Here is a 57,671-nt window from a genome sequence, read left to right as displayed (position 1 = left end):
ATGGAAATGTAGCTTATGAGGATTTAAAGGAAGAAAATGTGAAGGCGATGCTGGCAGGCTGTGAAAATCTTGCGAAGCATATTGACACGGTGAAGCAGTTTGGTTTGCCTTATATTGTGGCAATCAATGAATTTGCGAGTGATACACCGGCAGAAGTGGAAGCGCTGCAAGCCTGGTGTAAGGAGCATGGTCATCCAATGAGTCTCTCCCAGGTATGGGCAAAGGGCGGAGAAGGTGCGCTTGATCTTGCAGAGCAGCTGGTGGAGCTTTGTGCTGAGGAAAACAGCTATGCACCGCTGTATGATGTTGAGGAAAGCATCGAGGAAAAAATCACTGCTATTGCGACAAAGGTGTATGGCGCAAAGGATGTTGCATTTACGGAGGAAGCGAAGGAGCAGATTGCATTGTATAATTCCCTTGGCTGGGATAAGATGCCGATCTGTATGGCAAAAACACAGATGTCACTGTCCGATGATGCGAAGGTGTATGGAGCGCCAAAGGATTTCACCATTACCGTTCGTGAACTGCGTCCAAGCCTTGGGGCAGGCTTCCTGGTAGCGCTGACTGGTAAGATTCTGACAATGCCGGGATTGCCAAAGGTGCCGGCGGCAAATAATATGGATATTGATGAAAAGGGACATATTGAAGGGTTGTTCTAAATTTCTGGATATTAAGAATTATAGTCTTGTAAGCAGCATATCATTCGATTTCACATAGAAGCTTATCATGCATTTAATTAACTATATAATAAAACAAGAGGATAATCTATTTTGTGTAATGGATTAGAAAGCTCTTGTTTTTTTAGTATTTTTTTCATACTATACAATTCTATTATTTAGAATTTTAACTAATGTATATGAATACATGTTGTACCTTCGCGAACTTTTTAGATATTGATACATTTATATTTAAAAAATGAAAATAATTATCACTGTTTTATGATAATCAATTTCATCCATGATATAATTATATACAAGATCATATTTGTAAAATCACCTTTAATTGTAGGATAAAAAGGATGTTTTATTATTCTATAAGATTTTCTGCAGGGATAAACAACACAAATTATGAAAATAATTATCAAAGAATATTGACATAAAAATGATAATAATTTACAATAATGGTGTGAACAATTGTTCCTGATATTCATGTAAACGCTTACCCGGGCTGCGCTACACGAACAGAAAGAAGGATGATGCTATTCTGGAGGGAAGAAAATAAATGAATACAACTAAATTGGCGTTATTTGAGAAACAACTGACAAATGTGAAGGATGCATTGACAAAATCTGATCAGAAGATTGTATCCTATTTAAAGGAACATCCTGATAAGTTTACACGTATGTCCATAACGGATATCTCAGAAGATATCGGGACAAGTATTGCGGCGATTACCCGCTTTGTAAAGAAAATGGGCTATGACAAGCTACAGGACTTAAAGCTTGCTATTACAAGGGATATGGAAGCCAGTGAAAGCTCACAGTATGTACGTGTGGAAGAAGGAGACGATATTCTTACCGTTTCAAAAAAGGTTTTGCAGAAAAACATTGAAACGATTGAGGATATTGGGAAGATCATTCACGAGGATGATTTGGAAGAAGCCTTTCGAATTATCCGAGAAGCAAGGAGAGTAATCTTCACAGGTGTTGGAGGTTCAGCTAGTGTGGCACAGGATGCCTACCATAAGTTTATGCGGATTGGCATGATGGTGGAGCTGATTACAGATGTGCACACACAGGCGGTTGTTTCCTCTGTTGGAAATGAAAAGGATGCTATTATTGTTGTAAGTAATGAGGGAGCTAATACGGAATTGAACGCCGCTTTAAAGGTCGCAAAGGAAAATCACATGAAAATCATTGCGATAACGCAGTTCTCTCAATCTCCTTTAACAAAGCTTGCGGATGTTTGCTTATATACACTGTCGAGAAATTTCAGTTATAAGCCACAGTCGCTGATCTCCAGAATCGCAGAATACAGTCTTGTTGATGTTCTATATGTTGGTTTCTGCATGCAGTCGCAGGACACGGTTGCAGAGAAGCTTTTAGAAATCAGCACGAATATGAAAAAATTTAAGAATTATAACGACTGATGAAAAAAAGGAGAATAAGTATATGCAAATCGGATTTATCGGTTTAGGAAAAATGGGGCTGGAGATGGCCGCAAGAGCTGTCGACGATGGACATGATCTAATTGGCTGTGATGCCAGTGAAGAGGCGTGCGAACGCGCTTCCAAGAGGGGAATTAAGGCGGTAGTAAGTATGCAGCAGCTGGTTAAAAGATTGGAAAAGCCTTGTATCGTATGGCTTCAGACTCCACCCGGTGCCATTACAAATACTATTATCAGAGAGCTTTCTGAGTTGTTAAAGGAAGGCGATATGGTCATCGACGGTGGTAATTCTGATTTTCGCGATACGAAGAAAACAGCGGAATACCTTAGTGAAAAGAATATCCATTTTATGGATATCGGTGTCAGCGGAGGTGTAGCAGGCGCAAAAAACGGTTGCGGTATGCTGATTGGTGGGACAAAAGAAAATTATGAACGTATGCTTCCGTTTCTGGATTCTCTAGCAGCACCCGGCGGTTATGCTCATTGTGGTGGTACGGCTGCCGGACATTACGCGAAAACCATACATAACGGTGTAGAATATGCGATTATGCAGGCCTATGCAGAGGGCTATGAAATGCTGATGTCATCTGAAATTGATGTGGATGTACTGGGCAGTCTGCAGGCATATCAGAATGGCTGTTCCATACGTTCACATATCCTGGAAAAGGTGATAGAGGCATTGCATCCGGATGTTGCACTAGAGGGTGTTGCGGATTATGTTGCAGATTCCGGTATGGGAAGATGGACAGTAGAAGAAGCAACACGTCTGAAGGTACCTACTCCTACAATCTCAGCAGCCTTGCAGGCAAGATTTCGTTCTCAGCAGGAGGATTCTCTATCTATGCAGTGCATAGCAGCATTGCGTGGTACGATTGGCGGCCATCCGGTAAAACATAAGAATGGTAATTGATATGAATGTAGGCAAACACATTGCGGCAAATCTGGATGAGCTGCGTGAAATACAGACTGCACTGGATGAGGAGCAGCTGCAAGCTGTAGTAAACACCTGTCTTTCAGCGAATAGAATTTTCTTTAGTGGAATGGGGCGATCCGGAAACATGGTCAAGGCACTGGCCATCCGCTTTATGCATTTAGGATACACGGCTTATGTAGCAGGGGATGCAGCTACACCTTCCATACAGGAAGATGATGTATTGATTGCGGTATCATCAAGTGCTAAAACAAAGGTGACTATGAATCATATGGAAATAGCAAGGAAACAGAATGCACATGTAATCCTGTTTTCTTCACTCAGCGAAAATCCAGAAATAAGTGATACCTATTTGTGTATACCGGCAAAAACCAAGGTGCAAACATCCCAGCATGCTGGCTCTCTCTTTGAACAAGCGGTACTAATCATAGGAGATGCTATCACATCCTGTATTCAGGAAGAGAAAAAGATTTCAACGCAATATATGAACAATCGCCATGCAAATCTGCAATAACTATAAAATTAAATGAATTAGATCCTTAACAAATAGAAAAAATGGAGGAATTATGAAAACGAACACTTCAAAGAAAGTGAAAGTTCAGAAAATGGGAGCTTTCCTAAGCGCAGAAGTTATGCCGAATATTGGGGTCTTTATTGGATGGGGATTATTAGCTGCATTATTCATACCGACGGGGTGGCTGCCAAATGAAACAATGAATCAGATGGTAGCACCGACTATGAAATATCTGATGCCATTGCTGATCGCGTACACAGGAGGGTATAATGTACACAAAAAGCGTGGTGGTGTTATCGGCGCATTTGCCACGATGGGAGTAATCCTAGGCGCTGATATCAACATGCTTGCAGGGGCAATGCTCATGGGACCATTGGCCGCATGGATTCTGAAAAAGGTGGATAAGCTGTTTGAGGGAAAAGTAAAACCGGGAATGGAAATGATGGTCAACAATTTTTCCCTGGGACTTGTAGGAGTATGTTTAATGGTACTGGGCTTCTTTGCCTTTGTACCAGTTATTGAATTTTTGCTGGGTATTTTAAGTACAGCTGTTGATTTCCTAATCAATAAAGGGCTTCTTCCATTGATTGCTGTATTTGTACAGCCTGCCAAGGTATTATTCCTGAATAATGCTGTGAATCATGGTATTATGATTCCTTTGGGTGTGGAACAGGCAGCGGAAGCGGGAAAATCTCTGCTTTTTATGATAGAAGCAAATAACGGATGTGTATTAGGCATCGCACTAGCGTTTACCTTCTTTGGTAAGGGGACTGCGAAAAAAGCAGCACCTGGTGCCGCCTTCATTAACTTCTTTGGTGGTATCGGTGAGGTCGTATATCCATTCGTATTAAGTAAACCGCTTGTTATTCTAGGACAGATTGCAGGAAGTATGGTTTCTCTGTTTATCATTCAGGTTTTCGGAGGTGGAACTGTAGCGCCAATTTCACCAGGTAGCTTCTTTGCCTTACTATCTGTTTCTCCGAAGGATGCTATGCTGGTTAATATTATTTCCTATGTCGCAGGTATGGTGGTTTCTATGTTTGTAGCAGGCTTCATCTTAAAAATGGATAAAACTGAGGATGAAACAGAGCTTATTGATTTGGACTACGGATTCGATATGCCAAATGCAGGTGAGGTAGTCATAGATACAGAGCAGAGTAGTGCTGCTGTACAAAGAATTATTTACGCATGCGATGCTGGTATGGGATCAAGTGTCATGGGAGAATCTATCATGAAGACCAAACTCCAGAAGGCTATGCTGAATATAGAGGTTATGCATTCCTCTGTAGCGACACTCTGTGAAACTGCAAGGACCGGAGATTTAATTGTAACAACAAAGCCATTGGAAGCGCGTGTGAAAAATGTACTGGAGACAAACGGGAAGAAAAATGCAGTCTATGCGGTGAATAATCTGTTGAATTCTGAAGCATATGATCGACTTGTGGATTCCTTGAAAAAATCCGAATGAATACAAAAAAAACGAGGAAGCCCATTTTACAGGAGGATAATATCATATTGCAGGCTTCATACGCAGATCGCTGGAGCGCCATACAGGCATGTGGTGAGGTACTTGTAAAGCAGGGGTATGTTAGGGCGGCTTATATTGAGGATATGATGGAACGGGAACGTCTGGTATCTGTCTATGTAGGTAATCATGTGGCTATTCCCCATGGGATTGTTAATAGTGAACAGCATATTCTAGAATCTGGCTTATCAGTACTGCAGATTCCCGAGGGGGTTGATTTTGATGGAGAAAAGGTGTATATCATGATTGGAATTGCAGGCAGAGATGGAGTACATATTCAGTTGCTTTCTCAGATCGCGCTCGTGTGTATGGAACAAGAGCAGGTTGAACGGCTTAGAAGGAGTACGGATAAGAAGGAAATTATGCAGATATTAAATGCGACGCTTTATGAGTGAAGCTAATTAGTAATGAAAAAGACGTATAACAGCATTGGTCAGATCATTTAATCCACTGCTGTATATAAGTCTTTTTTTGTTGCGATGATTGTTTCAATACGCAGCATATAGAAAATGCATACATGCATGCTTTTATTATTTAAGTAAGGAATTACATTAGCAGCATGGATGCAGCAAAACTAATATTTTAATTTAAATCATTCTTTGAATAAAGGAAGAAATATCTCAGTGATAAATGAAAATTCAGAAGAAGGAATCGTACAGTCAAAAACCTCCTGAACTTCATGAAAATTACGCTCGATAATATTGTAAATATAATGATTGCGATTTATGAATGCCTTCATCTTCGGAAAAGAAAGTGGTTCATTTTTTATACATCGTTCTAAGGTAAAGGAACAGTGAAAAATAAATTTAATGAGCAGATTATCTGAATATGGAAGCTGAAGCTGCTTTGTAATGGAATTTAAGGTTTTATAAAGTATTTGGGAGGATTTACGGGGATTTAAAAAAACAAGGGAATCACTTAAAATAGTTTCATCCATTTGTTGAATCAATTGCATTGCATAACTGTCAGAGTCCTTGGTGTCTATTTCGGCATTCAGATTACTGTTATCCTTTTGAAGAATGGTATCAAAGGTTGCTCCAATACTGCTTGCTCGTTTTAGCAGTGTTAACAAGAGTGGCAGGTCAAGGTCTGGGACAATGCGTACATGGCAATTTGATAAAGTCTGTATTTCCTCCTCAAGCAGCTTGATATCCTTACAATCCGTAATGATCAAAACACCTTTTCCCTTATCATTATCCTGTACATGCTTTGCTAGAATGGATATCAGAGCATCATGAGATACTTGTGTATCCAACTCCAGAGATAGAATCTGGTTTCCGTAATCATGAGAATGCAGATAACGTGCATATTCTTTGGAACGGCCATTTTCAGTAACGATTAGAAGCTGTACCTGCTTTTCCTGCAACCATTGGCTGGAAAGATATATGTAGGTCGCAATATAATCACGCTCCCATTTTGTAAAAGTATAATTGAAGCGTGAAGAAACAGCTTCTTGTATCTCATCAAATAACAGGTAATCTTTTTTTCGTGCAATGTTGATAGAACCATTATCTGTAATCGCCTGATATGCATCTTCTTTGAAAGCAGAGATAAACTCAGAAAGCTTGCTTAACATTCCATAAAGTATATTTTCATTTCGTGAAATAGGCTTATCCTGTAAGACAGGATATAACAAATCATAAATATCCTTTAATAAAATAGAGCGTATGGTGTTCAGATGAACATTCATAAATGCATTCATATCATTTAAACACTGATTTACGATTTCGCTCTTTGCATTATTTATAGAAATCGTTTTTTTCTGATTCATTTCCTCATTGATATGATAGAGCATCTGTAATTCTTCATTTTCTTTCACCGTGGAAAAATAAAAATCATTATGTGCGAATAAAGCTAAAATAGTATTCAACTGCTGATAACGTTCATTTACATCATAAATATCGGATAGCACCGTATTTGATATATCGGCGAAATCCAAAGTGATACATAAGGGGGATTCTTTTATCAAACGGGTATAGGCATTTGCACATGCACTGCGTATTTCGGCTTTTAAATGCGGCAGGTTTCCCTTATAGGAGGACATTGCAAAGCAACTCAAAATACCCTTAGATATTCGAATGGCACGTTTAATGAAATAAGCCTCCTCTTGAAATTGATTGAGAACCAGCATTACGATTTCTTCTAGAGTACGCTGTTGTAGCGAAGGCAAAGAAATAAGTGTTGGAAAACAGCGACGAATCATGGACTCCTCCTTTAATTCGGAAGAGGAGGTAGTGATAATCACCTGGCATTGAAATGAAAATCTACGATTGACAGCATTAAGTGGATGGTATTGTGCTTCTGTTATGGCGTTGCATATCTTAATCTTTATTAAATCGGGGAGCTGATCGAACTGAAGCAGTATGAGCATCCCCTGCTTAGCCTTTTCCACAAGACCGTGACGCAGACGGCTGTCGATGATTTTTCCAAATAAATACATATCCAAATCATGAATAGAATAATTTTTTAAAAGGCTACAATCTGCAATAATCGGAGAATGAAAGGAGGAAAAGCGGTCATTCTGTTTTCCATATAAAAACATGAGCTGTGCGAAGCTCTTACGATTAGTTCCCTCCTGTCCCTCTATGATGGTATTTAAACCGCTATATGGGTAATTCATTGCTGCTTTAGCTTTTTGAATCGGCTCATACATACTCTCACCAATGTTTTTTCCAATCAATGTATCTAGCGATTCTTTCAACTGCATATGTTTAATCTGACGCTGCTGCTTTGTAAGAAAATCGTTCAGCTGCTGATCCTTGGAAAGAACGGCTGGAATATTCTGCTCAGGAAAATACTTCATTAAAAGCTGGCGTGAAACATATAGTGTGGGTCTACCGTTGAGCTTTATCAGTCTGCCTTCCTGATGCAGGAGGTTGAGATCTCTGGATACATTTGAGCGGTCCAGCTGCAGATCCATCGCCAAAGAGGAGGCATCCATTCCAAGCTTATCATACTGCTTGTCTTCCAGACATTCTAAGGTATGCGCATAAATTGCTTTCAGAATTAGTTCTTTACGTTTGCTCATAAAATCACTCCCTCTTCAGTTTTTTTTGTGTAATTTTCTTCTTCATAATAACACAGTAAGAATAAAAATGCATATAAAAGTCTAAAAGTGTGTCTGCTTTTTGAAAAATATACATGTAATGTATGTTTTCGCTGGAAATCATTGGATTAAAAGCTTGTAAATCCGTTCTTTTTTCTTCACACGCTTTCCTGAGTGTGTTGAAATAGGAACTTTTTTGACCACTCAAAAGGGACGATGATAAGATGACATCAGAAAGGAAAAGGAGGAAGCTGTATATGATTGATATCATAATCGTTACACATGGCGAATATGGAAAAGCGATGCTGGCAAGCAGTGAACTCATTATGGGGGAACAGGAAAATGTACAGGCATTCGGCTTCTATTTAGGTGAAAGCGTTGAACAGCTGAGAGAGTCTATTTTGCAGGCAATTAGCTGTACACGAAAAGGAAGTGAAATACTGATTCTAACAGATATGCGCTCAGGAAGTCCGTTTAATGTTACAGCGTCATTGATGAAGGATCACACATTTGAACACCTGACAGGAATCAATCTTCCCATTTTACTGGAGATTCTCTGTTCAAGAATGCAATTGGAGCTGAAGTCGCTGATAGTACACATAATGTCAGAGGGAATGAAAACGCTCATTCATGTTAATGAAATGCTGAAGGAGGATTAAACATGAAACATATTGTGTTATGCCGTATTGATGACCGTCTTATACATGGACAGGTTGTTACAGCATGGGTAAAGCAGACTGAGGGTAATCGGATCGTAATAATTGATGAGGCATTGGTGAAGGATGTTTTTTTGCAGAAAATCATTAAAGCAGCAGCACCTTCCGATATTCGTATTGATATATACAATATAGCAAACGGAGTGTGTGAGTTGAAAAGGGAGGCTAAGGATAAAGAACGAATAATCATTTTGGTTAAGACACCACAGGTGGTTGAGGCTTTAATTGATGAAGGAATTCTGCTGGATAAAGTTATTCTTGGAGGAATGGGGGCAAAGTCAGGCCGCAGAAAATTTAATCGCAATGTATCAGCAAGTGAAGAGGAAATAGAGTGTATGCAGCGCATCATGAATAAGCATATCCCGATGTATTATCAGTTGGTACCGAATGAGTCACCAAGTGATGTTGGTAAAATGATAAGCGGATAGGAAAGGAGAGGTATTTATGAGTATTTTACAGGCTGTTTTACTGGGGATTATTTATTATTTGGGGAATAGCTCGATCATTGCAGGACCGGTTGGTTATTATTCCGTCTACAGACCTTTGATAAGTGGTTGCCTGACAGGGATGATTCTTGGTGATCCCGCACAGGGAACCATGATAGGAGCTACCATAAACCTGATGTATGTCGGGTTTATATCAGCAGGTGGTGCTTTACCCGGAGATATGTGTCTGGCTGGGATTTTGGGAGCCGCTTTGGGTATAACAGGAGGATTGGATACGGAAGCTGCTCTGGCGATTGCTGTTCCGATTGGATTGATCGGTACCTTATTGTGGTTCGGACGTCTGACACTGGATTCCGTATTTGCACATATGGCAGATCATTTAGCGGAAAAAGGCGAGGCAGGAAAGGTTTGGATTCCTTCTGTATTATTGCCGCAGTTAATGCTGTTTGTGCTTACCTTTGTTCCGTGTATGCTGGCATGCTATTTCGGAGCCAGCTATATTCAGGGTATTATTGATGCTTTAGGTGGGACTGTTTTAAACATCCTTATGATTATTGGAGGGATGATGCCTGCTCTTGGTATTGGTCTGACTCTGATGTATATTTTCAAAGGAGAAGCAAAAATCTTTTTCTTCATCGGGTTCTTGATTTCTGTATATTCGGGATTGAGTATGATTGCGATTGGATTTATATCCCTTTGTATTGCAATCGTCTATACACAGAAAAAAGAGAGTACAGGAGGTAATGCGGCATGAGTGAAACTATGGAAAAGAAAACCCTGCTTACCAGTAAAGAGGTTAATAGAGCCTGGTTGCTATGGCTGTTCAATAATCAGGCCTGCTACAATTATGAGAGTATGATGGGAATCGGCTTTCTTCATGCTATGACACCGGCCTTTCGAAGGTTTTACAAGGATAATAAGGATTTACGTATAGAGGCTATGCAGCGTCATACCAGCTTCTTTAATTGTGAGCCTTGTCTGGGATCATCGATTGTTGGCCTGGTTCTGGCAATGGAAGAACAGAAGGCATTGGGAGCTGAACTTGATAATGATGCAATCACCTCAATTAAAACCGGATTGATGGGGCCGCTTTCGGGTATTGGTGATACCCTGATACAGGGTGTCATTCTCCCCTTGCTTATTGCATTCGCTGTAGATTTTGCAAAAGGTGGTAACTGGGTCATTCCTCTAGTATTCTCATTGGTTATGGCAGTTATTGTATTCGGCATATCACGCTTTGGCTTTTTACTGGGATATCGTAAAGGTTCAGATGCAATTCTCAGCATGCTTGAGAATGGTGTTATTAAACGTTTGATATCCGCAGCGAGTATTATGGGTTGCATGGTGCTGGGAGCATTGGTTGTTAATTTTGTGACTATGAAATGCGGTATCAGCATACCACAGGCAGAGGGAAGCTTCTCCATGCAGGAGCAGCTATTTGATGCTATTCTTCCAAGTATGCTTCCACTGCTGCTGACACTGGGCTGCTATAAGCTGCTGAAAGCAGGGAAATCAAGTGTTTTGGTAATGCTAGTCATAATCGCTATTGGTGTGATTGGCGGATTAACGGGAATTTTGAGTGTATAGGGAGGCAATAAATGGAGATTAAACAATACCAAACAACGAAGTATATCATGGGAAATGGTGCAATTCGTGAACTGCAGCGGTGGAAGGATAAAAAAATCGGCTTGGTTGTCGATGAAAATGTTCTGAAGGCATTACAGCTTGAAACAAAGCTATTCAATGAGCTTCTAAAGGACTGCGATTATGAAGTCCTGTGTAATATGCCGCAGGAGCCTACTACAGAGCTATTGGAACCGTCTATTCTAAAAGCGCAGCGCTTTGATCCGGATGTATTTGTGGCAATCGGAGGTGGCTCTGTTATGGATAGTGCGAAGGTGCTATGGCTGTTTACAGAATACCCTGATTATACATGGGAACAGGCATTTGCCCCATATGCTGTGGAATCATTCACAAGGGAAAAGGAACTAATTGCCATTCCTACAACCAGTGGAACAGGCTCTGAAACAACAGGCTGTGCGGTAGTAAAGGATACAGAGAAGAGAAAGTGTATGGTTTTAAGCAATGAAATCATACCAAGCACAGCTATTCTTGATTATGACCTGTTGATCAGTCTTCCCAAGCACGTCATTGCATTCTCCGGATGTGATGCTCTTGCCCACGCATTAGAGGCGGGTATATCTGTTCTGGCTTCGGATATGGTACGGATGCAGAGTGTTCAGGCAGCCGTGCAGATAATTAAACAGCTGGAGGCTTCCTGCAATGGTGATTTGAATGCACGTCGTGATATTCATTTGAGTGCAACGATTGCAGGTGCATGTATCAATAACTCCATTACCGGTATGGCACATGGAATGGATCAGGCCGGCGGTGATTTCAGAAAGCCGCATGGACTGATGACCGGGCTTATTCTGCCGTATACGATGTGTCATCTGCTGCCGCAGCCTTTGTATGAGGAAGTGGCTGATCAGTTGGGAATCTGTGGGACCTCTATGGAAAAACAGGAGCGTCTGATAGCAAGGATATGGGAGATGTATCACAATATAAATATGCCGATTACCCTACGGGCAGCCGGTATCGACCGTGAAGCCTATATGTGTAAAATTGATACCTATGTGAAGCAGGCTATGCAGGATGCCAATGTGCAGTGTGCACCAAAGACCTTCTCTGCGGCTGAATTAAAAGCAATGTATCAGGAATTATATGATGGAAAAGAATGGAGGACAGCATATGAATGAGAAAATGAAGGTAGTAGCAATTACAGATGATCATAAGGTTGAGGTGAAAGAGGTTCGGCGTCTTGATGTAAAGCCGGGCAAAATACTGATGCATATTAAAGCATGTGCATTATGTACCTGGGAACAGCGTGTATTTACACGGGAATCCAAAATGCCGCTGCCGTTTGTTGGCGGACATGAAATTGTAGGAAGCATTGCGGCTATTGGGGAAGGCGTAAATGAGCGTGAGTTTCCGATTGGAAAAAAGCTGACAGCCCGTTTGATTCAGGTTTGCGGAAAATGTTATTTCTGTCGTCATGGAGAAGAAAATCTGTGCGTTGATATCAATGCACCATTTGATAAGGAAATGGAAATACCAGGGACAGGAGGGCTTGGAGAGTATTTGAACATTGATCCATCACAGGCGTATCTGCTGCCAGAATCACTCTCCGATACAGCAGCAGTGTTCAGCGAACCACTGGCTTGTGTGCTGAACTCAATTGAACGTGGACAGATTGCACTTGGAGATGATGTTGCAGTGTTAGGTGGAGGTATCATGGGCATGCTGCATGTACTCTGTGCCAAGCTGTCGGGTGCACGCGTTATCATGAGTGAGCCGGATGCTGAACGTCGTGCTCTGGCAAAGACGCTGGGATGTGATGATACTATCAACCCGATGAAAACAAATCCGGTTGATTACATAAAAAATCTGAATGGAATCGGTGCCGAGGCTGTCTTTAACACGACCCCAATCAGTGCCGTGGCTAAGCAGGCTGTCGAGATGACGGCACCCTTGGGAAGATGCGTCATGTACAGCTCACAGCATCCAGATAAGCCTATTGAAATCAGTCCAAACTGGCTGCATTCCAGTGAAACGGTTATTACAGGAGCAGTAAGTCCAAGTGTACGTTCCTTTCAGCGGGCGGTCAATATGTTAAGCAAAGGATTGATTGACCCGGAAAAGCTGGTTTCCGGAGTATATCCGTGCGAACAGGCACAGGAAGCATTTGAAGCAGCAATACGTCCGGATACATTTCGAATTATTATCACATTTTAACATAAGGAGGAATATAAGATGTTAGTAAGTATGGCAGAAATTCTGCAGCGGGCAAAAGAGGGACATTACGGAGTACCGGCATTGTCAGCTGTAGATGAGCTTTCATTGAGAGCATGCGTGGAAGCAGCAGAGGAAATGAATGCCCCCTTGATCATGCTATGTGGCTGGGGACATAATAAGGATATGCAGTATTTTGGCCGCATGCTTCATGATTTTGCGATAAAAGCGAGCGTACCGGTAGCGTTTATATTGGATCACAGTGCAACCTTTGAGGATGCAGTAAAAGGAATTCATGCCGGCTTTCACACAATCATGGTGGATCGCTCCTCTCTTCCATATGCAGAAAATGTTGCACAGGTGAAGGAGCTTGTGAAAATTGCACATGCTGCAGGTGTCGGTGTAGAGGCAGAGCTAGGTCATGTCGGTGTCGGTGAGAATTATGCTGTGGATGGAATTGCGGCCTTAACGCAGCCGGATGAAGCAGTGCGGTATGTGGAGGAGACAGGCGTTGACTGTCTAGCTGTGGCCATCGGTTCTGCACATGGTGTTTACAAAGGAAAGCCAAAGCTTCGTCTTGATCTTTTGAAAGAGCTGGCAGAAAAAGTTCCGGTACCATTGGTGTTACATGGTGGCAGCGGTACCGGTGATGAGAATCTGGCAACAGCATGCCGTCTTGGTATCAGTAAAGTAAATGTAGCGAATGACTTGTTCCGCGGAGCATATAATAAAATACAGGAGGTCGGTATGGAGGGTAATAATATCTATGCCTTAATGCCGATGCTGCAAGAAGGATATAAGGAGACAGCAAAGCATTTCATTAAAATTCTGGGATGTGCAGATAAAGCATGGAAGGCAGAGCAATATGTTTCTTCCGGATTGAAACAGGACTTAAATGAAGCAAAGTAACAAATAATCTTATAGGGAAATATCCTGTTATGGTAATCGTAACAGGATATTTTATGATTATCTAAATACTTTGATTGCTCACATAGAAAATACCCATATGATATGGAATTGAATTATATAGTATCAATAACTTTCATATGTGAATGAATTTCTATAATAATTTATGGAAGATTATGAATATTCTTTGTATTGACAATTCATAAAGCATGGTATATTACTAAGTTATAACTTACTAAGTCATAACTTAGTAATATATGGAGGCAATTATGTTTATAGGAAGAAAACAGGAGTTAAACAGACTTGATGAAATGTATAACAGTAATACCTTTGAATTTGCTGTTATTTATGGAAGGAGAAGAGTTGGAAAATCAACGCTCATAAACGAATTTTGTAAAGGAGAAAAAGTATTTACTATATGATGGCGGTTGAATCTGATTTAAAAAGTAATATTCGAGGTTTATCAAATGCAGTCACGAATTATTATCTTCCAGGACTCTCTATTCCTTCCTTTCAAAGCATAGAAGGTATATTAGACTTTATAGATACAAAAGTTAATGAAAAGGTTATTCTTGCAATCGATGAGTATCCATACATGGCGGAAACTTATCCTGCATTCTCATCTCTGGTGCAAAAGCATATCGAGTAGAATTAAAACATGGTAATTATCTGATATTTTAAAAGAATTGTTGAAATTTCCTTCAGAATTATATATGATTGTAATAAAAAATTCAGGAGGTGTTCTATGCGAAAAAAATATCAGACCATGAAAAAAGCTATTGATATGGAAATTAAGGAACACAGAAAATCATTTCTTGTTTATCTGACACTGCGTGCACTCGTTATTGTTGTAATGATTCTTCAGATTTTTAATCGCAATTTTGAAAATGTATTCTTATGTCTGCTGACACTGATTCTTTTTATAGTTCCCAGCTTTTTACAAGTGGAGCTGAAAATCGAACTGCCGACAGCATTGGAAATCATCATCCTGCTGTTTATCTTTTCTGCAGAGATATTGGGTGAAATACAATCCTTCTATATTTTATTCCCTATGTGGGATACGATTCTGCACACGCTGAACGGGTTTCTGGCTGCTGCAATCGGTTTCTCACTGGTGGATTTGTTAAATAATGATGACCGTCTCCAATTTCGTTTATCACCGGTTTTCATGACGCTGGTTGCGTTTTGCTTTTCCATGACGATTGGAGTTGTATGGGAGTTTTTTGAGTTTGGTATGGATACCTTTATGGGAACAGATATGCAGAAGGATACGATTGTTCAAAGTATTACGACTGTCATGCTGGACCCGACCAACAGTAATATTCCGATTACGATCGATGGCATTCATTCTGTTGCGGTGAATGGTAAGGAGCTAGGATTCAACGGTTACCTAGATATTGGACTGATCGATACCATGGAGGACTTGCTGGTTAATTTCATTGGCGCTGGAACATTCTCTATCCTTGGGTATTTCTATGTAAAAAAACGTGGAAAGGGATCCTTTACTAAACATTTTCTTCCAAGGAGAAAGACCAGAGATGCTGATTTCAAGCGGCTCGCAAGAAAGGAACTGGAACAGGAAGAACATAAAAAAGCAGAGGAAGCAATACTGAAAAAGGAAACAGAAGCAGTATAAAGCTTATGAAGCAGTTAAAAGGTTATCAGTATAACCTCACATATATGTGTAAGCTCAATGAAAAAGATTGCCAATCTATGCAATCTTTTTATAATGTCAACCTATAAAGAACCTCACTATCTACTAGAAATAGCATGAACAAATCATGATTCATTTTATAAAGCTGTAATGATGCAAGACTTTTTATAAAAGGCAATGCCATATCCAAGGATATCCTCATATCCCTTCTTCTGTAAGCCCTCAATATATTTCATGTCTCTTATCTGCCTGCAAGCTTCTTCCGATAGCTTCTGCAAATCCTCCTCCTGCTTTGCGACCTTCAATTCCAGTATCACACCTCTAGACATCCGGCTCAGTGGAAGGATTGCTATGTCAAATCTCCCAAGTCCAGCTTCCCCATTGGACACTGTTTGATATTCACTCAGCATTCCTATTAACAGACCGTGATAGAATTTTTCGTCATAATCAAAATAACTGATGGATTGAAACAGGATATTGTTAAGAATATCTGCTGCCTGTATTAGATCTTCCTTCATCAGAGCCTCCACAAAGGAATTGCCGCTGTGCTCCACCTGCTCATCAAACCATTCACTGAATATGGACAGAAACACCCGCTTAATTTCCTTGTTTGGTATCATTAACTGATAAATCCGCTTATCTTCATCCAGACAGCGAATAGCCTTTAAGTAGCCTGTATACAACAAAAAGCTGTATACATTGCTGATCTGATCCATCTCCCTGTAGGTTATATCATCCTTAATTGCCTTTTCAATCATTCCTCCAGCTGCCAGAATATCAAATTCATCCCGCATTTTTGGGTTCGCTTCTTTTATGTAACGATAAATGATATCATTGCCGCTTGTATTCGCCCAGAAGGATTCCGGCTCCCTTCTGCTTGTATTCGCTAATTTATCCACATACATCAAGGCACTCCATGGGTTGTAGATATCACAGCCACCGAATTGATAACCATCATACCATTCCTTCATTTGCTTTTGGTAATCCTTCAGCTGATAATCCTGCAGCATCGTATCAATTTCTGGCTGCGTAAAGCCAAAGCGCTGATTGGAGATTTCATCGAAAATAGAAACCACCCTAAAATTATTCAGACCGGTGAAAATACTCTCTTTTGCGATTCTCAAACAGCCTGTGAGCACCCCTTTTTCCAACGCATCATTTGTCTTAAAAGCTGCACTGAATACATTTCTGAGAAAATTCACCATCTCATCATAATACCCATTCAAATAGGCATTTTGTAACGGAACATCATATTCGTCAATCAATAGGATTACTTTTTTATGATGATGTTGCATAAGACAATCAGAAATAAACCCAAGAGCATTTTGTAAATCAACTTCATTGTGTACTCCACGATACAGATTGATTATTCTCTCCTTGTCAAATTCATCGATATCTTTGCTCGTTAATAGTTCTTTGTTTTTCCTTATAACCTTTTGTATCAAAAGGGAATACATTTCTAATTGCTTATGAAAAGAATTATTCTTCATATCTTTTAAGGTTATAAAAATAACCGGATATTGATTCTGATGTTTCAGTAGCTGTGTATCCTTTGAAATATTCAAGTTCTGAAAAAGATATGCATTCTCTGTTTCCTTAATAGAAAAGAAATAATAGAGCATACTCATATTCAGCGTTTTCCCCGCTACTAGCGCGCCTCTTGTCGGATACCAAAGGTATCGACACTATTTCGGTGAAATCGCCGAGGTCTGGTATATAAAGCAACCTTCTCATTGCAGACATCTTTTATGAACTCTGTTTTATCAACATAATAATAATTTTTATCTATCAATTCTTTGAAATTCTCTATACCAATTGGTAAACGTTTCATAAGCTCAGCTCCTTTGCCTGTATTATACCATGCCTGCGAACACAGGCAAAAGGGAAAACGGAATTATTCACATGGTAATTATTCTATATAATAAAGATGTTTCGAATACCTGTTATCCTAATTACAGGACCATCGTTCTGCTTATAAATTTCGTGTCCTTTGCATCTTTTGATGTGAAAAGTGTATCAATAAGTGCTATACTATAGAAGTTGAAATGAGGTGTATAGATTATGGAAATGCATAGAAATACCCGTTGCTGGTGCGGTAGCGGAAAAAAATATAAACAGTGTCATGAAAAATTTGATGAAAAGCTTGCACAGCTGGCAAGAGAAGGACACATCATACCGGATCGTTCTCTGATCAAAAATAAAGCGGATATCATTGGTATAAAAAAGAGTGCCAATATCAATACCGGGGTTTTGGACCATGTAGCAAAGAACATTCACGTTGGTATGAGTACCGGAGAAATTGACCGTCTTGTTTATGATTATACGGTATCCCACGGCGCAATACCAGCACCATTAAATTATGAAGGATTTCCGAAAAGCTGCTGTACTTCAATCAATGATGAGGTTTGTCATGGTATTCCGGACGATAACATTATCCTTCAGGAAGGCGATATCGTTAATGTCGATGTGTCTACGATCTTTCACGGATATTATTCGGATGCCTCCCGTATGTTTATGATTGGAGAGGTCAGTGAAGAAGCAAGAAGGCTTGTAGAGGTGACAAAGGAATGTCTGAATATCGGTATTGCTGCTGTGAAGCCATGGGGCCATGTTGGGGACATCGGTGCTGTCATTCATAAGTATGCCACCAGTAAGGGATACAGTGTGGTTGTAGACTTTGCAGGGCACGGTGTCGGAAAAGAGTTTCATGAGGATCCTGTCATCGGTCATGTCGGCAGGGCAGGAAGCGGTATGGTGCTTGCCCCGGGAATGGTGTTCACAATTGAGCCAATGATCAATGCAGGAGACTATCATCTGTATATTGACGAGGACAATGGATGGACATCCTATACGGAGGATGGCTCTTTGAGCGCGCAGTGGGAGCATACCCTGCTTGTTACAGAGCATGGCATTGAAATATTAACATATTAACAGCTTATCCTGAAGAACAGGAAATGCTCCTGAGCTCTTAATACTGCAGAACATAAGAATAAAGCAGGGAATGCGGATTTTTCTAACTCCGGTAATTTCCTGTTTTTCTTTCATATTCAAGGAAAGCATGAGTCAATTTAAGCGGTTTCATGACAGAAACGATGCATTTTCTGTTATAATATAAAAAGAACAGAATAGGTATGTGGGTAAGATTAGTTATGGCAACAACATGATTTCTTTCCCTGTATACGATGTGAATACAGATATTATTATATGAGGGAGGCAGCTTATGAAGAAAATCAGTGGTAACAAATTATTGGTAAAAGCGCTTCAGGAAGAGGGTGTTGATACAATCTTTGCCTATCCTGGCGCATGCACGATTGATATAAGCGATGAATTATATAAGCAGGATCGCATAAAAATCATACTTCCACGGCAGGAAATTGCGCTCGTACATGAGGCGGATGCATATGCCCGTTCCACAGGCAAAACGGGAGTCTGTCTGGTAACGAGCGGGCCAGGGGCTACCAATCTGGTTACAGGGTTGGCGACTGCCTATTATGACAGTGTTCCGCTTGTTTGTTTTACCGGTCAGGTGGCAAGAAACCTGATCGGTAATGATGCATTTCAGGAGGTTGATATTGTCGGCATTACACGCAGTATTACAAAATATGGCGTAACTGTGCGAAACAGAGAGGATCTTGGACGGATTATCAAAGAGGCTTTCTATATTGCCGCAAGCGGAAGGCCCGGCCCGGTACTGATTGATCTTCCAAAGGATGTTATGGGGGAGCTGGGGGATGCAGATTATCCGGATAAGGTGAATATCCGTGGATATAAACCGAATACGGCAGTACATATCGGTCAGCTGAAGCGTGCAATTAAAATGCTGGGGAAGGCAAAGCGCCCGCTATTCCTAGTTGGAGGCGGTATTAATATCGCCCGGGCAAACGATGCTTTTACCAAGCTGGCTGAAAAAACAAATATACCGGTTGTGACAACGATTATGGGGAAAGGAGCTATCCCAAGCATTCATCCATTGTATATCGGTAATATCGGAATGCATGGCTCCTATGCGTGTAATATGGCCGTCAATGAATGTGATCTTCTGTTTTCCATAGGCACGCGGTTTAATGACCGCATCACAGGTAAACTGCATTCCTTTGCGCCAAATGCGAAAATCGTGCATATTGACATTGATACGGCAGCGATATCAAAAAATATACAGGTGGATATTCCGATTGTTGCGGATGCCAAGGAAGCAATCGATAAAATGCTGGAATATGTAACAGAATACAATACGGAGAAATGGCTGGATCAGATAGAGCAATGGAAGCTTGCTCATCCGCTGATGATGAAAAAGAAGCCGTATCTGACACCGCAGGATATTATAGAAACGATTAACCGTATGTTCGATGAGCTAATCGTTGTGACCGATGTTGGACAGCATCAGATGTTTACTGCTCAGTTTTTAGAGCTTACCAGTAAAAAGAGAATGCTGATGTCCGGTGGTCTTGGTACGATGGGATATGGCCTGCCTGGTGCCATAGGGGCAAAAATCGGAAATCCGGACATCCCTGTACTTTCCATATCCGGTGATGGCGGAATGCAGATGAATATTCAGGAGCTTGCGACAGCTGTCCTCGAGGAGCTTCCGATCATATCCTGTATTTTCAATAATAATAATCTAGGTATGGTACGGCAGTGGCAAAAGCTGTTTTACGGAAAACGCTATGCAATGACCTGCTTACGCTCCGGAGCCGCATGTCGTAATAAGTGCGGAGAGGTCTCCTGTCCGGAATATACACCGGATTTCGTGAAGCTTGCGGAAAGCTATGGGGCAAAGGGTATTCGTGTGACAGAAAAGGAACAGATCGAGCCAGCTCTTCGTGAAGCGATGCAGAGCAAGAAAACGCCGGTGATTATCGAATTCATTATCAATCCCGAGGATCTTGTATATCCAATGATACAACCCAACGGTACACTGAAGAATATGATTATGGATTGTTAAGGCATGTATGTAATATATAAAGGAGAACAGAGCATATGAATGGGAACGGTATGAAGAAGCGGTGGATATCGCTGTATGTGGAAAATCAAATTGGTGTTTTGTCAAAAATATCCGGTCTTTTTTCTGGCAAATCCTATAATCTGGACAGTCTGACGGTTGGGACGACAGAGGATCCGACGATTTCGAGAATGACGATTGCCACCGTTAGTGATGATGAAACATTTGAACAGATTAAGAAACAGCTTAACCGCCTTGTGGAGGTTATTAAAGTAATTGATTTTACAGATATATTTGTCAGAATGAAGGAAATTTTATATGTAAAGGTGCAAAACTGTACACTTCAGGAAAAAACTGAGCTGTTTCAGATTGCACAGACCTTCAAAGCAAAGGTAATTGATTACGGGAGAGACAGTCTGCTTTTGGAATTTGTACAGACTGCGACAAAGAATGATGCTGTAATCAAATTGATGAAGGAAGAATTTAAGAATATTGAAGTTGTAAGAGGCGGAAGTGTAGGAATTGAATCCATCAGTATGATGGAGCGATAGTTATATCACGTAATAAGAGCTCCAGCATTCTTTACAACTGGAAGCTGTATATCATAATAAAATGCATACAATATTCAGCTTCTCTTTTTCAAAATTAAACGAACACAACGAATGGCTGAAAAGGTTCAACTACCTTTTACTGTCAAATGAACAATGAAAAAATTGACCACATTTTAATAACAAAGATAAAAGCAGGCGATTAAAATTACCTGCTTTTCCTATGGCTTTCAGCCTGAATTATCTCTTCTTTAATATGCAAACTGACGGTAATAACGTCTGGTCGTCAGGTCATGACCAGTCACACGTTCATAATGAATTGCTAAACGCTCATCCAGCATGGTAGTAACAATGGAGGTTGAAATGATATCAAAGAATGCTTCATCAATATCAGGACACTTATAATCTGCCACATCTATGATAACAGCATGATCGCTCAACTTTTTAATCAGGCGCTCTACACGCTCGTCAATCGGTCGTGTTTCATCAACACCCTTCACAAGGAATACCGGAGTATCCTTTTCAATTACCTCCAGAGTTCCATGGAAGAATTCAGCACTTTTAATGGATTTTGTTTTGATCCACTGCATTTCTTCCAGAATGCACATTGCATGAAGGTAAATCTCCTGTGCCAGCGTACCGCCGCCAATCCAGTACTGGATATTGGAATTGTAATAGGTTTCGGCAATGCTTGCGGCAACAGGCTCAAACTTTTCCTTTACAGCAACAAGGTTTTCCGGCAGCTTCTCTAACTGATCTGCTAGCTTTTCGTAAGCATCAAATTCACCATTGTTATACAGCAGACGGAAGGCAAGCAGATAGTGCTGGATATATTCAAATTCCACTGCGTCCTTAGCCTTACCAATAATGGAATACGTAGCCTTCTGATCCACCGGTGTATCAGCTTTCCCACAAAAGGCAATGACACGAATCCCTTTCTTATTACAGAAATCAATTGCCTCAACAGTTTCTGTTGTTGTCCCTGATTTGCTTGAAGTGATAACGATGGAATCCTTATTCAGCTGTTTATTATCTGTCAGTATTACCTCTGATGCAATTTCACAATAGCTTGGAATGCTTGATTTGGAACGCAGCAGGTATTGAATCGGCTGCATAACTGCCAGTGATCCACCGGATGAAATAAAGAATATGTTCTTAAAGCCCTGCTTGCTAACCTCATCGGCAACCCGTTCAATTTCACCTCTTGTGTCATAGGTTAGCTTTGCGTCTGTGAAATATGCTTCTTTATCAAAATTGTACATGTTTATAACCCTCTCTTTTCTATATTTTATATTTGTTTATTCGCCCTGTATGGTAACCATTACATCGCGTATCTGCGGCCCGTCGAATTCCGCTAAATAAATCTCCTGTGCTTTACCAAGCATAATGGCACCATCAACGATTGGAAATACAGCATGATTTCCTGTAACCATTGCTTTTAAATGTCCTGTGGGATTACCGGCCATAGCTCCATAGCTTTGAAGAAATCTGGCATGGTAGTAAGCATCGTCCTCAGGAAACAGCATACCAAGTCTTTGCAGGATATCATCCTTTAGACATTCCAGATTTTCATTCACTGTGATGCCGGTTGTCGTATGCTTTGTAATAATATAAAGTACACCCTGTTGGATACAGCTTTCCGCAACCAGCCTTTTGATATCCTGAGCAATCGGAAGCAGCTCGTTATAGGCCTGTGTTTCATAGGTCAGCTCCCTGTATTCAGTCATGATATTCGCCTCCCTTTAAAAAGACGAGTGCATTTTCTTTAAATATGAGCTGTTTTGTACTGTCCCGCCAGTCCATTTGTTTTAAGGCTTCCAGCATACGTCTTTGTTCCAGACGCGGCTCATCGGAACCAAACATAATCTGATGCCGTAAGCTGCGATCAATCCAGTGTTCTCCGATATCCACACAGAAGGACTGGTGATAAAATTCCTTCGGATTGTCGAAATACAGCAGGGCTGTATCCGTATATATATTTTTATACTTCAGCATCAGCATGCATACCTCACGAACCCATGGCCAGGCGAAATGTGTCAGGCAGATACGCAGCTTAGGATGCTGTAAGGCAACCTCTTCAAATAACAAAGGCTGTGCGTATTTACTGATCGTTTGCGGACGTGCAGACATCCCGCTGTGAAATATAATTGGTTTATTGTAACTCTCACATACCTTATAAAGCTCGTGTAACGCTTCATCGTTTGGATAAAAATGCTGTTGTCCGGGATGCAGGACAAGTCCTGACAGATGCAGCTTTTCAAATGCATGAATCGCTGTGTCAATGGCATCTATGCGATGCGGATCCACACTTGCAAAGCCAATAAAAAGATCAGGCTCTTTTTCCACCAGGTCTGCCACCTGTTCATTTGTACCGAGAAAACCGCCGTTGATGGTACTTAAATCAAGGGGAAGCAAACAAAGCTTTTCGATTTCAGAAACCCTGCACATCGTCTTCATATAAGAAATCGAGGCTGTATCCGTCTTATATAATCCTGTCTGGTTTCGGCAATACTGCAGCTGTTCCTCACTGGAATTCAGCTCTTCTATAAAAGCCGGAGATACATGCATATCAATAACCAAAACTGTCACCTCCTTTTATTTTTTCATCAGTCATCAGCAGGCAAGGATACCAAGCCATGCACAGAAGATACCAAACAGGGCAGTTCCAATAATCATCGCGATAACATTGACCTTCTTTTTCAGCAGCCAGTAATACACACCCATAACACCGAGACTTAACATACCTGGCATGATTCCGTCAAGAATTTCCTGGATTGCCGTCGCTGCATCACCGGAGCCGATGGAAATAGGTGTATTAACGGTAATCAATTCCTTTGTCATTCCACCGATGACCATAACACCGACAATAGATGCCGCAAGCATAAATTTATCCATCATGCCTGATTTCTGTATTTTTTCAAGATAATTTGCCCCCAGCTCATAGCCCTTCATTGCACCTAGATAGCGGACAGCATAGGCAGGAATGTTGAAAATCAGAAGAAATAGGATGGTACCGAGAATATTCCCCTGTGCAGCTAAGGAGGTTCCAACACCAATCGCCAGAATACGAATCGTACCAAAGAAAACAGAATCACCGATACCGGCAAGTGGCCCCATTAAAGCAACCTTCATGGTGCTGATGGAAGCAGTATCAAAATTGCATTGTCTGGAATTCATTTCCTCCATGGATATGATGATACCTGCAATAAACGTACTGAAGTACATGGATGTGTTGAAAAATTCCAGATGCCGCTGCAGGGAGTCATTGAATTTTTCCGGATCATTTTCATATATTTTACGTAATGCCGGTATCATCATAAATTCAAATCCCATATGCATCTGCCGTTCGTAATGCCAGGAAAATTCCATAGGCAGGGATCGCCAGAACATTTTATGCAAATCTTTTTTTGTAATCAGTTCCTTTGTATTAGAAGTCATCATCGTCACCTCCATCGACAGCTACTGCTGTATCCGAGAAAAAGTCAACCTTCAGGAACGCTGCAATCACACCAAGCAATGCAATCCCGAGTACCGGAACACCGACATAGGCAGAAAGAAGGAAGCCCAGGAAAAAGAACATGATAACCTTCTTGTTCAGTGTCATTTGTGCCAGCATAGCAAACCCCATACCAGGAAGCAGACCTGTCGCAATCGTCAGACCGTCTGTAATAACTGCAGGAATAGAATTAACAAGGGTTTCCACCTGACCGCTTCCAATCAGAAAACCAAAGGTCACAAGCAGACCGAATGTCAGACTCTGTACGATACCGTCACCGATATGAATCATTTCAATCGCCCGATAGTTTCCTTTTTCTGCATATGAATCAGCCCATGTTCCGGTCAGCGGGAAGATGGCGGACATAAACAGATTTTCAAAAATACTGGCCAGAATGGCAATCGGATATGCAAGTGTTACTGCCACCTCTGCACCTTTTCCGGTTGTAATGGCAAAGGCTGTTCCAAGCACACCGCCGACGACTACATTTGGCGGTACAAATGCTCCGATGGATTGTGCGCCGATAAACGCAAGCTCCAGCGTACTACCGATGATGATTCCCTTTGTGACATCCCCCAGAACAAAGCCGACCAGTGGCCCTAAAACAATTGGATTTTTCAGTAGGCTTGTCCCCAGTGCATAATCGCAGTTTCCAAAAAATGCAATGATCCCCAATAAAATCGCCTGTATCATTTTATACCTCCTCCTTCACGTAATGCTGTACGGGCATCTATGGATTTATCTACCGGTATCATACGGATTTCCACTTCCATACCGGCATCCAGTAATTCCTGTATTCTCTTTTCTTCATCCGGGTTCACATTCACTGCCCGGGAAATGCTGCGTGTACCCTCTCTTGCTTTGGTACCACCCAGATTGACAGCCTTCACCTGCGGGCAATTTGTGGCGATCTGATAGGCATCTTCAATGGACTCCACCACAATGAACAGCTTGTATTTATCTGTAACACCGCTGTTTAAAGCCTCGATTGCATCTGCGACCGTCTTGATTACCAGCTTGACACCGCTTGGCTTTGCCAGCTTGATTGTCGTTTTCCGCATAGCATCGTTCATCACATCATCATTTGCGATCAGAATGCAATCAGCACCCAATGCTGTTGTCCAGGAAAATGCCACCTGGCCGTGTAATAATCTGTGGTCAACTCTTAAACACTTAATCATGCTTCTACCTCCCTAGAACTCCTCGTCCTTTTTTTCGACCAGATCAACCCTGGTCATAAGTGTTATTCCATCTCTTGCATGCTTTAAAAGTATTTCCTTCTGTTCATTCATAATTGTTTCTGTACCGGATAACAGCAGATCGAGAACAAGATTCATATTCGTGCCGCTGAATACCTTGACGTTATCATACCGGCACAGCTGCGAACATACCGTATGGACACTGCCTCCTTTGATATCACACAGAAAGACATATTCGTTTTCGGGATGCTTTTTGATCTCCTCCTCCATCTGTTCCTTAAAATCCATTGGGCTTTGAGATGGATACAGGCAGAAGGTATTGATATCATCTGCGAGATTTCCAACAATCAAAGCTATGGAATGCTTCAGTCCCTTCGCAAACTCACCATGCGAAGCTATCGTAATTTTTCTCAAGCTGATTCTCCTTTCATTTTCATACAAGCAAATTCTGTACCACACAGTCTGGTTTTAAAGGCATTGCTGCTCAACAGCATACAAGCAAGGATTGTGCCACAGAGCGTATTGTTTTCTTTTTTTCTTTGCTTACATGTCTCATCGGTATACAAGCAAAAAGTGTGCCACAGGGCACACTTATGAGTGAAATTTTATATAATTCAAATCATTTTTTACATAATCGTATACATAACCGATTTCTGCGACCGGTATCTGAACACCGTAAAATTGCTCCACATCTGTAAATGCGGTTTTTACCTGTGCGATAAATGCTGTTTGATTTTCTTCAAACGCCAGCATATCCGGATACAGCTCAATTCCCTTATTCATAACCAGGCGTTCAATCAGGCAGCTCATATGTACATATAAACCAAAGCAGGTATTGTTGGCAAGCTGTACGGAAAGAATGGTTTGCAATCTGTCAATGGCATCTGCAATATGCTCCAGCAGCTTATTGGGATTCAATATGGTGAGACTGTTCATGATATTGGACAAGGAGAAGTTTTTTAGGATGTTCTTTTTAAAACAGATCAGCTGTTCCTTCGTCATCACATCTTCCAGACATTGATCAAATCCGTCGATCGTATCATTGATAATCAAATCTTCAATCGGTATAAAGTACAGCTGTTCAATGTTGGGATTCAGTGTTCCGATAACGCACAGGATATGGTAGCTGTCAAATAATGTACTGTTCATTCCCTTTTCCACCAATTCATTATAGTCATATGCCAGGACGGCGATTTCGCTTTGAAGCGGCAAAGAATCCTCGATTGTCTGCTTCAGCTTTTCGGCTGTACCCATACCACTTGCACAGGAACAGAGAATTGCATGTTTTTTCTGTCTGTTGCGTTCAATATGATAGCTGGTTACATTACCGCTCACAACACGCTTAAAGATATCCTCCATCGTCTGGTTGTGCAGCATGCCGATGCCGATTTCCAGTGCTGCTTTTGTGCTGATATTGTTGATAATGCCAATGTTAACATTATTGAGATGAAGCCCCTTATATATTTCCTCCAGACTTCCCATATCCACGAGAAGAAACAGCTCCTGCGTACCTCCCAGCTTTTTCAGATAGGTATTCAGCTGATCCAGTATGGAGCCCATATCCACATTTAACGGCATGTCGATGGCATCGAATACATAGCTTCCCAGGGACTTATTAACGGCATCCGCAATGCTGCTGGCTGTGGAAAATCCATGTGCCAGTATGACACCGGTGCGTTTCTGGTGCTGCTCATCCTTAAACAGATTTTTGAAATACAGGATAAAGGTTATGATGGTCATTGGCAGGATATCGATATCCAGATAGGAGGTCAGATAATTTCCGATTTCTGAAGCAAGACTGTATTCTCTGGGGAATCGTGTTTTCATATAGCTGAGAAACAATTCTGTCTTCTCCCTGTTCTTCAGTGACCAGTTCCTAAAGCTGTGATAGTCCTTTGTGTATGCGTTGAGATAGCTGCATACAGATAACACATCGTTATTGCTGATTGCCAGCTTATACTGACCGCTTACGATCCCGAAGATATGCTGTATGCCGCTTTGATAAAAATCTTTTTGCTGCGCCTGTGATTCAGAAAGCAGCGTGTTATCAAAATATTTCCATACAGCATGACAGCATTTCCTGATATAGGCTTCCTCGTCGATTTCATGCTGTTCAAATGCAGCGAAGTGCTTCAGCAGCTCCTCATTCAGCCGTATGATTTCCTTGTCTGTATGAATAAAGCTCATAAGATCCTGTAAACGTATATATTCTGTAGAGGTCGTGTAGACAGAGCTTTTCTCAGTGATATCATTGAGGATATGAGAAGGAAGGCTTACGAGCTGTATCTGCATTTCCTTATGATCGCTATCCTGAAAAAGGGAGTTGATACAGCAGGATTGCACACAGCTTTTTAAGCCGCCGATATTGCCTGTAAAATCATGGGAAAGCAGTATATTGTACACCTTGGTACTAAGCAGTATCGTTTTATGCAGGCGTTGTTCTTCTTCCTTGAACATTGCATATAAAAGCTGAACCTTTTCCTGTACACCCCGCTGCTTCAAGCCGGGAACCGTTATCGTCATAGGGATTCTTCGCTGCAGTGTTTTCAGTAATACCTCTTCCGGCGGCTCGGTTGTCGCAAGGATCAGGCGAACCCTTGAGGTATACCAGGTTTCATTGTCACCTACTCTGTGATAGATGGCGCGATCCATGAACTGAAACAGCTTTTCCTGACATTCCGCCTTGAGATTATGCACTTCATCGAGAAACAAGACCCCGCCGTTTGCCAGCTCAATGAGCCCTGCCTTGTTCTGATCCGCACCGGTAAATGCACCCTTGACATAGCCAAACAGATTGGCAGTTAGTAATTCCGGATTATTTGCATATTCACTACAGTTTACCGCAATGAATTTTCCCTGATCAGCCAGTAATCCTTTGTTTCTGGCATATTCAAATGCAAGTCTTGCAATCAGACTCTTACCGGATCCTGTCGGCCCATATAGCATCAGGGGAAGTCCATCCGGTGGATACGCAATGGTTGCCTTGCATTGGCGGATCAGTTCAGCCAGACTTCCGTCATGACCGATCAGCTTGTCAAAATCCTGCGGTTCCTTTTTGCAGTATGCCAGAAGAAGCTCGAGTGATGGATAGCTGCTTTCCGGTATCTGTGTTTGGTATTCCTGCTCCATATACACTCTGTCTAAAAAATACAGTGGTCTGGATTCAATTTTAATCAGCTTCTTCTGTTTTGTCAGATTTTGCAGTGCTGCGGCAACTTCATTTCGGCTCACATGAACCTCCTCACTGATTTCCCCTGCCGTATTACGTTCAAACAAATGCTGTTCACAATTTCTTCTGATGATTGCGAGAATTTTCTCTTTCACACTATCACCCCTTTGATAGAATAGTAATTTCAAAGAAAATAAATGTCAAGATTAAAATTTACATAGCTTCTGTGGCACAATTCTTGCTAGAATATGGGTGAGAGGAGGGATTCTTTTGGAGCATAAATTTATTTATACACAAAAGCTGTCACAGACCCTGCAGTTATCACAGACTATGAAAAACTCACTGGATATTTTAAAAATGAGTAAGCAGGATTTGCTGGAGTACATAAAGGCACTGGCAGAGCGGAATCCGGTGATTGAATACACACCGTCTGCGGATATGCATCAGCTCCTGCAGGAAACGGTTTCCATGAAACAAACGCTCAAAGACGATTTGTATATGCAGCTGCATACCTGCCGTTCTGCTTTTAACGAGACTGTCTGCAGTTATCTGATTGAATCCCTCGATGAGAATGGATTCCTCACGGCCTCGGTACATGAATATGCTCAGCTCCTGCAAACACAGGAAACTGTCATACAAAAAAGTCTTCAGCTGCTGCAGTCGTTTGAGCCGTGCGGTGTTGCTGCAGAAGGCTGCAGGGATAGCATACGGGTACAGTTGCTGAGAAAAGGAAAGCATGCGGCAGAAAAGATTTTCACACAGTATGCAAAGGAAATCATACACAAGGACTATAAAGCGATTGCAGCCGCCTGTCATTTATCTCTTGAACAGGTGTATGCCTGTCTGAAGGAAATACAGGAATGCCAGCCATATCCATGCAGTTCCTATGGGGCAGAGTGTCCACCACCAGCTTTACCGGATTTTGAAATTCAGGCGCAGGATGGAGAAATAGAAATCATACCAAAGCAGCTGGGACATTTTCAGATTGAGGATGAGCTTCTGGTAATGAAGGAAGAAATGAAGGAGCTGCGGGAATATTTTGATGAAGCCTATTATTTTATAGACCATTTGCATAAACGAAACAGGACATTGCTTATGATGGTGAATGAGCTTGTGCATATACAGAGAAATCATTTTCTATACATGGATGAGCTGCAGCCTTGTACATTGATGGATATTGCAAAGAAAACAGGGTTTCATGAATCCACTGTATCACGGACACTGTCGAACAAGTATTATGTTTTCCAAAATGAAATTTATGCGGTTAAGGATTTGTTTGTATCAGCGACAAAGGAGGGAAGCAGTAAAGATTCCATACTGAAAGCAATACAAAAGCTTGTGGATACAGAGGATAAGCATTGCCCCTACCGTGATCAGGATCTTGTTGTCATGCTGGAAGAGCTTGATTTGTATGTTTCAAGAAGGGGAATCGCGAAGTATCGTTCTATTTTACATATTCCCGGATCAAAGGAAAGAAAACAAAAATAGAAATATCAGATTTCACAGGCATACAAAAAAGCCTCCTGTCAAAAGTGATTTTCTAAGGAGGCTTTGTGCTTTTACAAATCAGCGGTTGTATTTTGTAACATCCACACAGGATAGGAGTACATATTTCTGATGATCGTACCATTCCACATAGGCAGCCGTGGTTTTGATAACAGCCTGCAGCTTTGCATTGAAAATATCAGCTGTGGCGGATGAAGCATTCTGGGATAGCTTTTGTATCGGACAGTCACTGCATGGGGTGTCCTTGCAGCGAAAGACCCGATAGCATATCTTTCCTGTTTCAATGCCGCAAAATACCTCACGAAGACTCTGATTGAAGTAAATCAGCTCATAGGTATGCGGATTGATAACATATACGGAATTACCCAGATTGTTTAATAGAGAGAGCAGCGTATCCGTATATTTTTTCTGCTGTATGCGCTGCCTTTGATCACGCAGGAAGGTAACGATAACTTCAAATACTGTCCGAATGTCATTTCTTTCCTCACGGCTGAAGCTATGCCTCTCACACAAGTCCGCAAAGCCGATCAATACATCGTGGTGAATAGATACCGGTACACTCATATGTGCCAGTGCCTGCATATGCAATTTCTCCATAATTTCTTTAGGCAGTCGGGTAAAGCAGTCCTGTTCCCGATTTTCTATGAACCATATCTGATCGGTTTCCGTATGGACAGACGCAAGGAAATTCAACACAGCCGTTTGTTCCTCAGCCTTTAATTCCGCATACAGATTTTGATTCTGCTCACCCCAGATAAGAAGCGGATACAGGGTGCGGCCTTCTCTGTCAAAATCCATAACATAGAAATACTGCATACCGTAATGCCTTGCGACCAGCTCAAGCACCGTACGGATGGTCGTATCGTCCATCTTATCCCTGCGATACAGAATACGGAAAATATATTCACCGATATTGCCTTCAAACGGCTTGTTCAGTTGCGTATCATTTACAGGATCAGCTTCCAGCCGCTCTATGATCTGCTGTGTGCGCTTCATTTTCTCATCATAGACAGACCACTTATTTTTTCCATTCTTTTTACAGTGATACATCGCTGTATCTGCTTTATCATACAGCTCAGTAAAGGTTACTCCATGTACCGGATAAAAGGCAATTCCCATGGAAATACTCGTGCGTACCGTATGACTGCCTGAGGTATATGTATTCATCAGCGCCTGCTGCAGGCGTTCTGCGATATGCTGAATTGCTTCTGCATTGCTTAACTGTGGAAAAAAGACAATGAATTCATCTCCGCCAAGACGTCCAATCAATGTATCCTCACGGCAATATTGCTGTATTTTCTTAGCAGTTTCTGAAAGCACAGCATCTCCATAGAGGTGTCCGAAGGTATCATTCACCTCCTTGAAATTATCAATATCCAGAATCATGAGTGCACACTGTATATCCGGCTTATGATTCAGGAGCGTATTGACGTGATCAATGAATCCCTTGCGGTTAAAGGTGTTTGTCAGTGCATCAATCTGAACCTCCTCCTGCAGCCTTGCTTCCTTTTCCTTCTGTGAATGGATATCTTTAAGAAACATACGGGCAAACAGATCACTGCTTTCTTCTTTTTTTAATAGGTGAACAGAGGCGTTGATCCAGCGGTATGTATTATTTACAAGCTTTTGATATTCGATTGTAAGTTCACGCGCACCCTTTGCATATTCCGTTAACAGCGTATTGCGGTTCATTGCGTTATGAACCCGTTTTTGTGTATCGGGATGTACCTTTTGCAGCGTAGCCTCCAGTATTTCATCATATGTAATTTCAGATAACGGCTTATGCAGCTTTCCCTTTGCATGCTTGTCAATCAGGATGACACAGTTCTTTGTGACATTTACTTCAAAAACACTCAGGAATCCGGTGGATACTGCCTCCTGGAGCTCCCGCTCATTCCGGTAACTGTATTCCAGCTGCTTCTGTTCTGTAATATCTTTTGATATGCCGATTGCTTTTATAGCTCTTCCCGTTTCATCATAAATAGTCGTACAGCTGATTTCAACCCATCGCTCCTCCCCCTTCATATTGCGCATATGCAGCTGTCCGGAAACCTTTTTTAAGCCCTCCTTTAACTGGGCATACATGCTTTCGATTTCCTCGATGGAATCCCTGTAGACAATGCCCTGTTCAATCAAAGAGTCTGGAACATCGCATATGATTCCTTCATTTGGAAAGATTTCGGAAAACTGTCCGTGTATTGCATCGATACGCTGAATGGTGCGTTCCTTTATATCATATTCCCATAGGGCTGTGCGTGCCTGCTGCAATGCAATCTCATAGCGCTCCTGACTGATCTTCAGCTGTCGCTGTACCTCAATCAGCTCCCGCACATCTGTAGATACATTGATATAGCCGATATGATTGCCCTCCTCATCCGTGAGATAGGAGATATCCACGCGGTTTATGAGATCATCCGGCCCGTATTGTATGGCCCCCTTCTCATTGCGCAGAAAGCGTTCAATACAGCAGTTCTCTGTATGGCAATAGGGGGTGTTAAAATTACAGCAGGGCTGGTTCAGTAAATTCTCACAGGGTGAGGGAACGATCGCTCTTGCTGCTTTATTGATATAGCGTACAATTTTGTCCATATCTGTAACAATCACAGGATTTGGCAGAGAGTCCAATATGTTGCGGCAATTATCCAGACAATTCCAGAAACGATCTTTTTCAGACATGGGCGGCACCTCATTTCCGTATAGTATGAAGCTGTAATGTGTTCTTTGTCTATATTTATTATAACGGATATATAGGGGCAGTTCAAACAGTTCTCCGTTTTCTTTTTTTATACTGAAAAGATTGAAAATGTTTACCTTTTTGTAAAATGTGATATCTCCTCAACAAAAGGTTTTCTTAACATTTGAAAAAAAGAGTTTCGTTTTAAAAAAGCAGTGCTATAATTAAACCATGCTGTTAAGGAAGGAGTGCATTATGGATCAAAAAGAACATAAGGAAGAAACGTTTCAGGCAGTGATTGATGGAACGGAAAACATAAAGCCGAAAAAGAAAAAGGAAGAGAAAAAAGGGCTAAAATATGAGCTGCTGGATCTTGTTAAGACATTTGTTATTTGCTTTGTCTGCATTTTCCTGCTGACGACCTTTGTCATCAAGCCGGTACGTGTGGATGGAAGAAGCATGTATCCTACGCTGGAGGATGGAGAAATTGGCCTCATGAATGTGTTCAGTGCAAAATTTCAGGACATTAAACGGTTTGATGTTGTCGTTGTTTATAATGAAGAAAAGGATGAAAACTGGGTAAAGCGCGTCATCGGCTTGCCGGGAGATACCATCTATGCAAAGGATGATGTGGTGTATGTAAACGGCCTGCCGCTCGATGAGCCGTATTTGAATAATTCCTATGCAAAACAGATTCGCAGTCACGGCAATAATTTTACAGAGGATTTTGAAAAGCGCACTCTGAAGGACGATGAATATTTCCTGATGGGGGATAATCGTGTTGTTTCCTATGATTCCCGTCGTGTTGGTACATTCAAGCGGGAGGATATTCGCGGTAAGGATGTGTATGTGCTGTTTCCATTTAATAAAATAAAAATGGTACGCAATGGAGGGGCATGATGAAAAGCTCAACCTGGCGTTGTGAGCTGCCCTTTGATTCTGCGGCAGTCTGGGAGGTAATGACGGATCTTACGCAGTATGCATGGAGAAGTGATATAAAGCGTATAGAAACAGTAGATGCGCTGACCTTTCGGGAAATCTATCCGAATGGAAATGAAACCATGTTTACGATTACAGAAAAAAAGCAGAATTCATTATATGCCTTCCATATGGAAAACAAACGGTTTTCCGGGGACTGGTCAGGGCGGCTGCAGAGTCTTGCGGATGGCGGCTGTTTGCTAGTTCTGGAGGAAAAGATAGAAATCCATCATCCTGTGATGCGGCTTGTTGCGGGAATAGCGTGGGATTTGAAGAAGCTGCAGAAATTATATATCGATGATTTAACGAAAGAACTTCACAGGCGTTATGATTGTAAGTAAACAGCGACTTGGATATAATAAGGATAATCGTTATAAGGAGGATACACATATGGAATATCAGATTATGGTAGATGGAATTGAAATTCAGTCAAATGAAAGGGTAAATGAAAAAGAGGCACGCGCCTATATCAGCTACATTCGCAAAAATAATCCGAAAAAGGAAATCTCCTCTGTTGAATTGAGCTTTGACGGAGAGGAAGTCGGTCTTGGGTATCATTTACAGCCGGAGGGCTTTGAAAAAATCAGACGTATTACCGGATATCTTGTTGGAACAGTTGACCGCTTTAATAACGGAAAACGCGCCGAGGAGCATGATCGGGTAAAGCACGCATAAGCAGCTGGATCGCTGCTTTTTTCTTATGTTTGGTTGCTGAAAAGATTCTGATTTTCCGGATGAAAGAGGCCTTTCCTTAAAATATGTAAAATTAAGTTAATTTTAAGATTTAAAATGACAGTTTGTGGGATTCGGTGTTATAATTATGCCGTAAGATTGCATATTTTCATCTAGCCAATGAAAAAAGGATATGTGACTTACGTAGCGAAATTTCTCTCTCCTCCTTTGAGAAGCAGAAATTCGATCGGAGTGTTCGTAGTAGAGCTATGGGCACTCTTTCATTAAAATAAGGAAAATCGACAAAACGGTTCACATACATTCGATACAATAATACAATGACGCTGGAGGTTTAAATATGGATGATAAAAGAAGAATGAATACAACGGATGAGGATGTTGATCTGTCCGGTATGATCAATGAATACAGTCAGGATAATGAATTAAGAAAGAAAATTGAAGAACTGAAAAAGCAGAAGGAAGAAGAAAAAAGGATGTATGCTTCCCGACAGCAGGAGACTTCACAAGGCAGTATCTTTGATAACATCAGTGATACGGGGTCATTTAAACGAACGGATACACAAAAGCAGGGAGGTATTCCTGATATACGGGTTGACGATACACAGCTTGATAAAACAAGGGTGGGCTTTGATGATGCGCCTGCTTATGATAAGACACTGGTTATTATGAATAATAAGACCAAAGCTTCCTCAGCAGATCAGACGCAGATTTTCGGTGAGGATCAAACTGCGGTTTTTCATGCAGAGGATGTGCAGGAATATGATGACAGTGATGAGGAAGTGGATGAAGCTGAGGAAGATATCTATGAAGAGGATGATGACGATAATCTGCTTGCACGGATAAAAGAGAAAAAACAGCGTAAGGAAGAAGCAAAGCGGAATATGCGTCAGGATGATGAAGATGACGAGGAAGAAGACGATTCTGATAAAAGCACAAAAATGAATAAAATTATTACCTATGTGATTATCGGTATTGTAGGCATCTGTATTATTGCAGGAGCATTCTTCGGTGTGAAATACGCATTGTCAAATTTCCTGGGCGGAAGTGATGATAAGGATAAAGTTACAGATAAGAATAAAACAGACACGACGGATAAGAATAATGGAAAAACGGAAACCAATACGACACCGAATGACAGCGATGATGATAAGAAGAATGAAATCCAGACAAATCAGGCAGAAGCAGCACAGCTTCAGAAACAGCTTGATCAGTATGAATCGCAGCTGGATGAGGTGAATAAAGAGCTTGCGGCGGCTAAAAAAGATAAGACTGCGGCGCAGAGCGAATTGGATTCATATAAAGAGCTGCTGAATAATGCAGTGCTGTTAAAAACACAGGCGGAGGAAATTGGGACTTTGCTGAATCCGGTAAATGAGCAGGCCAAGTATAGAGACAGTACGGATCCGGAAGAAAAAGCTAAGTTTGATGCCGCAAAATATGAAGCAGCTTTAAAGGCATATAACGATGCCTGTGCAAAGTATGGCGTTTCTGATTATAATGAAGCACTGCAGAAAAGTAATACAGCGAATGAAGATTACAATACAAAGGCTCAGGCAGCCGAACAGAAAAAGAGTACTGCTGAAAGCAGCATTTCGTCACTGGAGAGTAGGAAAACAGAGCTGGAAACCAAGATCGCGGATACAACGACAAAACTGAATGCTTATAATTAACCGGCGCAATGCCGGTTTTCTACAGCGATCAGCTACTGCTAGGAACACTTCAAAATCCAAGGCAGGTATCATCCTTTTCTATTGGATACAGATACAGACCTTTTACAGGTTCTCTTTATAGCTTATACCTTCTTACTTCTACGCTACAGCATAACAGTTTTCTCTACCAGTTTTGTAAGGTATTCATTATTAAATTGTCATTTTTTTGCCGCAATGCTATAATAGGTTTACTTTGTTTAGGAATGGAGGGAACCAGATGGAGAAAATATCCGCTTTTCTGCACCGTAAACTCGATAACTTCACACTTGATGAGTATATTATTATGTTTGTCGTGTGTTCCATATTTCTGCCGTTTGAATTCCCATTGCTGGCGATTGCCGGTGTACTTCTCTACCTGTGTGCAACAGGAAGGATGAAGGGAATCATACAGGCTGTGCCAAAATCAGGATTCATGATTGTATTCTGTATTTTAACATCGGCGGTGGCTTTTTTCAGTGGCAACATACTGGGAGGAGTCTGCGGTATCGGTATCCTGCTGCTGATGCTGTTTATTTTCTATTTCCGTACAGTCATTAACAAGCGCTTATTTGAGCTGCTGATGGATGCATGCTGTATTATATCCTTATTCTGCTTTGCCTGGGCGATGATGGAATATTGCAGAATCATTGACCGTCTCAATTACAGCTTTCTTCAGTTGAAGGTGGAAAACAGTCCCAAGGACCGGATAAATTCTACATTTTTCAATGCTAATTACTATGCCATGATGATTGAATTCATCGTTTTGATTTGTGTTTATAAAATGATGCAGGTAAAAACAATGCATCGCGTCATATTTTATGTTGTGACTATCGTCTGTAATCTATTTGCCTTATATCTGAGCGGCTCAAGAACAGCTTGGATTCCTTTCGTTGTAACGATACCGTTTATGTTTCTTATAAATAAACGGTATGGCTATTTCACCGCATCCATGGCGGGAATCGGAGGTGCCGGTTTGCTCGTTCTGCTGGAGCCAAAGCTGATGCAGCGGGCTACCATTTTCCAGGATTTCGCAAAGCGCAGCAATATCTGGGAAACCGCAATTAAGGGAATACAGGCACATCCGCTTTTAGGAGAGGGACCATTAACCTATTTCCATATTTATAAGCAGTATCACGGACATCCGACACAGCATGCGCACAGTGTGTATCTGGATCCCATATTGAGTCATGGTATTATCGGTGTTCTTCTGGCTGGAGTTTATTTTGCAGGGAATTTAAAGGAAGTTTATCTGCTGTTCAAACGCCGGATCGATTTGCGGCTGTTTTCGCTGATATGTGCGTTTATCCTTACCGTACTGATTCACGGTATCCTGGATTATACCGTATACTGGGTACAAACCGGACTGCTGTTTCTGGTTGTATTATCGGCATCAAGTATTTATTTTCATAAAGAACAGCCTTATACATTACAAAAGGAAGACTGAGTGTCCTTATAGGAACGCAAATAAAAAAAGGAAATGTGTGAGAAGTAATTCTTTCGTAGGCATATACAAAAAAAGGGATTTCATAGCTATGGTATGTATGAATACAACTATGATATCTCTTTTTTACATTATCTTCGTTTTAATATTATTATACATGAGAAATTTAATATATATTCCTTTGTTTACAATACCTTAATTATTCTTTGTAGGATATTTAGATGGATAATGTCTAGCCAACAATTACCACGTTTATTTCCATAGATACCTTATATAATACGTATCGTCAGGCGTGAGAAAAATGAAGGATATGTTCCTGCAATGATTTGGATAAGCACTCGTTACTGCTCTTTCTTATCCCTGTAAGAATTTCTTGAAATTCTGAAAATTGTATACTTTCTTTCAACTGTGAAATGCTATTCTTTTCATCCGATAGCTTATCAATACTTTACTAAATTTTATCGCTGATATATACTTTTATCGCTGATTTATTATACTATGATAATAGTAAATGAAACATATGCACTCTTTAAACAGTAGTAACATCCATATGGAAAGACACTATTTCAGCCTTTGGTGACACTGTTAGGCTGCTGTCTTAACACTAAACAGGTTTTTTCTATATCTAACCATCTCCTTTCCGTTTACATCCTGTTAAAATTGCGTTATTTTTATAATAGATAAGTAGGTGTTTATGATGAAACTGATAATACGTGCTGATGATTTCGGCTTCAGTGAGGCAGTAAATTATGGTGTTATGAAAGCGTATCGCGGAGGACTTGTGAAAAACATAGGATTGATGAGCAATATGCCCTATGCAGAGCATGCCTTTCACTTGATAAAAGATGAGGATGTAGCTCTGGGTCTGCATGTGAATCTGATTTTGGGAACTCCCTGTGCAAGAACAGAGCAGATACCATCCCTTGTGGATAAACAGGGACAGCTTTTATCCTCCCGCTTAAGAAGAAATGAAATGCGCAAGGGCATTGACGGCTTTGTTTATGAGGATACCCGGCGTGAGGTGGAGGCACAGATTGAGCGATTTATCTCCCTGTGTGGAAAACTGCCGGATTATATTGATGCGCATGCGGTATGTACGCCGACATCTGAAAAAGCAATCAGTGATGCAGCGGATGCCTATGGTATTCATATACAGGGACATAAAGAGGATCCCCGCTGGGAAGGCATTCAGAAGGATTTTACAAATGAAGATTTTTATAAGCTGAAGCTTCCCTTTGTGGAATTTTTTAAATCCTATCTACAGTACAGCAGTGATCGGATCAGTCTAATCGTATTCCATCCCGGCTTTGTGGATTATGATGTCCTATGCAAATCGTCTTTGCAAATCAACCGCTGTCTGGATGCCGCTATGCTTTGTGAGGGGGAAGTAAAAGAATTTTTGAACGGACATACACTGTTGTCATTTAAGGAGCTGTAAACATAATGGAAGATAGATTGCGAACTCTTGTGAAAGAAAACACCATAAATGAAAAATATAAGCTGAATAATGCCTCTCAGCTTGGAACCCAGCTGGGACTAAGCAGAAACTGGATCTGTCAGTATCTGAATGACTATTATAATGACGGAACCTTTATCAAAGTAAACACACGTCCGGTTGTCTTTATCGACAGAGAAGCTCTGGAGGAAAAATTTCAGATTCGTGTTGATAAATCACTGCTTACATCCTTTGACGAGCTTAGAAAAATGATTCAGGTACAGGATAAATCCGATTTTCAGAAGCTGATTGGACAGAAGGGCTCGCTGCGCGATGTTGTGGATAAATGCAAGGCGAGTATCTCTTATCCGCCCCATGGACTGCCTACTCTGCTGTACGGCCCGACAGGAACAGGAAAGAGCAGTATTGCGGCTTTGATGTATGAATATGGTGTTCACCATAAAATCATACAGGGCGGTGAATTCATCCATGTCAACTGCAGTGAATATGCGAACAATCCAGAGCTGATAACAGCTAATTTGTTCGGGTATAAAAAAGGCGCCTTTACCGGTGCAGAGAGCGATAATATCGGAATGATTAAGGCTGCGGAGGGCGGTGTGCTGTTTCTCGATGAAGTGCACTGCCTGCGCCCCGAGTGTCAGGAGAAGCTCTTCCTGTTTATGGATCATGGCAATTACCGTATGCTGGGGGATAATGAACATCAGTATCACAGCAATGTGCTGCTTGTATTCGCAACAACAGAGGATCCAGAAGCAGTCCTGTTAAAAACACTGCTGCGAAGAATTCCGGTGCGGATTGAAATACCATCACTGGAAGAACGCGGTATTCGTGAAAAATCGCAGATTCTCGTGGAAGCGCTCGATATGGAAGCGAAGAAAATGCGCAGAGGGATTCGTATAAGCAATACTGCCTTTAATGCATTGCTTAACGCAAATTATACAGGCAATGTCGGTGAATTATTCAATGTGGTACAGGCAACCTGCATGGACTCTTTATTCCATAATAAAAAAGAGGGGATGCTGGAAATCCATACACTGAATCTCCCCGGCAAAATCATATCCAATCATCACATTGACAGAAACAGTATTTTGTTTGACCGTCATCAAATGCTTACCCTAGATCAGTTGAAGGACCATACCGCTGACAGCCTGCCGCAGACCACCTTGTTTGCGCAGCTGCTTGAGCATTTAAAGGATTTACAGAATAATCAGATACTGATGCAGAAATTCATCGAAAAATGCACTGAGGATGTAGAACGTTATTTCAATGCAATATTGTTTGACGATCAGAATATTAAGGGCCCGACGAATACATATATTATGAAATCGCTGAAGGCTATCGTTGAAATGATTTCTGAGAAATACGGGTATGCGTTTCAGACGAACGAGATTTATTCCATGTCCCTTATGGTAAGGGATTGTATGCAGTCCTATATGGAAATGGAGGATTATTTTGATACCTTCCAGGAGGAATGTACAAATTTTGTGGGAATTATTGAAAAGAAATTCATGCGTGAATTTGCGATTGTCACTGAAATCAGCGAGGTGCTGAAGCTGCATCTGGATATTGAGCTGCGACCCTTTATTGCGGCTATCTTCACTTTGATTATGCATATGTATCATCGCAGTCGGGATATCAATAAACGAATTGGCATCATTCTGGCACATGGCTATGCGACTGCCTCCTCCATGGCGAATGCAGTCAATCAGATGCTGGATCAGTATGTATATGATGCCATTGATATGCCCCTGGATACAACAACAGACGCAATCGTAAAGAAACTGAATGATTTCCTGAAAAAGCGTGGGGAATACCGCGATCTGGTATTGCTTGTCGATATGGGAAGCCTCAAGGAGATACACAAGGGTGTTCAGGATACCTCAAGAGCCAATGTCGCAATCGCCAGTGACGTTAGTACGAGAATGGCATTAAGCATCGGTGATGCGCTGCGTAAGAACGTACCTCTGAAAAAGATATTTGAATCATACAGGGAACAAAGCATGATGCAATACCAGATCATGGAAAGCAGAGAGCGTGAAAAGGCAATTTTATGCTCCTGTGCTACAGGCATCGGTACTGCGGAGAAGCTGAAAACCATTCTAGAGGATTCCCTGCCAAAGAATCTGCCGGTGCGGGTACTGACCTATGACTATTCAACGCTGCTGGAAAACCGTATGGAGGATGATTTTTTTGAACGCTATGAGGTAGTATGCATTGTAGGCACCTTAAATCCTAATATTGAGAATATAAAGTTCATACCTGTGGAAGAGCTGATTATGAATAATTCGTTTGATGTTTTGACCATACATTTTAAGGATTTGATCAATGAGGAAGCTATGGAGCAGTTTCGAAGGAATATATTGAAGAATTTCTCACTTTCTAATATCATAGGTAATCTGACCATTCTGAATCCGGATAAGCTGCTGGAGCATGTGGCGGATGCGATTGACCGTCTGCAGAAGGAAATGTCCATGATGTTCAGCTATAATATGTGCTTTGGCTTGTATGTACATGTCTGCTGTCTGATTGAACGGCTGGTTACGCGTGAGGGTGAGGAGGATTATAGAAAGACCTTTGCGGACTGTGACAGAGAGCTGCAGGAGTTTACGCTGCGTATCAAGACGGCATTTGAAAAGGTGGAAAAGTATTACAGTGTGTCCATTCCTATAGAGGAAATCGAATATATCAGCATTTACATCAAAAATATGCACTAATCCGGTAACCCTTTGATAATTCCATCCATGTATCTTCCTACAGATAAAGGATTACTGATAAGAAGTAGTGTTAAGTATTTGAAAATAGTGTCTTTCCCTGCAAGAAAAGCCTTTGTATACAGGCTTTTAGAAAGTTGGCACGGGAATTGCTAGAGTATTGGTGTAACGAAGGGAACAACACAGATTCCCAACAGGAAAAGGAGGAAACGGTATGAGTATTGTATTAGGCAGAGTTGATTACCGTCTGCTGCATGGCATTGTGGCAACTATGTGGGCACCGCAATCCGGAGCACAGCGTGTAATGGTAATCGATGACCGCACGGCGAATGATCCAATCATCAAAGAAAGCATGCGCCTTGGTAAGCCTGCCGGTATGGCATGTTCCATTATCACTGAGGAAACAGCCATGAAGAATTTCAAGGCAGGGAAGTATGATGATCACAAGGTGTTTGTGGTATGTGAGGATCCCAACGTATTTTTGAGGCTTCAGGAAGAGGCAGGACAGAAGATTCCAAGAATCGTGATCGGTATCACCAGAGATCGTGATGCAGGAACGAAGGTAAGCTCAAGAGCTTCTGTTAAGGATGAAGAAAAGCCTGTATATAAGAAGCTGATAGAAAACGGATGCGAAGTGGATGTGCAGTTCACAACAACCGATAAGGCTGTGAAGCTGTCACACGCAATGGAATTGTAGGAGGAGAAAAAGGATGGAATTATCAATACTTCAGATAGTCTTTATCACACTGATTGCGTATCTGAAAATGACGGATAACGTAACAACACAGTTATTTGCATTTAATACTATCATCTGCGGATGGCTGACAGGTCTGGTTGTGGGAGACCCGACAACAGGACTGAGCATCGGTGCTACCATGCAGCTGATGTCTATGGGGGTTGTGGCTGTAGGTGGTTCCTCAATGCCGGATTACCCGATTGCGGCAATTATTGCGACAACGATTGCAGTAACGACGGGAAAGGGTATGGAGGCAGGTCTTGCCATCGGTCTTCCAGTTGCTATGCTTGGGGTAAACTTCGATGTAATTTATAAAATCTTCAACGGCTTCCTGATGAGAAAGGAAACCTCACTGATTGAAGAAGGTAAATTTCACTCTGCATTGAATATGATTAAGATTTCACCAATTTTCTATGGCTTATGCTCCGCTGTACCGGTACTGGTATGCGTAGTTGCAGGGCCAACGGTAGTCAATGCGATTCTGGACTTCATGCCTGCATGGTTCACAACCGGACTTACGATTGCAGGTGGTGTGCTTCCCGGTGTAGGTATGGCAATGCTGTTAATGTATATGCCGCTTGGAAAATACTGGTCCTTCCTGCTGGTTGGCTTTGTTTTGGCAGCTTACCTGAATGTACCTGTACTCGGTATTGCAGCAGTTGGACTGGCTGCAGCATATGAAATTTACAAAAATCAGATGAAGGCGGGAACTGCAGCTGCAGGAACTGTCGCAGGAGGTTTGGAAGATGAGTAAGGAAAAAGTTTTAACTAAAAAAGATTTGCGCAAGGCCGCATGGAGATGGCTGATTGGTATTTCCACCTTTAATTATGAAACACAGCTGGCGCCTTCCGCTTTATTCTCAGTATATCCCTGCTTACGCAAAATGTATCCGGATGATGAGGATCTGAAAAAATCCTGTCTGAATTATATGCGTTACTATAATACCATGCCTTGGATTTCTCCATTTGTTATTGGTGCCGCACTTGGTATCGAGGATGAGGGCGGTATTGACTCCCTGGATGCTGTCAATGACTTTAAGGTTGGTTTAATGGGCCCTCTTGCCGGTATCGGAGATACGATTGGCTGGGCAATGATTCCGACAATCTTTGGATCTATTGCCGCAAGTATGGGTATGGAAGGCAATCCGCTGGGAATCTTCCTGTGGGCTGCATTCACCTTTGCATTTCTGATTCTGCGTATTCTTCAGTATGAATGGGGATACGGCATGGGTGTTAATGTCATCACGAAATTTGGTAAGCAAATCACCGTATTTACCGAAGCATGCTCTGTTCTGGGTCTGACCGTTGTAGGCTCTCTTGTTGCGACTGTTGTGAAGCTGAGCACGGGTATCCAGTTTAAGAACGGCGATGTTGTCATGAAGGTTCAGGATCTGATTGACGGTGTTATGCCTGCGTTGTTACCGGTAGCTGCTGTTGGAATTATTTATTACTTCATGAAGGTGAAAAAGGTGAAGATGACCTGGATGATTCTATTCATCATCGTTGCATCCATGATTGGTGCGGCTACAGGAATCTTCGCGGCATAGAAAGAAGGGGAACTGTATTGAAAGCTGCGACATGTGTCGCTGATATTACTCCGCAGTGTGCTGTTCATTTATGCGGTTATGTTGGAGAAGCCAGAAAGCATCCGGCAAAGGGGGTTCATGACAGCCCCCTGGCTGTTTCTCTGCTGCTGGAAATCGAAGGTACCAGACTTCTCTTTGTAAGTATAGATGTTGTAACGTTGGGTGGAGGAAAAGCGGCAGTCATTAAAGATAGAATTATGGAAGTTTTTCCGATTGACCGGGATCATATCATCATAAATGCCATTCACTCCCATTCTGCTGCGAACGGATTTGGGGATGAAGCGGTATTTGGTACCCCTGATAATCCGCAATACTTCTTGTATGTATGTGATCGAATCATGGAAAGCATAAAGGGACTGCCTGAGCAGCTGTGTGAGGTGCAGGCACATATTGCGACGGGTAAGGTACATGGCTATTACAGCAAACGGACAGATAAGAGCCTGCCATTTGAGGATAACGCTGCCGTTATCAAATTCATGAAGGGGGAGTCTGTCATAGCGGCGATGTGTAATTTTAATTGTCATGCGACAGTGCTGGGCCCGGATAATATGCTGTTGAGCGCCGATCTGATTGGAAAGGTACGCTCTTTGATGGGAGAGCATCTCGGTGTCATTCCCTATACCTTTACCGGGGCAAGCGGTGATATCAGTAACCGCCAGTACCGGCAGGGGAATGATTTTGCCGAGCTGGATCGGGTTGGAAATGGAATTGCGAAAATATTACAGGCAATGACCTATGAAAAGCTGAGTCTGCAGGATGTAGCGATTACAACGTATGACCATCATGTACAATATGATAATACAAGCCGCTTTGCGGAATATCAAAAGGGAATCCGGGAAGCTGAGACTGTTTTATCCAATAAGGACATATCTCTGGATGCATGGAAGCTGGCAGCCTCTGAGAAAATGCTGCTGGAAATGAAGCTGCAAACAGAGCAGGTGGATTTCCATGTGCGTGGAATTGTACTGCATACAGGAGAGCTAACCATTGTTACATTTCCAGGAGAGCTAGCGTCTGTGTTCGGTTTACAGCTGAGAAAAGCATGTAAAACAAAGCATTTTCTCTTAATTGGTTACGCTAATGATTATCAGGGTTATTTTATAGAAGCTGAAGAATATGGAAAGACATACGAAACAAAGGCCAGCAATACACCGATGGGTGAAAGTGAACGCATTGCCGGCGAGATAGGAGATTTATTATGAGACGATTTATTTTTGCATCACATCATTATCTGGCGTATGGATTAAAGGATACTGTAGATTTCCTTACCAGCAAGGCAAGGACGATACATGATATCAATGCCTATACTCAGGATAAGGAACAGGATCTGGAGCTTATTGTGAAAAGCCTGTTTGACACATTTCATGAGGATGATGAAGTTATCGTGCTGACAGATCTTTTGGGCGGCAGTGTCTATCAGAAATTTTACCCATATATCAGTGAGCATGTTCATGTTCTCTGCGGTATGAATTTACCGATGGCGATGAGTATCGTACTTGCACCCGAGGATGTACCTTTCACAGATGAGCGGATTTCTGAGATTGTTGAGGAATGCAAAAACCAAATCGTTTATGTAAATAAATTAAGTTCGGCTTCAGCTATGGACTGTGATGATGAATAAGTGTCTAACGGCTCTGAAGGGTATGCTTCAGAGCCTGTTTCACAAATAGGATTTGTAAAAATTGCAAGGTCTATGTGCTTGTGTGATTTTGTGGTATTTGGTTTATTTTCAAGCATTCGGCACGAAAGGTCTTCCTTTGGGAATGGCTGTTAAGTGCATGCATTGACTCATTTCTACAGGCCTATTGTCTATGTATGCTTTCCACAGAAAGCGTGATTACATAAGGAAGGGAGGTATTTCATGAAGGTTATGGATGTTATACAGCTGCTTGAGCAGGAGGGGACATGGCTTCAGCGGGATTTTCAGACCAGAGATCACCTTTTGTATGGCAGTGAAGAAGCACAGGTTCATAAAATCGGTGTCTGCTGGGTAGCGACAATCAAGGTGCTGCAGGAAGCAGCTTCACAGCGGATAGATTTTATCATTACACATGAAAATCCGTTTTATCAATGCTCCACACAAATGCATACAGCCGCCTATGATGCAGCACAGAAAAAGCGTCAGCTGCTTAAACAATACGGTATCAGTATTTACCGCTGTCATGATGTATGGGACTGTATTCGTGAGTACGGAGTGGCAGATCAATGGGCAAGGCTTCTCGGCTTTCCCTTTGAAATGCGCGAGCAGGCATCCTATTATCAGGCGGCAACTATACCAAAGACAAGCCTGGAAGCTCTGGCAAAGCATACAGCAAAGGTATTGCGGAAGGATGGGGAGGATGGTGTATATGTCTTTGGAAACCCACAGAGCATAGTAAATCGTATTGTAATCGGTACGGGTGCGGCAACCGGCTTATATGAAATGCTGAAGCTTCATCCGGATGCTGTCATCGTGTGTGATGATGGTATAACCAATTACGATGCCGCACAATATGCACTGGATCATGCCATCGGTATGGTCGTAGTGAATCATGCCGCAGTAGAACGCTCAGGACTGCAGGCGATGGTTCCCTGGCTGCAAAAACGCACACAAAATCAATCTGTGCAATGGCTGGATGACGGCTTTCATATCCACTATTACACAGGTTAAAAAGACGAATCGTCGTAAGTAAGTACAGGAGGTGGAGATGGACGAGATAACAATTAGCAATTTTCGGCGTGTGAAGGGAGCTACAGAGGACGGCAGAAGAATTCGTGATAAAAAGCTGTATCGCTGTGGAAATCCGTTTTTTATGACAGCTGATGATCTGGAGGGAATGCGCAGGCGTAATATCCGCCATATTGTAGATTTGCGCAGCGATGAGGAATGCAAAGCGCATGCCTATCAGCTTCCTGCCCCGTTTACCATGCACCATGCTTCAGCTTTGAAAACAAGGGACGGGCTGGAAAATTTCTACTTCTTCATGCTGATCGACAGGGATTCCACCAGTGAGGAAATAAAAAAAGCAGCTGCCTTTGTACATGAAGGCTACCGTATACTGCCTTTTCATAATCCTGCACTGAAGCTGATTCTTTCCCTGATGGAGCAGGATGACGGTGCTGTTCTGTTTCACTGCAGCTCTGGAAAGGACAGAACCGGTGTGCTTGCGGCATTGATTCAAAAGCTTCTCGGTGTGAGAGAAGAAATAATTATGCAGGAATATTTGTTAAGTAACACGTATATCCTGCAGGATACGCTGCGTCATGCACAGGAGCTGGGATTTACCGGAGAAAAAAGGGATATGCTGCTGTACTGCTGCAGTGTGCATGAAGAGCTTTTGCGTTCTTCCTTTGAAGAAATAAAAAGATGCTATACAAGCTGGAATACCTATTTTAAAGAGGAGTATGCTTTGGATGAAGAAAGAATCCAGTATTTAAAGGATATATATCTGGAAGAGCTGTGATATATACAGAAAGGAGCAGCATATGCTGATACAGGAGATTATAGAAAATGTAAAGGCCTATCATAAAGGGGAATGGGAAGGTAAAAAAATTGATGAAGCAACAACACGAGATAAAATTTTATACGGGAATCCACAGCAGGAATGTAGTGGTGTTGTGACGACCTGCTGGGCCAGTGTTGACGTCATAAAAAAGGCAGCAGAGCTAGGGGCAAATCTGATTATAGCTCATGAAGCATTGTTCTGGAATCATGGCGATCATACAGACTGGCTAATAAAGGAGCAAAACCATACTTTTATTGAAAAGAAAAAACTGCTGGATGCGTATGGTATCGTTGTATGGAGAGATCATGATTATATTCATTCCGGAATACCGATGAAGGATGGAAGCTATACGGACGGTATATTTTACGGAGTTGCAGAAAAGCTGGGCTGGACAGATTATATCCGTAAAGATATTCACAATCCTCTGTATTTTGAAATACCAAAGACAACAGTTGGCGAGCTGGCAGATTTTCTTGTTCAAAGGCTACAGTTAAACGGGATAAAGATTATAGGAAATTTGCATAGTGCAGTGGAAAAGGTAAGGATTCCCTTTCATATCCTGGGAGATGCTAGAGATTCCATCAGCGAGGCAGATCAGGAGGATATCAACTGTTTCCTGACAATGGAGGTTGTAGATTTTACACTGGCGGAATATATTCGTGACAGCAGTATGCTGGGGATGGATAAGGCCATCATCGGCATGGGGCATTTTAATCTGGAGGAGCCTGGAATGGAGTATATGGTGAGCTATCTGCCAGCTGCAATCGGAACAGATATTTCCTGTACATACATCCAGTCCGGAGATATGTATGAGTATATGACAAAATAGACAAGGTACATAACGATAGCTGCGAAGAACTTATAAACAAACATTATGCATAAAAGATCGAACATAATAAAAACGGATAAATACCTTCAAGGGCACTTATCTGTTTTTTAACGTAAACAAGGTAAAAAATATTGATATTAAGATATACAATATTTTAACAATTTAAAGGAAATTCATAGTTATTACAAATTTAGAGATAGCAATTATACAGAAAGTTTAGTGTTTTACTACTTTCTTTTTTTCATATTTATCATAAAGTACAGTATTAGAAAGCAGCTACATATAGAAGTGTTCATACAGGCTTATCCCTGTGCATATGGCATTGAGCATATTTTCAGAAGCCAGGTGTTTTTACGGTTCACAATATCTGAGCTTTGCTTTTTGATGATGAGCATATGCAGCCTGATTTTTATTTACCGCTGTTCAGCTTCATACCGAATTTTCTTCTATACTCCAATGGCGGATATCCGACTCTTTTCAGAAACAGCTTAGAAAAATGAGTTGTGTTGTCATAGCCGACCTGCGATGAAATAGATATCAGAGAATCCATTGTGTTGATCAGCATCCACTTCGCTTCACTGATGCGACGGTCAATCACATAGTTAATTGGTGAAATCCCATAGGTTTCCTTGAATTTATGCGATATATAATCACTGCTGATATGAAAATGCTCTGTCAGCTCCTTTAATGTGATATCCTTTGCATAATTCTCATTTATATAGAACAGAATGTCCTGTGCAAAGGACGGCTTTTTTTCGTTATGATCTGTTACTGCATTCTGGAATATACTGAAATATATATTCGCAAGTGCATTTGCTAGGGAGTCACAAACCGTTACAGCATACGGATTGTGCTGCTGAGAAAAATATTCCAGGGCTTCAAAAATATCTTCAATTATCCTCCTGTGTTCGTGCGATCGATCATAGGGCTTTTTATCTAATGGAAGAAAGATATCCGGTGAGCTGGAGTTTGCCATTTTAAAATTGGTGATTGCACAGGTCCAGCAGGAAATCGGATCATCGATATCAGAGGTTATGGAATGAATACAGCCTTTATTCACAATTAGTAAATCGCCTGCGATAACATTAAAAACCTCATTGTTTATCTGATAGCTTGCCTTACCGCCTGAGAAATATATCAGCTCGGTTTCATGCTTGTGAACATGGTAGGGATAAGACCAGTGAGAATCGTTGAAGCTGTGGGACAGTCTGGACATCACCGGTGCGCTTGTGAAAATCGGTTTGGCATGTTTTTTTTCGTTTTGATTATCAAATAGGAACATAGAGCCCTCCAAAATTAACAATATAATTTTTAAATAAAGCAGGATAGTTACATATATTACGCTTTTATTATAGAAAAACAAATGAAAACAAGCAAGATAATTTTTCAATTCAACAGATTACATTGTTTCCTTTTTATCATGGAATTCCTATAATTTCTATATAGAGGAAAGGATAAGGATATGTCAAAAATTAAGAGGAATAAAACAAGACCGCAGATAGTAAGCGCAAGGGAAGCAGTCAGCTATATTGCGGACAATGATACAGTCGCAGTCTGTGGTGCAGGAGGTGGAATTGTTGATCCCTATGCACTGATCAATGCACTGCATGAGCGGTATGTGGAAACCAATAGTCCAAAGAATCTAACACTCTGGCATTCAACAGGGCTCGGTGATAGAAATGACAGAGGAATGTCACCGCTGGCCTTAGAGGGTCTGGTGAAGCGTGTAATCGGCGGACACTGGGGACAGTCACCGCGACTTGCGGAAATGGCAAGCGCAAACAAAATAGAGGCATACAATTTCCCGCAGGGAATCATGGCACAGCTGGCAAGAAGTGCGGCAGCCGGACAGCCAGGAATTCTGAGCCATGTGGGACTGGGAACCTTTATCGATCCACGCGTAAACGGCGGTAAGCTGAATGAGGTCACACAGGAGGACTTAATCGAGGTGATGAACCTCAATGGGAAAGAATGGCTTTTCTACCCTGTAATTCCCCTGGATGTATGCCTGATTCGTGCGACAACGGCGGATACCGAGGGGTATGCATCTATGGAGGATGAAATCACATACATTGATGCTTTGCAGCTTGCTCAGGCGGTGCATAACAACGGCGGTACTGTTATCCTGCAGGTAAAGCGTATTGTTAAGGCTGGCACTCTGCATCCGAAAAGCGTAAAAATACCGGGATTTCTGGTGGATGCAATCGTAGTGGAGGAGAACCAGCAGCAGCTGTATAATGGCTCAGACCGTTTTTTCTCAGGAGATTATATTGCGGATGACAGTGATATCACGATGCTTCCGTTAGATCAGAGAAAGGTTGTCGCAAGAAGAGCACTGATGGAGGTGCGCCCTGGATATGTCGGGAATGTCGGTGTAGGTATTGCGGATGGTATTGGAAATGTTGCACGTGAAGAAGGTGTTCAGGATGCGTTTACCCTGACAGTGGAAACCGGCCCGGTCGGCGGTGCTACAGCACAGGGGATATTCTTTGGTGCGACAGTGAATGCAAAAGCAGTCATGGATATGCCTGCACAATTCGATTTTTATGACGGCGGCGGTCTGGATGTGGCATTTCTGTCCTTTGCGGAGTTAGATGAGAACGGGGATGTGAATGTTCATCACTTTAACGGAAAAATCATGGGAACCGGAGGCTTTGTCAATATTGTTGCCGGAAGTAAAAAGGTGGTTCTGTGCGGTACCCTGCGTGCCGGAAAGCTTATGACGTCGGTAAAAGATGGAAGGATAACAATAGAGCAGGAAGGCAAATTCGAAAAGCTGATCAAGAAAGTAAGCTCCGTCACCTTCCGTGCAGAGCAGGCGGAAAAGCAGAAGCAGGAGGTTATCTACATCACGGAAAGAGCAGTATTCAGACTGCTGGACGGCAACGTGGTTCTAACAGAAATCGCTCCGGGAATTGACTTACAAAAGGATGTTATTGATCAAATGGGCTTTGTGCCTGAAATTGCAGAGGATCTGAAAGTAATGGATGCTCGCATTTTCCGGGAAGAAAAAATGAATATTTATGAGGAGTTTATAAACCAATAAAGGAGAATAATCATGGCAGAGAAAAAAGAAATCAACCGGGTGGATATCCCCCTGAAAATAGGAGACAGCGCAGTATTTGAAAAAACGATTACAGAAACAGATGTCGTATTGTTCGGCGGTCTGACCGGAGATTACAGTCAGATGCATTTCAATGAGGAATATATGAAGAAAACGATGTACGGTACAAGAATTGCACACGGTATCTTAACCTTCGCAATCGGATGTACTGCTTCAACGAAAATTCAGGAGCAGGTGAAATCCCCGGTTCCTTCCGCATCCTATGGGTATGATAAGCTGCGTTTCATCAATCCTGTGTATTTCGGAGATACACTTACCTGTAGATACACGGTAGATAGAATCGAGGAAGAAACGAATAAGACATATTCAAAATTGGAAATTTTCAATCAAAAGGGAGAAATCGTTGTATTTGCTATCCATATCCTGAAATTCTTCCCTTTGGAAGATAAGTAACCTGTGGAGGCTGTGAATATGAAAATTGTAATGTTAGGTGCCGGAGCATTGGGGTCTACGATTGGTGGAACCCTGGCTATGGGCGGAAACGATGTATATTTTGTGGATATGTGGCAGGAGCATGTGGATTTCATCAACAAAAACGGCTTACATATGACAAATGAAAAAGAAGACTGGTATGTTAAGGTGGATGCCAGAACAGCTGCTGATGCGATTGGTGAGGCTGATCTGGTTATCGTTCTTGTAAAATCATTTGCCACAAAGCAGGCGGTAGAGCAGTTACAGCAGACAAATGTCATTGGAAAGCATACGCTGGTTATGTCTTTACAAAACGGTTTGGGAAATGAAGAAACGATTGCTTCTGTCATTGGTTCAGAAAATGTCATCAGCGGTAAGACGTATGTGGGCGGTAGACTGATTCAGGCCGGCTATATATCTGCCGGTGTACAGGGAAAATGGACGTATATCGGTGAACTGAGCGGAGAAACCACAGACCGCATTCAACGGGTATGCAAAGTATTCAATGACGCCGGATTACTGTGTGAGGTAAGCAATAATATCAAGGGACTGATCTGGGATAAGCTGCTGATCAATGTTGCGGCCGGGGCATTATGTGGAATCACGCGGTTACCATACGGGCCATTGTATGAAGAGGATTCCATCAAGGAAGTGGCAGTAGCCGCAATCCGTGAGGGTATCACGGTAGCTAAGGCAGCCGGTGTAACCTTGAAAAGTGAAGATCCGGAGTATGCGTGGTATGCCGCAAGTGAAGGACTGCCGGGAACCTTTAAAACCTCTATTCTGCAGTCTCTGGAATTAAAGCGTCCTACAGAAATTGATTTCATCAATGGCTCCATTGTTGAATGGGGTAAAAAATACGGAATCGAAACACCGGTAAATCAGACACTGGTAGCCTGTGTAAAAGGGATTGAAAAATATATCTTAGAGTATGAACCATCTTTGAAAAAGGGGTAGTGCTATGGCAACATATGTAGAGCATACAGCATGTAGAGTAAAGGATTTGGATTGGTGTGTAAGGTTCTTTACTGAGGTATTTGACATGCCGATCAGGCTGTCTCTGGGTGAGAAACCAAACCGTAAAATCTGGCTGCATGCCGGGATACAATTAAATGAGGATTTAGCCTTTGATGAAAAGGAAGGCAGATTGGATCATATAGCTCTGATGACCACAGACTATGATAACGTTCATGAAAAATGCCTTGCATGGGGCTGTACCATTCTTCCAATAGGGGATAACTGGCTGAAAATGCCAAACGGTATCATAATTGAACTGAAAAGAGGAAACAATGAAGTACTTCATACAATAATAAATCAAAAGCCGTGGGTAGATTAGGAGAGAGAATATGCGAAAATTAGTAATTGTAAACGGGCCAAATAATAATTTTTATGGGATACGAAACAAAGGACAATATGGAAATCAGTTATACGCTGATTTGATCGAGGAGCTGAAGGCGTATGGCGCATCAATCGGCTTTGAGGTCGAGGCATTCCAGAATAATGGAGAAGGTGCTATAATCGATTACTTCCAGAGCTTGTATTTTGAAGCGGAAAAAAGCGGATGCAGGATTCCGATGGTGCTGAATCCCGGGGCGTTTACGCATTACAGCTATGCGATAAAGGATGCACTGGAATCCGTCCATACGATGGTACCGGCAATTGAGGTGCATATGTCAAATATTCAAGGACGGGATGATTTCCGTCATACCTCAGTGACAGCCTCTGAATGTCTGGGACAAATTTCAGGTATGGGCAAGAACAGCTATAAAATTGCTATGGAGGCGTTTAAACAGATGATCGAGGAAGGGCAGCTGTAGAAAACCTTGATGCATTGTCACGCTGCAGTAATGGCGAGTACACTGTTTACCGGAAGCTTGATAGAAAAAGCAATCGGTGAAGGTTGAGTATTCCCTGAATTAAAAGCATAAGTGGAGATTTCAGCATGATGGTATACCGTTATGCTTGAAATCTCTTTTCATATATGAAAAGCAGTAGAAAAACTGTTACCTGATTAAATACAATATATGTTAATGCTATTCTATTATCCCGACACTCTTCTTTTCACGGGTCGGATATACTTCCAGTAGCGTTCCGGTTGGAAGTAAAAGTACAGCATTCTGCCGGAGGTGTCATCAAAGCAGTAGCCGGTATTTGTAAAATCATATGCAGCCATTGCTTCCTCCATCCTATGCTCAACACTTCTATTCTCCTGTTCATAATCAAATGGCCCGTGTTCAAACACAAGATATTCTGCTTCCGCAATATCTATCAGCTGCATATTAGCCGGCACATCCCCGGTATAATGAATTGGCAGACGGACACCATAACACTCTGTCCGCAGATATCCCCAGTCACACAATCTGCCGTTTTGATCATTGCGATAGGCCATTATCTGACCGCCTCCGCTGTTTATGTCACTTCCCCCGCAATCATCGAGCTTTCCTTTTATGCTGTCCAGTAAACCGCAAATTGTATCCATATCCTGTCCTGGAATTTGACTCTGCTTCTGCCAGAAATCCCAGTAGCCGTTACTTTCACGATTCTCGATAAACAGAAACTTATGTGCGGGAATGGTCACAAAGTAGGTCTTTACAGCTTTAGCGGAATTTATTTCTCCAAGCTCATCCAGACCTAAGAGGTAACGGTCAAACGGATTGATTTTCGTACGCAGAATAACAGGGTCGGGCTGTTTGCGGTACGCGCTCGGTGTTCTTCCATAGGTGGCTTTAAATGCTCTGGTAAACGCCTCATGAGAGGAAAAGCCGTAATCAAGAGCGATTTTCAATATGCTTTTCTCACTGTCCCGGATTTCCTTCAGGGCAAAGGCCAGCTTTCGCTGTCGGAGATATTCACGCAGCTTCATACCAGATATTTCCTTAAACTTCCTTGACATATAATATTTTGAGTAACCATGCCTTTGAGAAAGGGTGCACAGCGTCAGCGCTTCATCCTGATAGTTTTTTATGCAGCTGTCAATCTCATCGATCATCATCTGAATTTGCTTCTGCCACTCATACATTTTGCTTCACCTCATTTACGTAGTATTTAAGTATAATAGAAAATCATGCAAAAAGCTTGATTTAACTTGTACTTTTTGTGAAATTATATCCCTCCTGCAAGTGTTTCACTATATAGTATTCGTAACATGGCAGCTAAAAAGGAAAAAGCTTCCATATAGGGCGATATACAGAAGCTTTATCACTTAGGATAAAAAAGGCTTTTCATCATGTTGTATATTACTGCCATCGCTGATAACGATCATAGGAGATGTGAAATACCTGTAATATTTTCCCAATCAGGGCATCCTCCATTTCCTCAATCGTCTGCGGCTTCTGATAATAAGTCATCATCATTGGCATCAGATATATGTCCGGAATACGGGACAGCTTACATAAATTTTCCAGGTGAATAAGACTGAACGGATTTTCGCGAAAGGTGAGTACCAGTGGGCGATGCTCCTTTATGGTTACATCAGCACTTCTCAATAGAAGATTTTCCGCATAGCCGTTCGCAATTCCTGCGATTGTTTTCATACTGCAGGGAATTACCAGCATTCCTGCATGTACAAAGCTGCCGCTTGCACAGCAGGCTGCTATATCATCACAGGCGAGAACGTGAGTGCTCAGGGATGTTATTTCTGTGAGCGGTATGTCCATTTCCAGCTCCCATGTACGCTTTGCCGCTTCCGATATCATGAGATAGGTTTCCACTTCGCTATATGCAGACAGTACCTGCATGAGATGTAAGGCCAGGTGCGAGCCGCTGGCACCGCTCATTGCGATTATGAGTTTTTTTATTTCAGCCATTGCGAAGCCTCGACTTCCTGAAAAGCAGCACGCTGAAAGCGCTCCTTCTGCGAAAAGGGTACGGTACAGTCAAAGATGGTTTTGCATGCTATACCACGATCCCGTATTGAGGGATCATAGGTCGTATCATTAGATGGATCCAGAGGGTGGCAGCGTACACCGGGAATGGATATGCAGTCTATATTAGATTGAAAGCGTGTTGTCATAGCCCATAAGACATCCTTCATATCATAAATATCCACATCCTCATCCACAAGGAATACATGCTTTAATTCACTGAAGGCAGAGAAGGCGAGAAGGGCTGCCTGCCGCTGTTTTCCCTCATCACTCTCCATGCGTTTAACAAATTGCAAAACAGCGATATATTTTCCACCGCCGGAGGATGCGCAATGAACATTGCGAATTTTTCCCGGCATCGCTTTTTCACACAGGGATAGTATGCTTGCTTCTGTGGGAATACCGGCAAGATTGACATGCTCCTCCCCGGGCCCCAGACAAACACGCATGATGGGATTTTTTCGATGCGTAATCGCTTTGACACGAATCACTGGTAAAGAAGGATTTGCCTCACCGCAATAACCCGGAAATTCTGGCATTGCCTTGCCAAGCCCGGTATGCTGATCCTCCCGCATACGCTTACCCGGAAGCAGCTCTCCTTCGATTACATACTCACTATGTGCGATTGCGTATTCATCAATACTTACACATTTACACAATTCCACCGGCTTATTCCGTATGCCGCCTGCGATACTTAATTCATTAAAGCCCAGCGGTGTCGTGGGCGGTTCAAAGCATGCGGCAATTTCAATGGCAGGGTCTACACCGATGCTGATGGAAATCGGCAGTGCTTTGTTTTTCGCCTCTGCTTTTTTCCGAAATACATCCAGATGTCGGATACCGGGGGTAAAAAACATCGTCATTTCATCCTTGCTTTGCAGACAAAGGCGGTGAATGGTCACATCGCTTTCCTTCGTTTCAGGATCACTTGCATAGCACAATCCCATGGTGATATAAGGCCCTGCATCCTCTTTTGTAGCTTTTATAGCAGGAAGCAGCTTGCGTATGTCAAAGCCTTCATCCTCACGATGATGGACAATTTCCTGACATATGCCTTTTGCGACTACCACCGGATCCAACCTTTTAGAATATGCTTTATTCATCAGGAAGGGAAGCTGTTCACTGGTCGTATTCAGCAGGCTCGCACAACGTTTTCGATCACCCAAAAGTCCGATCAGAACTCTGGCACCAGGATGATTTTGGATATTGGTAAACAGCATTGCAGGGCCAAGCTGTGTGGGACGCTGTAATGTTCCTCCTCCACCGATATAACGATATACCCCGGCAAGCTCACCATCCGTATCGGTCAGTTTATCGGTAATAAGCAACTGTCCTTCCTCCGCTTCCAGCTGTTGTAATGCACTTCTTAAATCATAAGGCTCTTTCATTTTGATACTCCTTTCTCATATGCTTTCGATCCTTTTCACACCATGCGCTGATATACTCAATTTCTTCCCTTGTAATATCATCAAGATGCACCCCGCAAACACATACCACGGTATGA

Annotated in this window: 57 protein-coding genes (2 of these 57 only partly in view); 40 read left to right on the top strand and 17 right to left on the bottom strand. The window is 41.9% G+C overall.

Annotated elements, in window-relative coordinates; all coding sequences use genetic code 11:
• From GKZ87_20135 to GKZ87_20110, 6 genes are all read left to right on the top strand, one after another.
• Window positions 1–659, top strand: the 3' portion of a protein-coding gene (locus tag GKZ87_20135; protein ID QSI27641.1) for a formate--tetrahydrofolate ligase. 1,012 nt of this gene lie to the left of the window's left edge; 659 of the gene's 1,671 nt are visible here — the last part of the coding sequence; the start codon falls outside the window, past its left edge; it ends in the stop codon at window positions 657–659.
• Between the two features lie 562 nt (window positions 660–1,221).
• Window positions 1,222–2,088, top strand: a complete 867-nt coding sequence (locus tag GKZ87_20130) for an SIS domain-containing protein (protein QSI27640.1) — start codon at window positions 1,222–1,224, stop codon at window positions 2,086–2,088.
• Between the two features lie 22 nt (window positions 2,089–2,110).
• Window positions 2,111–3,016 (top strand): NADP-dependent phosphogluconate dehydrogenase, encoded by a 906-nt coding sequence (locus GKZ87_20125; GenBank protein QSI27639.1) that lies wholly within the window; start codon window positions 2,111–2,113, stop codon window positions 3,014–3,016.
• Window position 3,017: 1 nt separating this feature from the next.
• The gene (locus GKZ87_20120; protein ID QSI27638.1) at window positions 3,018–3,551 is read left to right on the top strand and encodes an SIS domain-containing protein; all 534 of its coding nucleotides are present in this window, start codon (window positions 3,018–3,020) and stop codon (window positions 3,549–3,551) included.
• Window positions 3,552–3,603: 52 nt separating this feature from the next.
• Entirely contained in the window at window positions 3,604–5,019 is a 1,416-nt protein-coding gene (locus GKZ87_20115) for a PTS mannitol transporter subunit IIBC (GenBank protein QSI27637.1), read from the top strand.
• On the top strand, window positions 5,016–5,471 hold the full coding sequence (locus GKZ87_20110; GenBank protein ID QSI27636.1) for a PTS mannitol transporter subunit IIA: 456 nt from the start codon (window positions 5,016–5,018) through the stop codon (window positions 5,469–5,471). The genes GKZ87_20115 and GKZ87_20110 overlap by 4 nt, the downstream gene beginning before the upstream one ends.
• Window positions 5,472–5,668: 197 nt before the next feature.
• Here GKZ87_20110 and GKZ87_20105 read toward each other — a convergent pair whose 3' ends face one another.
• Window positions 5,669–8,104 carry a PRD domain-containing protein gene (locus GKZ87_20105; GenBank protein QSI27635.1) on the bottom strand — a complete coding sequence of 812 codons (2,436 nt, stop codon included), beginning with the start codon at window positions 8,102–8,104 and terminating at the stop codon, window positions 5,669–5,671.
• 275 nt (window positions 8,105–8,379) lie between these two features.
• Here GKZ87_20105 and GKZ87_20100 point away from each other — a divergent pair, with 275 nt between their 5' ends.
• The 10 genes from GKZ87_20100 (at window position 8,380) to GKZ87_20055 (ending at window position 15,618) form a co-directional block, all read left to right on the top strand.
• The gene (locus tag GKZ87_20100; protein QSI27634.1) at window positions 8,380–8,781 is read left to right on the top strand and encodes a PTS fructose transporter subunit IIA; all 402 of its coding nucleotides are present in this window, start codon (window positions 8,380–8,382) and stop codon (window positions 8,779–8,781) included.
• Window positions 8,782–8,783: 2 nt separating this feature from the next.
• Complete coding sequence (locus GKZ87_20095; GenBank protein ID QSI27633.1) at window positions 8,784–9,266, top strand: PTS mannose/fructose/sorbose transporter subunit IIB; 483 nt, start codon at window positions 8,784–8,786, stop codon at window positions 9,264–9,266.
• Between the two features lie 16 nt (window positions 9,267–9,282).
• Complete coding sequence (locus tag GKZ87_20090; GenBank protein ID QSI27632.1) at window positions 9,283–10,038, top strand: PTS sugar transporter subunit IIC; 756 nt, start codon at window positions 9,283–9,285, stop codon at window positions 10,036–10,038.
• A complete protein-coding gene (locus GKZ87_20085) occupies window positions 10,035–10,871 on the top strand; it encodes a PTS system mannose/fructose/sorbose family transporter subunit IID (GenBank protein ID QSI27631.1) in 837 nt (278 codons plus the stop codon). The genes GKZ87_20090 and GKZ87_20085 overlap by 4 nt, the downstream gene beginning before the upstream one ends.
• Before the next feature lie 11 nt (window positions 10,872–10,882).
• Window positions 10,883–12,043, top strand: coding sequence for an iron-containing alcohol dehydrogenase (locus tag GKZ87_20080; protein ID QSI27630.1), 1,161 nt, complete (start codon window positions 10,883–10,885; stop codon window positions 12,041–12,043).
• Window positions 12,036–13,079: a zinc-binding dehydrogenase gene (locus GKZ87_20075; protein QSI27629.1), complete on the top strand. Its 1,044-nt coding sequence runs from the start codon at window positions 12,036–12,038 to the stop codon at window positions 13,077–13,079. The genes GKZ87_20080 and GKZ87_20075 overlap by 8 nt, the downstream gene beginning before the upstream one ends.
• 18 nt (window positions 13,080–13,097) lie before the next feature.
• Entirely contained in the window at window positions 13,098–13,985 is an 888-nt protein-coding gene (locus GKZ87_20070; protein ID QSI27628.1) for a class II fructose-bisphosphate aldolase, read from the top strand.
• Window positions 13,986–14,239: 254 nt separating this feature from the next.
• Window positions 14,240–14,404, top strand: a complete 165-nt coding sequence (locus GKZ87_20065) for a hypothetical protein (GenBank protein ID QSI27627.1) — start codon at window positions 14,240–14,242, stop codon at window positions 14,402–14,404.
• Window positions 14,401–14,631, top strand: coding sequence for a hypothetical protein (locus GKZ87_20060; GenBank protein QSI27626.1), 231 nt, complete (start codon window positions 14,401–14,403; stop codon window positions 14,629–14,631). The genes GKZ87_20065 and GKZ87_20060 overlap by 4 nt, the downstream gene beginning before the upstream one ends.
• Window positions 14,632–14,727: 96 nt before the next feature.
• On the top strand, window positions 14,728–15,618 hold the full coding sequence (locus tag GKZ87_20055) for a hypothetical protein (GenBank protein QSI27625.1): 891 nt from the start codon (window positions 14,728–14,730) through the stop codon (window positions 15,616–15,618).
• A gap of 155 nt (window positions 15,619–15,773) precedes the next feature.
• On the opposite strand, the gene GKZ87_20050 is transcribed toward GKZ87_20055, so the two are convergent.
• Together GKZ87_20050 and GKZ87_20045 are read right to left on the bottom strand one after the other, a co-directional pair.
• Entirely contained in the window at window positions 15,774–17,264 is a 1,491-nt protein-coding gene (locus GKZ87_20050; protein ID QSI27624.1) for an AAA family ATPase, read from the bottom strand.
• 20 nt (window positions 17,265–17,284) lie between these two features.
• A complete protein-coding gene (locus GKZ87_20045) occupies window positions 17,285–17,467 on the bottom strand; it encodes an AAA family ATPase (GenBank protein ID QSI27623.1) in 183 nt (60 codons plus the stop codon).
• A gap of 230 nt (window positions 17,468–17,697) precedes the next feature.
• On the opposite strand from GKZ87_20045, the gene GKZ87_20040 reads away from it, so the two are divergent.
• The 3 genes from GKZ87_20040 to ilvN all read left to right on the top strand — a co-directional run bounded on the left by GKZ87_20040 (window position 17,698) and on the right by ilvN (window position 21,126).
• Window positions 17,698–18,567, top strand: coding sequence for a methionyl aminopeptidase (locus tag GKZ87_20040; protein QSI27622.1), 870 nt, complete (start codon window positions 17,698–17,700; stop codon window positions 18,565–18,567).
• Window positions 18,568–18,856: 289 nt separating this feature from the next.
• Window positions 18,857–20,578 (top strand): biosynthetic-type acetolactate synthase large subunit, encoded by a 1,722-nt coding sequence (gene ilvB, locus GKZ87_20035; protein QSI27621.1) that lies wholly within the window; start codon window positions 18,857–18,859, stop codon window positions 20,576–20,578.
• A 35-nt stretch (window positions 20,579–20,613) separates the two neighbouring features.
• A complete protein-coding gene (gene ilvN / locus GKZ87_20030) occupies window positions 20,614–21,126 on the top strand; it encodes an acetolactate synthase small subunit (GenBank protein ID QSI27620.1) in 513 nt (170 codons plus the stop codon).
• A 248-nt stretch (window positions 21,127–21,374) separates the two neighbouring features.
• On the opposite strand, the gene GKZ87_20025 is transcribed toward ilvN, so the two are convergent.
• The 8 genes from GKZ87_20025 to GKZ87_19990 form a co-directional block, all read right to left on the bottom strand.
• Window positions 21,375–22,385 carry an SIS domain-containing protein gene (locus GKZ87_20025; protein ID QSI27619.1) on the bottom strand — a complete coding sequence of 337 codons (1,011 nt, stop codon included), beginning with the start codon at window positions 22,383–22,385 and terminating at the stop codon, window positions 21,375–21,377.
• Between the two features lie 36 nt (window positions 22,386–22,421).
• Window positions 22,422–22,850 (bottom strand): YjbQ family protein, encoded by a 429-nt coding sequence (locus GKZ87_20020; protein ID QSI27618.1) that lies wholly within the window; start codon window positions 22,848–22,850, stop codon window positions 22,422–22,424.
• The gene (locus tag GKZ87_20015; protein ID QSI28031.1) at window positions 22,843–23,691 is read right to left on the bottom strand and encodes an amidohydrolase family protein; all 849 of its coding nucleotides are present in this window, start codon (window positions 23,689–23,691) and stop codon (window positions 22,843–22,845) included. The genes GKZ87_20020 and GKZ87_20015 overlap by 8 nt, the downstream gene beginning before the upstream one ends.
• A gap of 45 nt (window positions 23,692–23,736) precedes the next feature.
• On the bottom strand, window positions 23,737–24,561 hold the full coding sequence (locus GKZ87_20010) for a PTS mannose transporter subunit IID (protein QSI28030.1): 825 nt from the start codon (window positions 24,559–24,561) through the stop codon (window positions 23,737–23,739).
• Window positions 24,551–25,312 carry a PTS sugar transporter gene (locus GKZ87_20005; protein ID QSI27617.1) on the bottom strand — a complete coding sequence of 254 codons (762 nt, stop codon included), beginning with the start codon at window positions 25,310–25,312 and terminating at the stop codon, window positions 24,551–24,553. Before GKZ87_20005 ends, GKZ87_20010 begins: the two co-directional genes overlap by 11 nt.
• On the bottom strand, window positions 25,309–25,800 hold the full coding sequence (locus GKZ87_20000) for a PTS mannose/fructose/sorbose transporter subunit IIB (protein ID QSI27616.1): 492 nt from the start codon (window positions 25,798–25,800) through the stop codon (window positions 25,309–25,311). Before GKZ87_20000 ends, GKZ87_20005 begins: the two co-directional genes overlap by 4 nt.
• 12 nt (window positions 25,801–25,812) lie before the next feature.
• Entirely contained in the window at window positions 25,813–26,259 is a 447-nt protein-coding gene (locus tag GKZ87_19995; protein QSI28029.1) for a PTS sugar transporter subunit IIA, read from the bottom strand.
• A gap of 150 nt (window positions 26,260–26,409) precedes the next feature.
• Complete coding sequence (locus tag GKZ87_19990; protein QSI27615.1) at window positions 26,410–29,142, bottom strand: PRD domain-containing protein; 2,733 nt, start codon at window positions 29,140–29,142, stop codon at window positions 26,410–26,412.
• A gap of 115 nt (window positions 29,143–29,257) precedes the next feature.
• On the opposite strand from GKZ87_19990, the gene GKZ87_19985 reads away from it, so the two are divergent.
• The gene (locus GKZ87_19985) at window positions 29,258–30,475 is read left to right on the top strand and encodes an RNA polymerase subunit sigma-54 (GenBank protein ID QSI27614.1); all 1,218 of its coding nucleotides are present in this window, start codon (window positions 29,258–29,260) and stop codon (window positions 30,473–30,475) included.
• Between the two features lie 78 nt (window positions 30,476–30,553).
• On the opposite strand, the gene GKZ87_19980 is transcribed toward GKZ87_19985, so the two are convergent.
• A complete protein-coding gene (locus GKZ87_19980) occupies window positions 30,554–33,169 on the bottom strand; it encodes a diguanylate cyclase (protein ID QSI27613.1) in 2,616 nt (871 codons plus the stop codon).
• A gap of 253 nt (window positions 33,170–33,422) precedes the next feature.
• On the opposite strand from GKZ87_19980, the gene lepB reads away from it, so the two are divergent.
• The 15 genes from lepB (at window position 33,423) to GKZ87_19905 (ending at window position 48,769) form a co-directional block, all read left to right on the top strand.
• Window positions 33,423–34,067 carry a signal peptidase I gene (gene lepB / locus GKZ87_19975; protein ID QSI27612.1) on the top strand — a complete coding sequence of 215 codons (645 nt, stop codon included), beginning with the start codon at window positions 33,423–33,425 and terminating at the stop codon, window positions 34,065–34,067.
• A complete protein-coding gene (locus GKZ87_19970; GenBank protein QSI28028.1) occupies window positions 34,067–34,486 on the top strand; it encodes a hypothetical protein in 420 nt (139 codons plus the stop codon). The genes lepB and GKZ87_19970 overlap by 1 nt, the downstream gene beginning before the upstream one ends.
• A gap of 49 nt (window positions 34,487–34,535) precedes the next feature.
• Window positions 34,536–34,820, top strand: a complete 285-nt coding sequence (locus tag GKZ87_19965; protein QSI28027.1) for a hypothetical protein — start codon at window positions 34,536–34,538, stop codon at window positions 34,818–34,820.
• Window positions 34,821–35,175: 355 nt separating this feature from the next.
• Complete coding sequence (locus GKZ87_19960) at window positions 35,176–36,507, top strand: hypothetical protein (protein QSI27611.1); 1,332 nt, start codon at window positions 35,176–35,178, stop codon at window positions 36,505–36,507.
• A gap of 256 nt (window positions 36,508–36,763) precedes the next feature.
• Window positions 36,764–37,969: an O-antigen ligase family protein gene (locus GKZ87_19955; protein ID QSI27610.1), complete on the top strand. Its 1,206-nt coding sequence runs from the start codon at window positions 36,764–36,766 to the stop codon at window positions 37,967–37,969.
• A gap of 694 nt (window positions 37,970–38,663) precedes the next feature.
• The gene (locus tag GKZ87_19950) at window positions 38,664–39,404 is read left to right on the top strand and encodes a ChbG/HpnK family deacetylase (protein ID QSI28026.1); all 741 of its coding nucleotides are present in this window, start codon (window positions 38,664–38,666) and stop codon (window positions 39,402–39,404) included.
• A 5-nt stretch (window positions 39,405–39,409) separates the two neighbouring features.
• Window positions 39,410–42,136: an AAA family ATPase gene (locus GKZ87_19945; GenBank protein ID QSI27609.1), complete on the top strand. Its 2,727-nt coding sequence runs from the start codon at window positions 39,410–39,412 to the stop codon at window positions 42,134–42,136.
• A 211-nt stretch (window positions 42,137–42,347) separates the two neighbouring features.
• Entirely contained in the window at window positions 42,348–42,830 is a 483-nt protein-coding gene (locus GKZ87_19940; protein QSI27608.1) for a PTS mannose/fructose/sorbose transporter subunit IIB, read from the top strand.
• 13 nt (window positions 42,831–42,843) lie between these two features.
• Window positions 42,844–43,623 (top strand): PTS sugar transporter subunit IIC, encoded by a 780-nt coding sequence (locus GKZ87_19935; protein ID QSI27607.1) that lies wholly within the window; start codon window positions 42,844–42,846, stop codon window positions 43,621–43,623.
• A complete protein-coding gene (locus GKZ87_19930; GenBank protein QSI27606.1) occupies window positions 43,616–44,416 on the top strand; it encodes a PTS fructose transporter subunit IID in 801 nt (266 codons plus the stop codon). The genes GKZ87_19935 and GKZ87_19930 overlap by 8 nt, the downstream gene beginning before the upstream one ends.
• Window positions 44,417–44,433: 17 nt before the next feature.
• Entirely contained in the window at window positions 44,434–45,657 is a 1,224-nt protein-coding gene (locus GKZ87_19925; GenBank protein QSI27605.1) for a hypothetical protein, read from the top strand.
• Complete coding sequence (locus GKZ87_19920) at window positions 45,654–46,076, top strand: PTS sorbitol transporter subunit IIB (GenBank protein QSI27604.1); 423 nt, start codon at window positions 45,654–45,656, stop codon at window positions 46,074–46,076. The genes GKZ87_19925 and GKZ87_19920 overlap by 4 nt, the downstream gene beginning before the upstream one ends.
• Before the next feature lie 240 nt (window positions 46,077–46,316).
• The gene (locus GKZ87_19915; protein ID QSI27603.1) at window positions 46,317–47,105 is read left to right on the top strand and encodes an NGG1p interacting factor NIF3; all 789 of its coding nucleotides are present in this window, start codon (window positions 46,317–46,319) and stop codon (window positions 47,103–47,105) included.
• A gap of 37 nt (window positions 47,106–47,142) precedes the next feature.
• Window positions 47,143–47,898 carry a protein-tyrosine-phosphatase gene (locus GKZ87_19910; protein ID QSI27602.1) on the top strand — a complete coding sequence of 252 codons (756 nt, stop codon included), beginning with the start codon at window positions 47,143–47,145 and terminating at the stop codon, window positions 47,896–47,898.
• A 22-nt stretch (window positions 47,899–47,920) separates the two neighbouring features.
• Complete coding sequence (locus tag GKZ87_19905) at window positions 47,921–48,769, top strand: hypothetical protein (GenBank protein QSI27601.1); 849 nt, start codon at window positions 47,921–47,923, stop codon at window positions 48,767–48,769.
• Between the two features lie 409 nt (window positions 48,770–49,178).
• On the opposite strand, the gene GKZ87_19900 is transcribed toward GKZ87_19905, so the two are convergent.
• Window positions 49,179–50,051, bottom strand: a complete 873-nt coding sequence (locus GKZ87_19900; protein ID QSI27600.1) for a helix-turn-helix domain-containing protein — start codon at window positions 50,049–50,051, stop codon at window positions 49,179–49,181.
• 180 nt (window positions 50,052–50,231) lie between these two features.
• Between GKZ87_19900 and GKZ87_19895 the strand changes: the two genes are divergently transcribed.
• From GKZ87_19895 to GKZ87_19875, 5 genes are read left to right on the top strand one after another with little or no spacing between them, the layout of a single operon-like run.
• Window positions 50,232–51,815 (top strand): acetate CoA-transferase YdiF, encoded by a 1,584-nt coding sequence (locus GKZ87_19895; GenBank protein QSI27599.1) that lies wholly within the window; start codon window positions 50,232–50,234, stop codon window positions 51,813–51,815.
• A gap of 12 nt (window positions 51,816–51,827) precedes the next feature.
• Window positions 51,828–52,286 carry a dehydratase gene (locus GKZ87_19890; GenBank protein ID QSI27598.1) on the top strand — a complete coding sequence of 153 codons (459 nt, stop codon included), beginning with the start codon at window positions 51,828–51,830 and terminating at the stop codon, window positions 52,284–52,286.
• A gap of 18 nt (window positions 52,287–52,304) precedes the next feature.
• Window positions 52,305–53,261, top strand: a complete 957-nt coding sequence (locus GKZ87_19885) for a 2-dehydropantoate 2-reductase (protein ID QSI27597.1) — start codon at window positions 52,305–52,307, stop codon at window positions 53,259–53,261.
• Between the two features lie 4 nt (window positions 53,262–53,265).
• Window positions 53,266–53,640 (top strand): VOC family protein, encoded by a 375-nt coding sequence (locus GKZ87_19880; GenBank protein QSI27596.1) that lies wholly within the window; start codon window positions 53,266–53,268, stop codon window positions 53,638–53,640.
• 10 nt (window positions 53,641–53,650) lie between these two features.
• The gene (locus GKZ87_19875) at window positions 53,651–54,121 is read left to right on the top strand and encodes a type II 3-dehydroquinate dehydratase (protein ID QSI27595.1); all 471 of its coding nucleotides are present in this window, start codon (window positions 53,651–53,653) and stop codon (window positions 54,119–54,121) included.
• 224 nt (window positions 54,122–54,345) lie between these two features.
• Here GKZ87_19875 and GKZ87_19870 read toward each other — a convergent pair whose 3' ends face one another.
• The 4 genes from GKZ87_19870 to GKZ87_19855 all read right to left on the bottom strand — a co-directional run.
• The gene (locus GKZ87_19870) at window positions 54,346–55,323 is read right to left on the bottom strand and encodes a helix-turn-helix domain-containing protein (GenBank protein QSI27594.1); all 978 of its coding nucleotides are present in this window, start codon (window positions 55,321–55,323) and stop codon (window positions 54,346–54,348) included.
• Window positions 55,324–55,540: 217 nt separating this feature from the next.
• The gene (locus tag GKZ87_19865; GenBank protein QSI27593.1) at window positions 55,541–56,110 is read right to left on the bottom strand and encodes a UbiX family flavin prenyltransferase; all 570 of its coding nucleotides are present in this window, start codon (window positions 56,108–56,110) and stop codon (window positions 55,541–55,543) included.
• A complete protein-coding gene (locus GKZ87_19860) occupies window positions 56,098–57,555 on the bottom strand; it encodes a UbiD family decarboxylase (GenBank protein QSI27592.1) in 1,458 nt (485 codons plus the stop codon). Before GKZ87_19860 ends, GKZ87_19865 begins: the two co-directional genes overlap by 13 nt.
• Window positions 57,539–57,671, bottom strand: partial view of a hypothetical protein gene (locus tag GKZ87_19855; GenBank protein QSI27591.1) — the 3' portion only. It continues 218 nt past the right edge of the window; 133 of the gene's 351 nt are visible here — the last part of the coding sequence; its start codon lies off the right edge, out of view — the gene reads right to left on this strand; its stop codon occupies window positions 57,539–57,541. The genes GKZ87_19860 and GKZ87_19855 overlap by 17 nt, the downstream gene beginning before the upstream one ends.

The sequence above is a fragment of the Erysipelotrichaceae bacterium 66202529 genome, from assembly GCA_017161075.1.
Taxonomy (GTDB): domain Bacteria; phylum Bacillota_I; class Bacilli_A; order Erysipelotrichales; family Erysipelotrichaceae; genus Clostridium_AQ.
Note: the sequence above shows the minus strand (reverse complement) of the source record. Positions and strands in the feature narration are given on the sequence as shown.

What these genes read in the sequence shown, in the direction of transcription:
- GKZ87_20130 (QSI27640.1), top strand. Translation starts at nt 1,222, where the DNA reads ATGAATACAACTAAATTGGCGTTATTTGAGAAACAACTGACAAATGTG.
- GKZ87_20125 (QSI27639.1), top strand. Translation starts at nt 2,111, where the DNA reads ATGCAAATCGGATTTATCGGTTTAGGAAAAATGGGGCTGGAGATGGCC.
- GKZ87_20120 (QSI27638.1), top strand. Translation starts at nt 3,018, where the DNA reads ATGAATGTAGGCAAACACATTGCGGCAAATCTGGATGAGCTGCGTGAA.
- GKZ87_20115 (QSI27637.1), top strand. Translation starts at nt 3,604, where the DNA reads ATGAAAACGAACACTTCAAAGAAAGTGAAAGTTCAGAAAATGGGAGCT.
- GKZ87_20110 (QSI27636.1), top strand. Translation starts at nt 5,016, where the DNA reads ATGAATACAAAAAAAACGAGGAAGCCCATTTTACAGGAGGATAATATC.
- GKZ87_20105 (QSI27635.1), bottom strand. Translation starts at nt 8,104, where the DNA reads ATGAGCAAACGTAAAGAACTAATTCTGAAAGCAATTTATGCGCATACC.
- GKZ87_20100 (QSI27634.1), top strand. Translation starts at nt 8,380, where the DNA reads ATGATTGATATCATAATCGTTACACATGGCGAATATGGAAAAGCGATG.
- GKZ87_20095 (QSI27633.1), top strand. Translation starts at nt 8,784, where the DNA reads ATGAAACATATTGTGTTATGCCGTATTGATGACCGTCTTATACATGGA.
- GKZ87_20090 (QSI27632.1), top strand. Translation starts at nt 9,283, where the DNA reads ATGAGTATTTTACAGGCTGTTTTACTGGGGATTATTTATTATTTGGGG.
- GKZ87_20085 (QSI27631.1), top strand. Translation starts at nt 10,035, where the DNA reads ATGAGTGAAACTATGGAAAAGAAAACCCTGCTTACCAGTAAAGAGGTT.
- GKZ87_20080 (QSI27630.1), top strand. Translation starts at nt 10,883, where the DNA reads ATGGAGATTAAACAATACCAAACAACGAAGTATATCATGGGAAATGGT.
- GKZ87_20075 (QSI27629.1), top strand. Translation starts at nt 12,036, where the DNA reads ATGAATGAGAAAATGAAGGTAGTAGCAATTACAGATGATCATAAGGTT.
- GKZ87_20070 (QSI27628.1), top strand. Translation starts at nt 13,098, where the DNA reads ATGTTAGTAAGTATGGCAGAAATTCTGCAGCGGGCAAAAGAGGGACAT.
- GKZ87_20065 (QSI27627.1), top strand. Translation starts at nt 14,240, where the DNA reads ATGGAGGCAATTATGTTTATAGGAAGAAAACAGGAGTTAAACAGACTT.
- GKZ87_20060 (QSI27626.1), top strand. Translation starts at nt 14,401, where the DNA reads ATGATGGCGGTTGAATCTGATTTAAAAAGTAATATTCGAGGTTTATCA.
- GKZ87_20055 (QSI27625.1), top strand. Translation starts at nt 14,728, where the DNA reads ATGCGAAAAAAATATCAGACCATGAAAAAAGCTATTGATATGGAAATT.
- GKZ87_20050 (QSI27624.1), bottom strand. Translation starts at nt 17,264, where the DNA reads ATGAGTATGCTCTATTATTTCTTTTCTATTAAGGAAACAGAGAATGCA.
- GKZ87_20045 (QSI27623.1), bottom strand. Translation starts at nt 17,467, where the DNA reads ATGAAACGTTTACCAATTGGTATAGAGAATTTCAAAGAATTGATAGAT.
- GKZ87_20040 (QSI27622.1), top strand. Translation starts at nt 17,698, where the DNA reads ATGGAAATGCATAGAAATACCCGTTGCTGGTGCGGTAGCGGAAAAAAA.
- ilvB (QSI27621.1), top strand. Translation starts at nt 18,857, where the DNA reads ATGAAGAAAATCAGTGGTAACAAATTATTGGTAAAAGCGCTTCAGGAA.
- ilvN (QSI27620.1), top strand. Translation starts at nt 20,614, where the DNA reads ATGAATGGGAACGGTATGAAGAAGCGGTGGATATCGCTGTATGTGGAA.
- GKZ87_20025 (QSI27619.1), bottom strand. Translation starts at nt 22,385, where the DNA reads ATGTACAATTTTGATAAAGAAGCATATTTCACAGACGCAAAGCTAACC.
- GKZ87_20020 (QSI27618.1), bottom strand. Translation starts at nt 22,850, where the DNA reads ATGACTGAATACAGGGAGCTGACCTATGAAACACAGGCCTATAACGAG.
- GKZ87_20015 (QSI28031.1), bottom strand. Translation starts at nt 23,691, where the DNA reads ATGCATGTATCTCCGGCTTTTATAGAAGAGCTGAATTCCAGTGAGGAA.
- GKZ87_20010 (QSI28030.1), bottom strand. Translation starts at nt 24,561, where the DNA reads ATGACTTCTAATACAAAGGAACTGATTACAAAAAAAGATTTGCATAAA.
- GKZ87_20005 (QSI27617.1), bottom strand. Translation starts at nt 25,312, where the DNA reads ATGATACAGGCGATTTTATTGGGGATCATTGCATTTTTTGGAAACTGC.
- GKZ87_20000 (QSI27616.1), bottom strand. Translation starts at nt 25,800, where the DNA reads ATGATTAAGTGTTTAAGAGTTGACCACAGATTATTACACGGCCAGGTG.
- GKZ87_19980 (QSI27613.1), bottom strand. Translation starts at nt 33,169, where the DNA reads ATGTCTGAAAAAGATCGTTTCTGGAATTGTCTGGATAATTGCCGCAAC.
- lepB (QSI27612.1), top strand. Translation starts at nt 33,423, where the DNA reads ATGGATCAAAAAGAACATAAGGAAGAAACGTTTCAGGCAGTGATTGAT.
- GKZ87_19970 (QSI28028.1), top strand. Translation starts at nt 34,067, where the DNA reads ATGAAAAGCTCAACCTGGCGTTGTGAGCTGCCCTTTGATTCTGCGGCA.
- GKZ87_19965 (QSI28027.1), top strand. Translation starts at nt 34,536, where the DNA reads ATGGAATATCAGATTATGGTAGATGGAATTGAAATTCAGTCAAATGAA.
- GKZ87_19960 (QSI27611.1), top strand. Translation starts at nt 35,176, where the DNA reads ATGGATGATAAAAGAAGAATGAATACAACGGATGAGGATGTTGATCTG.
- GKZ87_19955 (QSI27610.1), top strand. Translation starts at nt 36,764, where the DNA reads ATGGAGAAAATATCCGCTTTTCTGCACCGTAAACTCGATAACTTCACA.
- GKZ87_19950 (QSI28026.1), top strand. Translation starts at nt 38,664, where the DNA reads ATGAAACTGATAATACGTGCTGATGATTTCGGCTTCAGTGAGGCAGTA.
- GKZ87_19945 (QSI27609.1), top strand. Translation starts at nt 39,410, where the DNA reads ATGGAAGATAGATTGCGAACTCTTGTGAAAGAAAACACCATAAATGAA.
- GKZ87_19940 (QSI27608.1), top strand. Translation starts at nt 42,348, where the DNA reads ATGAGTATTGTATTAGGCAGAGTTGATTACCGTCTGCTGCATGGCATT.
- GKZ87_19935 (QSI27607.1), top strand. Translation starts at nt 42,844, where the DNA reads ATGGAATTATCAATACTTCAGATAGTCTTTATCACACTGATTGCGTAT.
- GKZ87_19930 (QSI27606.1), top strand. Translation starts at nt 43,616, where the DNA reads ATGAGTAAGGAAAAAGTTTTAACTAAAAAAGATTTGCGCAAGGCCGCA.
- GKZ87_19920 (QSI27604.1), top strand. Translation starts at nt 45,654, where the DNA reads ATGAGACGATTTATTTTTGCATCACATCATTATCTGGCGTATGGATTA.
- GKZ87_19915 (QSI27603.1), top strand. Translation starts at nt 46,317, where the DNA reads ATGAAGGTTATGGATGTTATACAGCTGCTTGAGCAGGAGGGGACATGG.
- GKZ87_19910 (QSI27602.1), top strand. Translation starts at nt 47,143, where the DNA reads ATGGACGAGATAACAATTAGCAATTTTCGGCGTGTGAAGGGAGCTACA.
- GKZ87_19905 (QSI27601.1), top strand. Translation starts at nt 47,921, where the DNA reads ATGCTGATACAGGAGATTATAGAAAATGTAAAGGCCTATCATAAAGGG.
- GKZ87_19900 (QSI27600.1), bottom strand. Translation starts at nt 50,051, where the DNA reads ATGTTCCTATTTGATAATCAAAACGAAAAAAAACATGCCAAACCGATT.
- GKZ87_19895 (QSI27599.1), top strand. Translation starts at nt 50,232, where the DNA reads ATGTCAAAAATTAAGAGGAATAAAACAAGACCGCAGATAGTAAGCGCA.
- GKZ87_19890 (QSI27598.1), top strand. Translation starts at nt 51,828, where the DNA reads ATGGCAGAGAAAAAAGAAATCAACCGGGTGGATATCCCCCTGAAAATA.
- GKZ87_19885 (QSI27597.1), top strand. Translation starts at nt 52,305, where the DNA reads ATGAAAATTGTAATGTTAGGTGCCGGAGCATTGGGGTCTACGATTGGT.
- GKZ87_19880 (QSI27596.1), top strand. Translation starts at nt 53,266, where the DNA reads ATGGCAACATATGTAGAGCATACAGCATGTAGAGTAAAGGATTTGGAT.
- GKZ87_19875 (QSI27595.1), top strand. Translation starts at nt 53,651, where the DNA reads ATGCGAAAATTAGTAATTGTAAACGGGCCAAATAATAATTTTTATGGG.
- GKZ87_19870 (QSI27594.1), bottom strand. Translation starts at nt 55,323, where the DNA reads ATGTATGAGTGGCAGAAGCAAATTCAGATGATGATCGATGAGATTGAC.
- GKZ87_19865 (QSI27593.1), bottom strand. Translation starts at nt 56,110, where the DNA reads ATGGCTGAAATAAAAAAACTCATAATCGCAATGAGCGGTGCCAGCGGC.
- GKZ87_19860 (QSI27592.1), bottom strand. Translation starts at nt 57,555, where the DNA reads ATGAAAGAGCCTTATGATTTAAGAAGTGCATTACAACAGCTGGAAGCG.